Here is a 56,840-nt window from a genome sequence, read left to right as displayed (position 1 = left end):
GGCCTTCACCCTGGAAGTGCGCGCGCCCGCGGACCTCCAGGACTTCCTGCTGCGCCACCTCGAACTGCAGCGCTTCCGCCACCAGGCCGACCTGCGGCCGGAGGAACTCGAACGCCTGCTCGGCGCAGCGGAGGCCAACGCCCGCGAGCTGCTCGCCACACAGGGCCACTTCGCCCCCACGCTGCGGATCACGCAAAGCCCCGCCCCCACCGGCGCCCCCGCTCGGCATGCCGTGGTCCTCGCCGTGGAGCCCGGCCCGCAGACCCGGGTGGCCGAGGCCGCCATCGGATTCACGGGCCCGCCGCCCGACGATGCCGCCACGCGGCGCCAGCAGGCCCGCGTGCAAAACCGCTGGCCGCTGGAACCCGGCCAGCCCTTCACCCAGTCTGGCTGGGACGCCGCCAAACAGCAGGGCCTGCGCGAGCTGCAGACACAGCGCCACCCCACGGCGCGCATCGCCGAGAGCCGCGCCGACATCGACGCCGAGCGGCACGCGGCGCACCTCACGGTCACCTACGACCCTGGCCCGGCCTACCGCTTCGGCCCGCTGCGCGTGCAGGGCCATGAACGCTACGACCCCGATGGCGCGCGCCGCCTGGCGCGCCTGCCCACCGGGGCCGAATACAGCGAGACCGCCCTGCTTGACGCCCAGCAGCGCCTGGCCAGCAGCGGCTACTACGACGCCGTGTTCCTCGCGCTGGACACCGAGGGCACCGACCCGCAGGCCGTGCCCGTGGTGGCGCAGGTGCGCGAGGCGCCGCTGCACAAGCTCGTGTTCGGCGTGGGGCTGTCCACCGACAGCGGCGCCCGCCTGTCCATGGACCACACGCACAACCGGCTGCCAGCCATCGGCTGGCGCGCCGTGAGCAAGCTCGCGCTCGACCGCAACACCAAGCTGCTGGGCAGCGAAGCAACCGCCCTGCCCGACGAGGAAGGCTGGCGCTGGTTCGGCGGCGCCCAGGTGCAGCGCGAGGCCACGGGCAGCTATCAGGTCCACAGCGCGCGCCTGCGCGCCGGGCGCAGCCAGTCGCGCGGCGCCATCGACCGCAACTACGCGCTGCAGTACGACGCCGCCGACAGCCAGGGCAGCGGCGCCCCGCCCTCCAGCGCGGCGCTGACCGCCCAGTTCGGCTGGACCGGCCGCTACTTCGACAACCCGACCGCTCCCACGCGCGGCCACGGCCTGGCCTGGGAACTGGGCGTGGGCACCACGCTGCGCCCCGGGCGCGACCCCTTCGTGCGCGGCCTGGTGCGCTGGCAGCATTTCCTGCCCACGGGGCGTGTGGAGGCGGCGGAGGGCGGCGCGCGGCGCGGCCGTGTGGCCCTGCGCGCCGAGGCCGGCGCGGTGCTGGCGCGCGCGGCCGCGCAGATCCCGGTGACCCAGCTTTTCCTGACCGGCGGCGACACCACGGTGCGCGGCTACGGCTACCGCGCCATCGGCGCGCGCACCGACAACGGCCAGGTTTTCGGCGGGCGCTACCTGGCGCTGGCCAGCGCCGAATGGCAGCGCCCCATCGTGCTGCGCGGCAACATGACCGATTGGGAAAGCGCCCTGTTCATCGATGCCGGCGCCGTGGCCGACCGCCCCGGCGACCTGCGTGCCCGCGTGGGCGTGGGTGCCGGTCTGCGCTGGCGCAGCCCCGTGGGCCCGCTGCAGGCCGACCTGGCCTGGGGCGTGCAGGCCAAGGAACTGCGCCTGCACCTGCGCATGGGCTTCTCGTTCTGACGCGCGCCGCGACCCATGGCCCACCCTCCCACATCCCGCCCCGACGCCGGCCCCGAGGCCTTCGCGCCCGGCGCCAGCCGCCCGCCCGGCCCCAACCCCTTCGCGGCGGCGGCCCGCCCTCCTGCACCCCCTCCAGCGCGCAGCCCCCGGCGCGCATGGCGCCTGGCCGCCGGCCTGCTGGGCACCCTGCTGACCGCGCCCCTGCTGGCGGGTGCCGCCGCCTGGTGGTGGATGGGCACGCCTCAGTCGCTGGCCACGGCCCTGGAACATGTGCCGGCTCTCCTCCCCGCCGGGCAGCGGCTCGAAATCCGCGATGTGGCGGGCTCGCTGCGCGATGGCGGGCGCATAGGCTCGCTGCGCTGGAGCGGCCCCACGCTGAACGTGGAGGCGCAGGACCTGCGCCTGGCCTGGCGCCTGGCGCCGCTGCTGCAACGCACCGTGCAAATCGACGCACTGCGCGCGGCCACGCTGCGCATCACCCCCAAGGCCGCAGGCGCCGCGCCCACGGCGACGCCCCCCCAGCAGTGGCAATGGCCGGTGCGGGTGGATGCGGCGTTCCAGATCGGCCAACTGGCCTGGGAGGGGCCCACGCCGGTCCAGGCCAGCGGGCTGGACGGCCGTTACCGCCAGGATGGCGAACAGCACCGCCTGGACCTCGCTGGCGTCAGCCTGGCACAGGGCCGCTACAGCGGACACGCGACGCTGCAGGCGCAGGCCCCCATGGCGCTCGACGCCATGGTCGAGGGCCGCGTCCACGCCCCCCTGCCGGGCACGGCACACCCCCTGGAACTGACCGCCCGTGCCACGCTGCAAGGCACGCTGGCCACCGAAGCCGCCCGACTGCGGCTCCAGGCGCGGCTGCACTCCGCGGACGGCGCCCCCGCCAGTGCCCTGCAGGCCAACGCCACGGCCGACATCGCCCCCTGGGCCGCGCAGCCCTTGCTGCAGGCCCATGCCGACCTGCAAGCCGTGGATCTGGCCACCCTCTGGCCCGGCGCCCCCACCACGCTACTGCACGGCAGCGTGCAGGCCGGTCCCGTGGAAACCGGCTGGCAGATCGCGGCCCAACTGCGCAACGGACAGCCCGGCCCCTGGGATCGCCAGCACCTGCCCGTCCGCACGCTCGACGCCACGGGCATCTTCGATGGCACGCACTGGAACCTGCCCACGGCACGCGCCCAGACGGACGGCGGCCAGATCACGCTGCAAGGCCGCTACACCCCCGCCAGCGCGGCGTTCGAAGGCAGCGCGCAGGTGCAAGGCGTGCGCCCCGCCACGCTGCACAGCCGCCTGGACAGCACGCCCGTCTCCGGACGCCTGCAGGCCCGCCATCAGGGGGAAGGCGTGCATTTCACGGCCGACCTGCGCGCCACCGGGAGCGGCCGCGCGGCCACGGCCCGCCCACGGCAGCTTCCCTTTCGCGTGCTGCAGGCCAGCGGCCAGTGGCTCGCGCCCCGGCTGTCACTGCACAGCATCGATCTCGATGCCCTCCAGGCCCGGCTGCGCGGCCGGTCGCTGGAGATCCACCTGGGCGGCGCTCCGGCGGTCAGCGGCAGCGCCTCGCTGGCGTTGCCAGGCGCCACGGCCACCGCCAGTGGCCAGCTTGGTCCCGCATCGGGCGCCGGAGCGCTGCAGATCGACATCGCGGCGGCAGAGCGCACCCGGGAGTGGCTGGCGCAATGGCCCGCGCTGGCGCCAGCGCTGGACGGCCTGCGGCTCCAAGGCCAGGCCCGGCTCGATGCGCGCTGGCAGGGGGGCTGGCGGGGCCTGGGGCCTCTGCTGCCCGGTGGCGCTGCATCCGGGGAACGCGAAGACTTCCGCATCGATGCCACGGCCAGCGCGCCCCGGCTCGACCTGACACTGCCCGGTGCCGCCCGCCCGGTGCAGGGGCATGGGCTGCGCGCCACGCTGGCCGGCAGCCTGGCCCAAGCCCGGCTGGCGCTGGAAGGCCAGGCACGCCTGGACGGGCGCGCCGCACACTGGGACACCCGGTCGCAGGTGCGGTTGGCCGGCGCCAGCGCCGGCACCCGCCAATGGCACGCCGATGTGGAGCACCTGCGCCTGCAATGGGTGGATGGCCGACACGCCAGCCCCTGGACGCTGCAACTGTCCGAACCACTGGCGCTCACGCTGCGCCAGGCCGAGACCGCCACGCTGCAGGCCGGCGCGGGCCGCGCCACCCTCACCGCCCCGCTGCCCGGCAGCGTGGCGCTGCGCTGGGAACCGCTGCGGGCCGCACTGACGGGAGCGCCCCGCTGGCAGACACGGGGAACATTCACTGGCCTGCCGCTGGCCTGGGCCGGTGCGCTGCGGGCCGCCGTGGGCGCGGCACCGGCCGATGCGGCAGCCCTCTCCGGCGACCTGCTGCTGCAGGGCGGCTGGTCGCTGGACTGGGCCGATGAACTGCGCGCCAGCGCGCGCCTGGAGCACGCCAGCGGCGACCTGCTCATCCCCACCACAGCGCCCGCCGCCACGCCCGCCGGCGTGCGCACGGCTGCGCTGGAAGTCGAGGCCCATGGCGCCGAACTGCGCGCCCGCCTGCACTGGGACAGCGAGCGCGCAGGCCGCGCCACGGCCGACGCCAGCACCTGGCTGGTCCATGCGGACGGCCGCTGGCAGTGGCCCGCCAACGCCCCGGTCGCGGCCCGGGTGCGCGCCAGCCTGCCCCAGATGGGTGTCTGGTCGGCCCTGGCCCCGCCCGGCTGGCGCGTGCAGGGCACGCTGGAGGCCGATGCCACGCTGTCGGGCAGCCGCGCCGCGCCGCTCTGGCAGGGCCAGCTTGGCGCCGACCAGCTGGCCCTGCGCTCGCCCGCCGACGGCGTGGATCTGCAGGGTGGCAGCCTGCGCGCCACGCTGCGCGGCGACCGCATCGACATCACGGAGTTGCGCCTGCAGGGCGGGCCCGGCAGCGGCACGCACATCCCCGGCTTCAGCGGCAACCGCACCCCAGCGCCGCGCGATGGCGGGCAATTGCAGGGCCATGGCAGCATCACCTGGGCAGGCCCCGATGGCATCGGCATGGACCTGACCGTTCTGGCCCAGGCCCTGCAGGTGCAGGTGCGCGCCGACCGCCAGGCCAGCGTGTCGGGCACCGTGCGCGCCACGTTCGCGCAAGGGCGGCTGGCCCTGCGCGGCCAGCTCAAGGTGGACCGCGCCGCGCTGCTGCTGCCCGACGAGACCGCGCCGCGCCTGGGCAGTGACGTGGTGGTGCGCCCAAGGGCCCGCGATCCGGCCCCCCCGGCGGCACCCTCCCCGGGACGCCCGCGCCAGGCGCCCGAGCTCGCCATCACGCTCGACCTCGGCCCCGACTTCGCCCTGCAGGGCCAGGGCATCACCACGCGGCTCGAAGGCCGGCTGGAGATCCGGGGCGGACCCACGCCCGGGGCTCCGCCGCGCGTGACCGGCGAGGTGCGCACCATACAGGGCCGCTACCGCGCCTGGGGCCAGGAACTGGACGTGGAGGCCGGCCTGATCCGCTTCAGCGGCGCGCACGACAACCCCGCGCTCGACATCCTGGCGCTGCGCCCCCACATCGCGCAGCGCGCGGGCGTGCAGGTCAGCGGCAGCGCGCTGGCTCCGCGCGTGCGCTTGTATTCCGAGCCCGAGCTGCCCGATGCGGAAAAGCTCGCCTGGGTGGTGCTGGGCCGCGGCGCGGCCAGCGGTGGCGCCGAGGCCGCTCTGCTGCAGCAGGCCGCGCTGGCCCTGCTGGGCGGCAAGGGCAACGCCATGAGCACCCGCATCGCCGGGCGCCTGGGACTCGATGAAATCGGCTTCAAGGGCCCATCCGGCGGCGAGGGTGCCAGCGGCGCCGCCCTCACGCTGGGCAAACGCATCTCGCAGGACCTGTACGTGACCTACGAGCGCAGCCTCTCGGGCACGCTGGGCACGCTCTACATCTTCTACGACCTCTCGCGCCAGCTCACGCTGCGCGGCCAGACCGGCGCGAGCAGCGCGCTCGACCTGATCTATACCCTGCGCTACGACTGAGCCATCGCCATATTCAAGCCAAATCGGGCTCCAGCGCCCGGCCATCAAGCGCTAACAGCTATCAATATGGAAGCGCCAGACCACGTACAATCTCGCCCTGCCGCTCCTCGTAGTTCAATGGATAGAACGAGTGCCTCCTAAGCGCTAGATACAGGTTCGATTCCTGTCGAGGGGACCAAATCAAAGGCCGCACAGTTCCGGGAACGTGCGGCTTTTTCTTTTCCCCTGTGTGCTGACATCCCGGATGCGCGCCGGAGCACGGAGGGCCCGGGGCTTTACTCCGGACAGCGGGGCACCCAGAAAAAAACCGCGCGGCCCGGGGTCAGGCTGCGCGGTTGGGGGTTCCGTGAGGAATCTGGTGCCGATTGTCGGGATTGAACTGACGACCTACCGCTTACAAGAAAGCAACTGAAGGCCTTGAAACCCGCATGAAATAAGGATTCTGTGGAATCAAGATGGATTCTTGGCACACTTTTGTCACACTACAAAAGGAGCGGCCAATGGCTGTTGTTCGCAAACGCGGTGACCTTCAATGGCAGGCCATCGTGCGCAAAAAGGGTTCTGCCCCCGTCTACAACACTTTCCAACAGAAGGCTGATGCGGAGCGATGGGCCAAGACCGTGGAGCTATCGATCGAACGTGGAGAGATCGACGCCATTGATCAGAAGGCTCAGCGCATCACCGTGAAGGAAGTCATCAAGGAGTACACCCGGGTAAAGCTCCCTACGCTCGACTGTCCAAGCATGCGCAAGGCAGAGTTGGCGCGGATCGAAAAGGCGTTTGGCCCTCTCTTCATCGCAAATCTGCGCGCACCGGCCATCAATCAATGGGTCCACGACATCGCAGACAAGCCTCTTACGCGAAGCAAGAAGAAGCTTGCACCTGGAACCCTCTCGCACCACATCAACCGGCTCTCCGGAGTCATTGAGTTCGCTCGCCGACACATGGGCATCTACATCCCAGAAAACCCGGTGCGCTTGGTCACTCGACCGAAGCAGACGCCAGGCAGAACCCGGCGCCTGGAACCAAACGAGGAAACCTATTTGCTGAAGGCTGCCGAAGGCACTCAGCGGCTCAAGGAGCTCGTTACGCTGGCCATCGAGACTTCCATGCGCCTCGGCGAACTGCTGGAACTGCGCTGGTGCTTTGTTGACCTGATGGGCCAAACTGCTCACGTCCCCATCTCGAAGAATGGCGAAGCGCGAACAGTTGCGCTCTCGACACGAGCGGTCACGGCCTTTCGCGAGATCCAGCGCCTCAATGTCGTCGAAATCGACGGCAGGGTTTTTCATTGGGCCAAGGCCGATTCCTTCACCCATACCTGGAAGCGCTTGGTCAAGCGCGCGCAGGCCCTGTACTCCGAAGAACTACAAAAGGTCGGGCAAACGCCCAGCCCCCGATTTCTTGTGGATCTCCGGTTTCACGACCTTCGGCACGAGGCCACGAGCCGGCTGTTTGAAAAGGGGCTTGGCACCATGGAGGTTGCCTCGATGACAGGCCACAAGAGCCTGGCAATGCTTCGCAGGTACACGCACATCGGCGCCTCCAACCTGGCAAAGAAGTTGGGGTAGTGGCTGCCTGGCTGGCTACGCCAGCGAAGACAGGTTTTTCAGGCGGCCACGGCCATGGCCGTGCGAGCGCCCCGCAGCGCGCTCGATCGGCAGGGGATTGCGGGCCGCAGGAGACCCAGAAGGAGCTTCAGGCACCCACCCCGGGCCGACGCCCCGAAACGCCCGCTACGGGCCCGTTCCGGGCCTGGAAGGGGTACCGCCCGAACCACGGGTGACATGGGCTTCGCCCATACCCAACTGCCACTCACTGAGGTTGAAGCTGACCGTTGTCTAGCCCGCAATCAACCACTCTCCGTACCGCCCAGACGGCATACTGCGACCTCCCGGTAGCGCGCTCAACTTGGCTGCGCGGCCGGATACGACCCATCGCCAACCATCGACAATTTAAGGCAGGGGACGTCTTTGCAGCGACTGCCGCCGCTGCAACCTATCCGGCCAGCGAACGGTCCGTGCCAGGTTGCTGTCGCTGAAGACTCAGTGGCTCGCGTGGCCCCGTCAACCGATCGTTGACGAAGAGCTTCCTGGCTCTTCCACCACTCTCTCCTTACGCGCGTCGCGGCCTAATCGCAGCGGCTTCTTTGCATGCCTCCGGCTCGCGCCAGAATCTCTCTCTCCCGCCCGACGCGCCTATCGCTTTATCCCGTGGCAATCGGGACCTTCGCCCCCTGCCACCCTTGTAGAATTTGTAAGCACTAGAAACCGGTAACGGCCTCATCAGCTCTAGGGAAAAGCGAGTGCATGACGAAGAGCAGCGCCTCACGACTGAGTGTGGCAGCGCGCTGAAAGAGAAAACGAGGGAAACCGAGGGAGCCCGCGAATCGGCCGGGCGGAAAAGTCGCGACCTGGTGACCAAAGCGGACGTAGCCGGCGCCCGGCCTCTGAGCCAGTTCCTGCGAATGGCCGTGATGGCCGGCGTTGAAAGCGCCGTTCGACTCCACATTGAACGAGGCGACGACCTCAACGCCCGCGACGCCAGCGGGATGACGCCGCTCATGCTTTCGGCCGTCCGCAACAGGCCAGCTATCTGCCAATTGCTTTTGAGCTCTGGGGCCGATCACGACCTGCTCGCCCCCTCGGGCAGAACCGCCCTTGAAATTGCCATTGCGGCTGGAGCGGAGGCGACCGCGGCGATCCTCGGCGCCTTCGGTGCGTCGATAGATGCCGTTCCGCTGCCCGGAACGGAAGTCGTCCTAAAGTCGGCCCCTGCTTCCGAACCTGCTTTCCAGACCCACGCCCTAGCCGAAGCAGCCGCACTAGGCGAACCTGCTACGGCCTTAGCGCAGACCGAACCTGACACGACAGCCGAGCCCCATGTGCAGGAGGCCGCCCCGCCCCTGGCACCTGTCCTCACGGAGTTGGGCGACGGGGAGTTCGACCTCTCGGGCTGGGAGGTCGAGGAAGAGCCGACGCGGCCCGAAGTCGACTTGGTGGTCGCGGATTCGGCCAGCTCGGTCCAAATCGCCATCACGGCGCACGAGCCGATCGACTCGTCAGCCGAATGGGACGACATCGACGCCTACCTGCCAGAAGTGGCGTTGCCACTGGCTCGGGCGGACGACGCAGAGGGCCGCGCGAAGCTCAGGCTTCTTTTGCTGCGAGCGCTCCGGGAGGGCAGCGTCCCCGCGCTGGCTATCCAAGCCCAGTCCTCCAACAAGGATCGCTCGACCAACTCCGAAGCCGAGGCTTTCTTGACCATGGTCATCAACGACCTCGGCGCCGAAGCCGACGAGCGCTTTGAATACGCCGATGCCAATGAGAGCTTCGAGGTGTTCGTCGATCCAGAGGAATCGCCGGCCGAAGAAGCCGCCCTCGATGAAGCCCTTGTCGCAATCGATCGGGCAGCGTCGCCTCGCCATGAGCCCCTACGCATCTACCAGCGCGAGTTCCAGAACTTTCGGTTGCTCACGGCCGAAGAGGAGGTCCGGCTCGCAAAGGACATGGAAGGTGCCCTTGACCTAGCACTCGACGCGCTGGCGAGTTGGCCTGATGGCATCGCGCGGACCTTGGCCGCCGGCGCGGACGCCATCGTCGGATCGCGCCAGCTCTCCTCTATTTGGGTTGGCTGCGAGCCTGACCCGGAGCCTGCTTCGGCCGAAGGCTTGGAGGCGGGCGAACCTAGCGCGGAGGACTCCGAAGACGCCGCGGAAGACGACGGCGAGCCGAGGAACGCAGAGCCTGCTGACGCTGGCGAGGCCGACTTCGCCGATGCGCTCTGTCGGCTGGCCGCGCTAACCAAAGTCGAAGGTGTCCCGAGGGCCTCGCCCCAAGAGATTCGCCAAGCTCTTGCTGGCTTGCGCCTCAACCGCCGCTTCTTGTTGGAGCTGATCGACGCCGCGCATGGATCAGCGCCCTGCCCCGCGTTCGCGCGCGCCATGGCCTGCTTCCGGCAGCACCGCGACCGGATGATGGCGGCGAATTTGAAGCTGGCCTTCTTCCACGCCAAGAAATACCTATACAGCGGCGAGCCGCTGGATGACTTGGCGCAGGAAGGGAACATCGGGTTGCTCAAAGCCGTCGACCGCTACGATTGGCGCCGCGGCTTTCGCTTCTCGACCTACGCCACTTGGTGGGTTCGACAACAGATCAGCCGGCATGTCGCCGACAAGGCCAGGATCATCCGCGTGCCGGTCTACATATTCGAGAAGCTCCAGCGCGCGAAACGCATTGCCCAGGATTTCGAAACAGCCTCTGGCCGCGAGCCAACCCTCGCCGAGCTGGCGGAGCGGGTGGAAATGCCGTCTCACAAGCTCGCAGCGCTGCTGCGCATCGCGCCCGAACTATCCTCCATCGACGAGGAGACCGTTGACGGGATGATCGCCATCGACGCCCGCGACGTCTACGCGTCGCCAGACCCCGCAGACGTTGTCGACGAGATTCAACTGAATCAAGCGGTGGACCGCTACATCTCGTCGCTGTCGACCAAGGACCGCAAGGAAGAGAGCATCCTGCGAATGCGCTTCGGCGTCGGGGTCGACGAAGCGTTGACGCTCGACGAGATCGGGATGCGCTTCGAGGTCACGCGCGAGCGGATCCGGCAGATCGAAGCCAAGGCGCTCAGAAAGCTCCGGCACCCAGGCCGGTCGGAGCCCTTCGCCCGCATGGCGCTGGGCTTGCAGCCGGAGGAAACCCCCCTCGCTCAAAGCGCGCCCGAGCCCGAAGGCGACGACGCGCCCGACACCGCCGAACGCATTCCGCAGCCGGCGAAGCCGAAGCGGCAGGCGGCGCCTCGGCCGCCACTCGAGCCCGCACAGCCGGCCTGCTCGTCGAAACCTTCCGCTCTGGACCAGCTCCTCGCGCAGGCCATTGAACTTGGTATCCCCGTCAATGACGAGCGGCAGAGCGCCGGAAGCATCTGGGTGGCGCTTCCGGAGCCCCGCGACAACACGCACCGTCGGCTGATCCACAAGCTCCTGGATGCCGGCTTCGCGTTTTTGCCAGGGAAAGGCTATCGGAAATGACCGCGAAGACCCGCAAGGCACCGCCGCGCGCGATGGCGATGCTCGAATCCCTGCGCGGCTTGGGCTATTCGACTCCAGCGGCGTTGGCCGACATCGTAGACAACAGCATCTCCGCCGGCGCGAGCGAAGTCCGCATCGATTTCCAGTGGGACGGGTCCGACAGCCGCGTGCTGGTCCTGGACGACGGCCGCGGCATGAGCGACCCTGAGCTCGAAGGCGCGATGCGGCTCGGGGACAAGAACCCTTTGGCGACGCGCGAGGCCCATGATCTTGGCCGCTTTGGCATGGGCTTGAAAACCGCATCTCTCTCGCAGTGCCGTCGCCTGACAGTTGCCAGCGCCAAGGGAGGCGAGCGGAGCTGCCTGCGGTGGGATCTCGACGAGCTGGCCGCCGATCCCCAGAGCGACTGGCTGCTCTTCGAAGGCCCGGCCGAGGGATCCGAGCATCACCTCGCCTGCCTCGACGGCAAAGCGTCCGGAACGCTGGTGCTGTGGGAGAAGCTCGACCGCATCGTCACCGCCGGCTACACGGTCGACGACTTCCTGGCGTTGACCGTGGTGGTCGAAGCGCACCTTGCGATGGTTTTCCATCGACTGCTGCAAGGCCCTCGCGCGCGAATCAAGCTGCTGCTCAATGGGCGAGCCGTCGAGCCCTGGGATCCGTTCATGTCGGGGCATCCCGCCAAGCCGTGGACCTCGCCACCCGCGCCGATGCGGACCGACAACGGGCTGGTGGTGGCGCAGTGCCACGTGCTGCCCCACCACGACAAGCTGACCAAGGACGAGTTCAAGAAGAACGAGGGGCCGGCAGGCTGGACCGCGCAGCAAGGCTTCTACGTCTACCGCAACGAGCGGCTGCTGGTCGCTGGCGGCTGGCTCGGCCTCGGCAACTCGAAGGCCTGGAACCGCGAAGAAGCGCACCGCCTCGCTCGCATCCAGCTCGACATTCCCAACACCGCCGACGCCGACTGGAAGATCGACGTGCGCAAGTCGACGGCCCGCCCGCCGGTGGCGCTGCGGGCATGGCTGACCCGGTTGGCAGAGGACACGCGCGAGCGCGCCCGCCGGGTGTTCGCCTACCGCGGGACGCCGATGCCCACCCAGCGCAACACGCCGATCGAGCAAGCGTGGCGGGTCGACCGCGTGAAGGATGGAATCCGCTATCGGATCGAGCCGACCCACCCCGCGGTCGCGGCCGTGCTGGACAGCGCGGGCGATCTCGCGCCGCTGGTCAAGGCCATGCTGCGGGTAATCGAAGAGTCGGTGCCTGTCCAACGCATCTGGCTCGACACCGCGGAGAACAAGGACACGCCCAAGACCGGCTTCTCGGGCGAGCCACCCGAGGCCATCGCGACGGTGCTGCGCACCCTCTTCGCCGACATGATCAGCCGACGAGGCATGTCCGTCGAAGCAGCGAAGCGCGCGCTGCTGTCAACCGAGCCATTCCAGAACTATCCGGGGCTGGTCGCGGGGCTTGGCGCCCCCGCAGAGGCCTAGGCCAAGAACACACAAAAGGGAGGATCGAATGCCAGAGTTCAGCACCTCGACCGCGACAGCGCTCAGCATCGCGCAGAGCTTGCTCGTCGCGGAAAAGGATAAGGGGCCGATCACTGCGGCCTTGATCACCGAGAAGGTCGCGATCGCGGCCTCGGTGGTCGCGCCTGGAAACGAAGACTCCGTCGACAAGGCCGCCGCCGTCGCCGAGCTGATCCGCCGATTCAGCCTGTGGATCGGCCAAGACACGGCTCTCTCGGACACGACCGGCCATGAGGCCTGGCTCAATGCGGCCCGCAAGAAGGACTGGCGATATTGGCCTCGCTACCGCGACATGCTCGAACGCAAGATGTCGGCGACGGCCGTCGACGCCGTGGACAAGTCCACCGACCGCATCCTGGGCCTCATGGAAGACCCCGGCCGCGCGGGAGCCTGGGATCGCCGCGGCTTGGTCGTGGGACATGTCCAGTCCGGCAAGACCGCCAACTATTCGGGCCTGATCTGCAAGGCGGCCGACTCCGGCTACAAGATGATCATCATCCTGGCGGGCTTGCACAACAACCTGCGCTCGCAAACGCAGATCCGCCTCGAAGAGGGCTTCCTCGGCTACGAGACATCCGCCACCGGCGACATCGTCAAGCTGATCGGGGTCGGCGCGCACGGCCGCGACTTCGAGATCAAGCCCAACTGCGCGACCAACCGCACCAACACGGGTGACTTCAACACCAAGATCGCCAAGCACCTGGCCATCTCGCCCGAGCAGCGCCCTTGGCTCTTCGTCGTCAAGAAGCACAAGGTCGTGTTGGAGCGCCTGCTCAAATGGATCCGGGGACATGTGGCCGACGCCACCGACGAGCACGGCAAGCGGTTCGTGTCGAACCTCCCGCTGCTGCTGATCGACGACGAGGCCGACCACGCCTCGGTCGACACCGGCGAACAGCACATCGGCGCCGATGGCAAACCCGACGAGGACCACGAGCCCAAGGCGATCAACAGCAGGATCCGCAAGATCCTGAACGTCTTCGCCAAGAAGGCCTACGTCGGCTACACCGCGACGCCCTTCGCCAACATCTTCATCCACCGCCAGAACGAGACGCCCGAGGAAGGCCCCGACCTCTTCCCCCAGTCGTTTATCGTCAACCTGGCCGCGCCCTCCAACTACGTCGGCCCAGCGCGCGTCTTCGGCCTGCAAACGCCCGAAGGGCGCAGCGGGCTGCCGCTGACCCGCGTCTTCCAGGACCACGCCAGCGAAGACGGCCGCGACGGCTGGATGCCGCCGAAGCACCAGAAGGACCACTCTCCGGCCCACATGGGGCAAGACACGTTGCCGCCCTCGCTGCGCGAGGCCGTCCACTCGTTCGTCTTGGCCTGCGCGGCCCGAGAGGCCCGCGGCCAAGGGGACGAGCATTCCTCGATGCTCGTCCACGTCACCCGCTTCACGCTCGTCCAAAAGGAAGTGCATCGCCAGGTCGAGGACTTCGTCCAGAAGATGAAGCTGCGGATCACCCGCGGGATCGATCACGAGGCGCTGCTCGACGAGCTGCGCGCGCTCTGGGAGTCCGACTTCGTCCCCACCACCGATGCGATCGCCTCCAAGCTCACCGAATCGGAAGAGCCGCCGTCCGTCCTTCCCTGGGCCGAAGTCCTCGCCAAGCTGCCCGATGTCCTCTCGGACATCGACGTGCGCATGGTGAACGGGAAGGCCAAGGACGCGCTCGACTACGCCGAGGATGGCCCGCCGCTCAAAGTCATCGCCATCGGCGGCGACAAGCTCGCGCGGGGCCTGACGCTCGAAGGCCTGTGCACCAGCTACTTCGTGCGCACCACGAAGATGTATGACACGCTGATGCAGATGGGCCGCTGGTTCGGCTACCGGCCCGGCTACATCGACCTCTGCCGGCTCTACACGACCGAGGAGCTCGTCGAGTGGTTCGGCCACATCGCCGACGCCTCCGAGGAGCTGCGCGAGGAATTCGACGCGATGGCCGAGAGCGGCGCGACGCCGCGCGACTACGGCCTGCGCGTGCAGTCCCATCCGGTCCTACTGGTGACCTCGCCCTTGAAGATGCGCACGGCCAAGAACCTGCAGCTCTCGTTCAGCGGCGACTTGCTCGAAACCGTGTCGATGCACAACGACGGCAAGATCCTCGATCAGAACCTCGACACGGCCAACAAGCTCATCGCCGCCTGCGGCGCCCCTGGCGAGCCCAACCCCAAGCGCATGCGCGGCGCCCAAGAGCAGCAGTGGGATGGCTTCCTCTGGAACGACGTGCCGGCCGACCACATCGCCGATTTCTTCGAGGCATTCATCACCCACCCGAAGGCTCGCAAGGTCAACAGTGCCCTGCTTCGCGATTTCGTCCGCTCCATGGCGGCGACGGGCGAGCTGACATCGTGGACCGTCGCCCTGCTGGGCGGCGGATCGGGCGACAAGCACACCTTCGCTGGCGGCCTGACCATCGACAAGATGACCAAGCGCTCCGCCGACAAGGACATCGCGGACCGATACGCGATCGGCCGGCTGCTGTCGCCCCGCGACGAGGCGATCGACTTGGACGATGCGGCGTGGAGCGCGGCGCTGGAACGCACCAAGAAGATGTTCAACCCTGACGCAGGCCGCCAGAAAAGCGGCGTCAAACCCAGCGAACCCGACACGCCCAACGGCCCGTCGATCCGCTTCATCCGCGGCAAGGGATCCGAGGCCGATGGCGTCGCCCCCGCGCCGCAACGCGGCCTCCTGCTGCTCTACCCACTCGACCCCCAGCAAGCAGGCAGCGAGGCGCTGGCGGACCGGAAGGATCCGGTCATGGCGTTCGGCGTCAGCTTCCCATCGAGCGACTCCGGCGTGAAGGTCGAATACGCGGTGGACCACCTGCTTTGGACACAAGAATATGGCCCTGCTGATTGACGACATCGAGCTCGCTTGGCGCTCGCTGCGGGACAGCGCGGACGCCTCTGGCTGGCGCAGCATCTCCATCGCCACGATCGGCCCATGCTCCTTGCGGGCCGGCCTGAGCTTCCCCGACAAGAACGAAGCCCTCCTCGCGAGCTTTTCAACCTCGGCGATCCCCGCTGCTGAAAAGCTTCCCGACGGCCAAGGCTTCGCTGTGTCGCGCGTGGAGCCCAATGGCGACGGGCTGACGTGGCTCGCACTCACCCGCAGCGCGCACGGCAGCTTGGAACTATTCGCCGCCATGGTGGCAGACGTGGCTCACGCGATGGATGCCGAGTCCAGCGCCGACGAGAAGCGGCTGCTGCGAGTCTTCCTCGGGCGCATCCGCGCATGGCAGGAGTTCATGCGCAAGGGGGCGCAGGCCCTGAGCCCGGAATCCGAAATCGGCTTGGTGGGCGAGCTCACGCTGCTGCGGGCGATCATCGACGCGGGTCTTCCGCTGGCCTCCGCCATCGAATCGTGGGTGGGGCCGCTCGACGGCGTCCGGGACTTCGAGATCGGGACCGGCTCCTTGGAGGTCAAGGCCACGCTGTCGGCGGCGGGCTTCCCCGCCAAGATCGGATCGCTCGAGCAACTCGACGACTCCGTGCGCCAACCGCTCTTCTTGGCCGGCGCGCGGCTGCGCCAGACCGACACCGGGCAGAGCCTGCCGGAGCTGGTGGCTGAGATGCGCGATGTCGCCGCGGGCGAAGCCGAGGCCGTGCGCCTGCTGAGCGAGAGGCTGATCGCCGCGGGCTACTTCGACGCCCACGCGGACCGCTACATCCGCCGTTTTGCGCTGGCCGACACTCGCGTCGTCGAAGTGAGAGAAGGCTTTCCCCGCCTCACGCCAGGCAGCGTCCCGCTGGGCGTCACGAAAGCCACCTACGAGATCGATCTGGACAAGGCCGCGGGGCCAAGCATCCCGGCCGCCGATGCATTAAAGAAATTGGGAGCGATATGAGTTCAAGCCTGCCGGATTTCCTGCGCGAGACGCAGGCCGCCGTGAAGTCCCAGATGCGCGATGGCGCGCTGTATGAAGAGCTGGTCTTCGCCGGCATCGTGATGGACCACATGTCGGAAATCGGCATGACCTTCGAGCCCGTCGAGTGCCACTACGAGGGCACCGTGGGCAACGCCATCCTTAGGCTGAGCGGCTACTCGATCTCCGACGACAGCGACCAGCTCGATTTGTTCGTGAGCCTGTATGCGGGCGTCGACGAGCCCACGCCCATCCCCGACTCCGAAACGAAGGTGGCCGCCGAGCGCTGCCTGCGATTCCTGACGCTGTGCGCCGAAGGCAAGATGGCGCAGAAGCTCGACCCGTCGCGGGACGTGCGCTCGCTGGCCGAGACGCTGCAGGCCATCTACAACGACCTCGAACAGATCCGCGTCTACGTCATCACCGACCGGGTCGCCAAGTCCAAGAGCTTCAAGACGCGCGACATCGGCGGCAAGGCCGTGCGCCTGGAAGTGATGGACATCGAGCGGCTGCACCGGCACACGTCCGAAGGCAAGCCGCGCGACGAGCTGGTGGTCGACTTCAAAGAGGTCTCTGGCTCTCCCCTGCCCTGCGTCTACGTGCCGGGCGAAAACGACGACTACGACTACGCCATGACGGCGGTCCCGGGCGAAGCGCTGCGGCTGCTCTACGAGAAGTTCGGCGCGCGCCTCTTGGAGGCCAACGTCCGCTCCTTCCTGAGCGTCAAGGGCAAGGGCGTCAACGCCGGCATCCAGTCGACGCTCCGCGCCGCGCCCGAGCGCTTCATGGCCTACAACAATGGCATCGTGATCGTGGCCGACGAGATGGTGCTGGGCAAGACCTCCGAGGGCGAGCAAGGCATCGCCTGGCTCAAAGGCTTGCAGATCGTCAACGGCGGGCAGACGACGGCCTCGCTCTACTTCACCAAGAAGAAGTATCCCGACACCGACCTGAGCCGGGTCCGTGTGCCCGCGAAGATCATTGTCATGAAGGCGCAGGACTCCACCAAGGAAGAGGCCTTGGTGTCGGACATCTCGCGCTACGCCAACAGCCAGAACGCCGTCCGCCAATCGGACCTCTCGGCCAACAAGCCCTTCCACGTCGAGATAGAGAAGCTCTCGCGCTCGGTCTACTGCCCGGACGGCGTCGGCCAATGGTTCTACGAGCGCGCCGCCGGCAGCTACAACACGCTGCTCTCCCGCGAGGGGAACACGCCAGCCCGCCTCAAAGCATTGAAGGACGCCATCCCCACCGCGCGGCGCGTGACCAAGACCGACTTGGCCAAATACCTCAACGCCTGGGACTGCAAGCCCGACATCGTGAGCATGGGCTCGCAAAAAAACTTCGACCGTTTCATGGCTGCGCTCTCGCCGAGCGAGGGCCAAGAGGCGCCTCTCCCTTCGGTGGCTGACTTCAAGTCGATGATCGCCAAGGCCAAGCTGTACCGCGACGCCCAAAAGCTTTTGAGGCCGATGTTCCAGGCGTTCCAGGCCAACGTCACGGCCTACACGATCTCTATCCTGTCGGAGAAACTCGGCTCGCGCATCGACTTGGGCCGCATCTGGGAGAAGCAGGCGGTGTCGCCGGAACTCATGGAGCAGATCGCGACGTGGGCCAAGGAGGTCAACGACACGCTGCACGCCACCTCTGGCGGGCGCATGGTGTCTGAGTGGGCCAAGCGTCCGGAATGCAAAGACGCGGTGATGGGCGCGAGCTACTCGGAGCCGGCCGACTGCATTCCGGAGGTCAAAGCCGTCTGATCGGGGAGCTGCGTCGCCTGGCGTATCGTGGTCCACCATGTCCGATGTCGTCAGCCCCGCCAAACGCAGTCAGATGATGTCCGGCATCAAGGGCAAAAACTCTTTGCCTGAAATACTGGTCCGCAAAGCGCTGTTCGCGATGGGGCACCGCTTCCGGCTGCATCGGCGCGACCTGCCTGGCACGCCCGACATCGCCATGCCGGGCCGCAAAATCGCGATCTTCGTGCACGGCTGCTTCTGGCACGCCCACCAGGGATGCAAATTCGCTAAGACGCCGTCGACGCGGACAGACTTCTGGACGGCCAAGTTGCAGGGCAATGTTGATCGGGACCGCCGCGCCGCCGACAAGCTCGCAGAGATGGGCTGGCGGGTGCTCAACGTCTGGGAGTGCTCCACACGCGACCCAGAGGCCGCCAAGGGCCTTTCCGAGACACTGCGGGCTTGGATCGACAGCGGCGCCACGACGGGCGAGATCAGTGCTCAGAGCTTGGCGGCGGACCGACAGCCTTGAACCGGACGGCGCGCTATAACGCGCCATCTACCTCGATAACCAAGCTGCCACAGCAACCCCTCGTCGACACCATTGCACATGAATTCAGCGAAGGCCTGCATGCCCACCTGACCGCGGAGAAGATGCAGGCGGTAGTTGAACGCAATCGAGCCGAGACGGCTCCCCGTGCGTGCCAGTCGCACGACTTCTGCGACGCTAGTATGGCCCTCTATGAGGTCTTCCTGCGGTACGGCTTGGATCCGGCAGCAGAGGGCGCCATGGATCTCTACGGCGTGCTGTGGGACTAGGCCTTGAGCCTAGCCACAGGACGCGACTTCCGAATTGCCGGCTGACCGGCGCCACGCCTGAACGTCACCGCTTGCGCGGGGAGGCCATGAAGTCGGAAATGATCTGACCAATCTGCTTGGCCAGCAGCGGCGGGACGGCATTGCCGATCTGGCCGTATTGCTCTGTCCGGTTCCCCTCAAAGAAGTAGTTGTCCGGGAAGGTCTGCAAGCGGGCCGCCTCGCGCACGGTCAGGCTGCGGCACTGGCCGGGATCTGGGTGGATGTAGTAGTGCCCGTCCTTCTTGATGTGGGCCACCACCGTCGACGACGGATGCTCGCCCATCTGGACCCGGAAGCGGTCTTTGAAGGGAATCGTCGCCTCGTCCACGTTTACATGGTCGGGCAGCAACCTGGGCGGAAAGTTGCGCAGGTCCGGAGGATACTTTTGCGTTGCAGCGAAACAAGCGGCAAACATGTAGCGATGCAGATCAGAGCGCATGTGACTACGTGTCTCATGCTGCAAGACACCGCCGAGCTTTGGATCCAGATACCAGTCCTGTAAGTGCTGAGGCATGTATCCACCAGGCGCAACCACTGCTTCAACGAACGGTGCACCGAAGGTCGTTTGCCGTTCAACTTTCTTGAAAAACTTCTCCATGGCAGTCTCAATGACACTGCGCGCCGGCACGCGCCAGCCTGCTAACGTGCTCGGAGACTCTTTCACGGCCTTGATCCACGCTTCTTTCGAATCGGGCTCTCTGGACAAGCGGCTGCGCAGCTCCGGCAGGCCGGCCAACGCAGCGCTCACGCCGACCTTCTTGGTCAGCTTGCGAAGCAGGAAGGACTCGGGATGCTCCCTGAGCACAGGCGTCGCCGCCGCCACATCAGAACGGATGCCGAACAGGATCACCCGATGCCGGCTTTGCGGGATGCCGTAGTCGTCGGCCTCGATCACGTAGTCGTTGGGATTCAACTCACCTTCAGCCTTGTGAACCACCAACGAGCGGACCTCGTAGCTCAGCCCAGCTTTAGGCGCTTTGAGGTCGGCGAGGATCTGCTCGAAGATGCGCTTGCCGGAGTTGGTTGAATTCAGCATCCCCTTGACGTTCTCCATCACGAAGACCGCTGGGGCGAACTGCTGAATGATCCGCAGGTACTCGATGTAGAGAAAGTGCTTGGCGTCGGCCTCGAATTTCTTCACGTCCTTGCCGCGCAGCCGGGCGCGGCCGGCCAGCGAGTAGGCTTGGCAAGGCGGCCCGCCGATCAGCACCCAATCAGTCTGGTTACCCAGCGCTTCCCGGATCCAGCCATCGACCTCTGTGGGCGCGATGACGCCGAGCTCCGCGCAGCGGGCTTCCTTCGCAGCATGCTCTGCGGCGGTCTTGATGTCAGGATGTGCCAGAAACTGCTCACGGCTTATATTGCCGCGAACGTAGTCGTAGTAGCACGCGGGCACCTCGCCCTTGCGGAACTTGCGGAAGACTGCTCGAAGTAGCAGGGTCCGGTGCGCGACGGGATCCTTCTCGATGGAGACCTTGACGGCAAAACGACGCGCGCCGGTCGCATCCACGACAGACGAAAACCCTTCGCACAGCCCTCCTGGTCCGGCGAACAGATCGATCACCGGAATCTCTCCGCGCTGCACCATCAATTCTGCTTTTCTTGTATCAATGGACTTCCGCCTGAGGGCACCAAACTCGGCCGCCAGAGCGGCTCTCAGCGCCCATTTTTTCGCATATCTTATCTGATCCGCCCATCGACGCGCTTCGGGCCGCGAGCTCTTGGACAAGCCGGTGGCTTGGCGCTTGAAGCTGCGAACAACTCTCTCCAACTGCGGCAGCGGCCTTTCGCGCAATTTGACGGCGCTGTTGCTGATTGACCGGTTTCGGATGTCCGCGGACCGATGCGATTGGCGAACGCGAATGGCAGCTTTTGCGAGGCGCGGTCACTCAGCGCAAAAGCCTCAAAGTCAGCAACCAGCCTGAAGCAGTCAACTGGCCCATGAATTCGCAGGATGGCAACTGGCCGATAGGGGCCAAGCATGATCGATGCTCAAGGGTGAGCTTTTACAGGGACCTAGACGGGGGAGCGTTGACGCCCGACAAGTCGCGAAACGTGATGTTCGGACATGCTCCTGCGCCAGGAGGGCCATTTAATGACAGCCAGCAGTACGTCCATCGACAGCGTTGACATACTTGACAGCGATATCGCCGTTCACCAAGGCAATGTTATTGAAGTAGGCGATGGCCTCATCTGGATCAAGCGATCCGATGGTCGAGAGGTTTCCATCCGATGGCCCGGCGCATCAGGCGCCGACTTCCGTGTCGGACACGAGATCAAGGTGGCAACGATCACACGCGATGGTGTTGAAGAAATGGCCAAGGCGCTCAACGTGACAACCAACCGCCTGTTTGCCTGCAATTCGTCCATGATTACTCGGTTGAACGACGATGAGGTACCTGGCGTGATCTCAGCAGGCATGCTCACGCTGAAAGAGTTCAACGCCATGCTTTTCATCTCGCTGTTTTTCCCCTTCCTAAGCGCGATCACTGCAATCCCGTTTCTGATGGGCCTGCCTCGCCTTGTTGGTTCTGTAAGAGGCATATTCAGGCACATACTCACCGGCATTGCCGCGTTCTTTGCCTGGGCTGCCGTCTTTGGCGGGCTGAACGCGCTTACCAACGTAGATCTCTTCGGCGGTCTTGCATTCATGGCCCCGCTACCCGGTTTGGTGGTCGCGTATGGTTTGATTTGCCAATCGATGATGTACCAGTGGGCCGAAGCTACCGACAAGGTAGACGCCAAATTGCTCACCGTTGCCGCGTAACCTGCTCAGTGCGCCCCCCCGCAGCCAAGGATGAGCTTTCCTAGGGACTGACCGAACGACAAGAAGAGGCCGTGCACCGCCCGGCCTCATGTCTTCAGTGTGCTTCCGGATCGACCATCGAAGCAGCCATCTGCACGATGCGCGCACTCGTCTTGGCGATCCACCGGCGGCGATCACACGGTCATAGATCGTGGCGCCGGTGAAGCCGGCGGCGCCTGGGATCTGGTCATGGGTCGGAATGAAGCCGTTGAGCGCTACGTAACGTGCATGGCCTTGGCCGCTCCTGAGAGATCGGCAACGGGCACCATGGCGGGGTAACCGCAGTGCGTGATGGATTTGTTGACGGCATCGAGGGCCAGCGTCGCGGTGGAGCCAGGAGCGTAGGAAGTGAGCGTGCCCGCGGGGACAAAGGGCGTGCCCGGCGCCACGGGGATACCTGGGGTGGTAGGCGCGGTGGCATCCTCATCGGCGCCACCGCCGCCGCCGCATGCGGCCAGGGCGGCAACAACAGCCAGCAGAGCAAAGCGGGAAATCAGGATGGTTTTCTTCATGTTGTATTCCTTGTGAACGTGAAAAAGTGCGTCGCTAGTTCCGGACTGAGCCGGGATTGGGCTTGCGCCCTGTTCGTTGGTGCTGAACTAGTTCCGGGTTGAGCCGGCACCAGCGCCGCATGGATCCGTGAACGGCGCAGAGGTACGAGCTATCTCCGGCTTGAGTCGGAGATAGCCGCGCTCAGCTGCGGCGGCCGTTGCGCCAGCCTTCTCTCCACCCGCGCGCGCCAGCGCGCGCAGCTCGGGGGAGGAACGAGAGGACCCAGAACAAAAACCGCCAGCCACCCGCCGTAGCCAAAAAACTGATGTGCGCAAGGGCAGCCATGTGTGCCTCCTGGATTAAGAGAGCCCTCGGCCGACGGCCGACAACTGAGCGTGCAAAACAGTGCATGCGGTAGCGTATCCAGCGAGGAAGGCACTGGGAAGCGCCTCCCTGGCTTCTGCCTCAATGGCATCGGCCAACTCCGGCAGCGAGAGCGTTGGCAACGCCAGGTCATCGATGCGCATCAGCTCCTCGGGGCTGAGCTGCGCCCGCACGCGTTGCTGCAGGTGCTGCTGCGCATCCAGCGCGAAGCGCTGGATGGCGGCAGACCCCTGGGTGTGGTGAAGGGCCTGCATCGTGTTACTCCTGCTCTTGCTGCTCGAAGAGGTCCTGGAGCTTGATGACGAGGTCCTCAAGGATCTGTTCCCCATCCCCCTCCAGCGACAGCCCCGCAACCAGGTCGCGGCGCTGGGCCTCCAAAGCATCACCCTGGAGAGACCATTCACGGAGGCCATCAAGCAGGGCGTCCAGGTCGTCGCCATCGCATTCATCGCCTTGCGCATCAATCGCGAGCCACTGCGCGGCGATCGCGGCGGTAACCTCCAGGCCGTGCTCCTCCATGAACTCACGGAAAGCCTTGAGCGTGTCGTCTGCGCGGTCACTATCAAACAGGCGGTTCCACGGCGTCATGGTGTAGAACTGCAGCCCTTCCTGGCAGTCCCTGCTGTCGGAAACGTCGAGATTGCCGTTCGTAAATTCGACGTACAGACTGCCATCGGGGTTCTTAAAAACCCCTACACCGTTCAACTGAATGAAGGCGCGAAGGGCCTCATGGCTGGCCTCTTCGAGGTCGGTTTTGAACTGCGCGAGCAGGGCCTGGGCTTGCTCTTGCGCGCGGGTTGCTGCGGTCGTTTGCTGCTCTGTCATGGTTCTCTCTCCTTCAGTTGTGGCCCCTCCGGGCCGGCGGTTCTGCTATTTCTTGCCGGAGCGCCGCTGCTCCCCCCAATCGAGAGCCCAGGCCATCACCACCGTAGCCAGACGCACCGTCACGACGTCCCGGATGTCGCCGCTTTTCCGCATTCCTTGGCAAACCTCCCAGCGGATCAGCCGCACGGCAGACAGGTCGGCCAACAGCGCCTCACGCACTTGCGCCAGGGCCTCTTCGCCAAGCCCTTCAATCGCCTCCAAGAGCTGGTCCAGGCCATGTGAATTGATCCAGGCCTTGAGCTCAGCAACGGTGGCGGTGTCCATGAAAAGGTCGTGAACAGGCGGGACCATGTAAAACACGCACCCGGCCACGCGGTCAGCTTCTGCGGGGTGGTTCGCACTGCCCTCCGTGAAGCTCAGATGAAGCCCAATGTCTTGTCGATGAAAGACCCCCAGGTTGTGGCTGCGCAGCAGCCGCTGGAATTCATCAGCCTCAGCCGTTTCGTAGAGCCAACGAAGTTCGGCCCACAGACCTGCCACCTGCGACATCACGAACAAGGTGCGGCCATCGAGCTGGCCACCCAGGTCCAGTGCGCCGGGATTGAGGTTCTTCATGTCATTTCTCCTTCAGTTGTGGCCCCTCCGGGCCGGTATTGGTATTCGGTTTTTGCCTGCCCCGCAGGGCAGGAGGGGCCTTGGTTGTGGAGCCCGAGCCGGTTCAATTTGGGTTGGCATTCCGCGTGGTTCACCTCCTTTTGATTTCCTTTGCCTCAGTCGCGTCACCGTCGCCGTGGGACACAAGGAGGGCCTGGCTGCTGGGAGGAAGGGACAGCCCGGAAGCCGCAGCCCGGAGCGAAGCGCAGGGACCGGGTGAGGACTGGGGCAAAGCCTTCACCCTGGAGCCCAGCAGCCAGGCCCTACGGTCCCCGAAGAGGCGGCGGTGACGCGACCGAGGAAAACCAAAGGGGTCAAAACCCACGCGGGGCAACGGCGCGCGCCGAGCGCCCCATGCCGCTGAAAGCGGCACGCACAACGTGCGAAGCACGGGCGCCGCAGGCGAGAGCGCGAAGCGCATAGCGGCTGCAACGCAGTCGCTGCCCCAGGGGGTGAAGGCCTTCGGGCGAGGGGGATGGTGTTACGGCACCTTCCCCCTGGTCCCCGCTCCCGCGCCAACGATTGCGCCCCTTTGGGGCGAGCGAGACCGAAGGGCTCGACCCGCCAGGGCAAAAGCGTGGTCCCGGCGGCAGCCGGGAGGCGCCCAAAATCCCCCTTCACCCACGCCCCCGCTCAAAACCGAACTGCTCGCGCTCGTACCGCTCCTGATGCTCCTTTTGCTCGCGTTCGTACCTTTCGATCGCGGCCGGATCCCCTGCCGCCAAAGCCTCGGCATGTCGCAGGAGATCCCCGCGCCGCTCCCGTTCGTGAACCTGCTCCGCATCGCGTGCCTCGGCCTGCTTCAGCATCCCGGTGAGAGCCTTGATGAACTTGGCCAGCAGCCCCAGCAACAGCTCCACCGCGCCCAACGCCCGCGATTCAGCGTCACAAGTCTCAGCCAGCTCAGTAGTGCTCTTCACGGCTCGCTTCGCGTCGTCCTGGGCGAAAAAGGCCGCACGCGCACGCGTTGCCTCGGCCCGAGCGTCACGCTCCAATCCCTCCAGGCGAGCGACCTCCTCTTCCCTCTCTTTTCCGCGCCCACCGACCAGCTCCATGGCTTTTTGCACGCTGGAGCGTTCGTCCCGGGCACGTCGCGCCAGTTCGTGGCAAGCCTCGGCATGCGCAAAACGCTCTTGCGCCTTGCTGGCCGCCATCGCCAGCGGATCTCCACGCAAACTGGCCGCATCGAACACCAAATCTCTCGGATGCCGTCCACCCCCCTCAAGGGCCAATCGGTCCTGGCGCTGCCGTTCCCTGGTGGCTTCGGCCCACTCCTGGACGGGAACCCACGAATTTGCTTCAGCCAGCAACGCGCGAAGCTCTTCGCTCGACAGCTTCTGCTGCTCTCGCGGCAAAACGCCAAGCCGAGGCCCCGAAGAGCCGGACGCCTTCTTGGCCTGCTCACTGGCCATCGCCAGGACCTTGGCCGCCGCCTCGCGGCGCGCCCCAAGGTCATGAGGGGGTACGACCAACGATTCACCTCGGGGCTGTGGCTGCTCGGCCGGAGCGGGCATCGTAGGCACCTCGCCCTGGCCAACTCCGGCAGCAGCAGCCGGACCTGTCGAAGGCGCGGGATCTGGCCGCACGTCGAGAAAATCCAAGCTATGCGCGCTCTCGGGGACCGGCGCAGACGCAGGCGCGGGCTCCTTGTGCTGCTGCGCCGCAGCAATCGGCAACCCTGTCCGCCCATCAATGATTTCCACGCCGCGTTCGGCAGCGGACGCCTGGAGCATCGCCAGGAAATGGGGCGGTTCCCCAGGAACCTGAGTCAGTGTCAGACTTGCGCCGAACCGCGCGCGAGCAGCCAAAACGAAGGCATCGACTGCCAAGGGGTCGGCTAGAGACTCACCGTGAATTTGGAACGTATCCCCGGTGTCAGAAAAAACGACTTCCTCTGAGCCCGCCTTGCAGTATTTCCAGAGGTATGTGCCCTGGTCAGCGTCGATGCAGTCGCCCCTGGTGGCGGTGAAGCCGGGAATTTCGAAGCCCTGTGGCTTCACGACGAAGAGGTGCGGCTTCGCCCCGGGCGTCGGTCGCGTAGCCTTGACGACGGCGTGGGGCTGCGCGCCCAGGCCCAAGGCAATCACGGCGCCTGCGCCTTCGGTCGGTGCCGCCAGCACTTGCCCGGCGTCTTGGATCCCGTCGGCGGTCGCCTCGGCCTGGGGCACGGCCATGCGGCGACGGCGCGCACGGTCCTGGTTCTCAGTGATCTGAGCCGCTACCATCGTCCAGCTCAGATGCCTGCCGAGCTCAGATCCCTTGATGGCGGCAATGCCGCCAGGGCCGAGATCAGAAGTCAAAGAGAAGCCAAAGATCTCGTTCTCGGCCCCACGCCGAGCGAAAGTCACCTGGCGGGCAATGCCCTGCTCTTCTAGATCGTTCTCCAAGCCCTCTTTGAACTCACTCTCGCTTGTCGCGTGCTGCATTGCCCGTTCGACAGCCGCAGCCATTTTCTCGATATTCTCTTTCGTTGCCACTCTCTTTGGTCCTTTCGATTTCGTTGATTTTTTGTCAGACATGCCGCCACTCGGCTTCTCTTTGCTTTCTCCAACTAAACGATCTTCGCGCCGCAGCGAATCAAAAGCTTTTCGACTGTCGTGCGGGCGTTTCTCCCTAGATCGTTCCTGAATCACTCCCAACTGAAATATCTCTTCTATCCTTCTGGCTGCAATCTCATTCTTTCGATACGAGCCAGAATCCAAGATTACCGAGCCATCAAACCGTATCCGGGAAAATGCAATATGGAGATGCGCGTGGTTGGTTTTTCCATCTCCCTCGGAGTGCAGATAGCAGACGAATGGCGCATCGTGTATTCCATGAGCATCAAATGCGGTTTGAACCGCTTCGATCCATTCTTCTTTGGTCTTCAGCGCCCGAGATGGGCAAATCTGCAAGTGACCCACCGCCGTATTCAGCCCGGGGCGCAGACGTCGAATTACCGCCATCTCCCTACTCAGTTCCCGAGGGGTTCGACCAAGCATGTTGGTAAAAATCGGCAGCTGAGTAATGGTGCCGTCTATATTGGCTCCGCGCTCTGACTGGTAATCCACCAATCCCCTAAATGAGCGGCCATTCGTTTTGATTTTCAGAATGCATCCATACTCAGGGTGGCGAGACTCCTCCCTAGAAAAATTCTCTTTCGCCACTAGCCAGCCATTTTTAGAATCTTTGCCCGCAACTCGTCAACGTCTTGGGCCATGGCGGAAATCACGAACTCCAGGTCTGAGCAGCGGCTGGAAATTGCCGATTCCAGAAGCCCCTGCAGGCTCGCGCTATTGAGTTGGTGCGCAATCTGATTTAGGAGGCCGGACCAGCGAGCGGTTTCTGAATAGGCCCGCATCCAATCAGGGCTTGGCGCTGCCTGGGGAACGACGGATTCCAGCAGCACTTTTCGGCTGAAGCTGGACATAGGGAGGGCCGCGCGCCGCGCGTTTTCTACAGCGGCGGCCTTCTCGGCTGGCGTCATCCAGACCGTCACATACTCACGTCGTTTTTCCGCCAGGGGCAGCGCCGAATCGTTTTTCCGAGCTCGAATTTTTTCCATCTTGCGTGCATCCATTTGGTTTTCCTGCTGCGACCGGAGGGAGTGGAAGGCCGGTTTTTCGACTGCGACCCGGAGGGAGTGGTCAGGGGTCTGGGGGCACCCCCAGCAAGCGTCGATTGCCGGTGGAACACCGGTAATCGACATGGCTTGCTCCCCACCAAATCCAATCGCACGAGACCGATTTAATGCGATACCATTTAAGCCGTCCGAACAAATGAGAACGCAAGGGGCGCGCAAACTTGTTCGGAACCAACACGGAGGTCAATATGTCCACGGATACAGCATCCGCAAAACAAATGCCGCAGCGAGTCAAGCCGCGCTTTCAAAAGAGAAACGAGCTTACTTTTTACTGGGTAAACAAGGCACTGAAGTATTCAGGCAAATCCCCCTCTGAGCTTGCCGCCGCCTTGAGTGGAATATCTACCAACCTTTTGGCAGACAGTGAGAGAATTAAATTCGAGCGCTACGCCGATATAAATAGCGATGGCTCAATGGACTTCTTGACTTTGAAGAGATTCATTGCCAAGGCAAGGGAGCATGATTTGTTGCCGCAACAATGCGGACTTCGGCATTCATCCGAATCAATCTTGGATTCTCAGGATCCCGAGCAGCTTGTTAGCGATATTAGAGACTTCGGCAGGCTATGGGAGAAAAAGAAAGCCGCATTGATAAAATCTCTTTCTGAATACATTGCATGTGTTGAAGCCAGCAATCGTCAAGAGCTAGGCGTACTGACAATTGATCAACAGTCAAGATTTCCGACAGAAGAGGGCGTTGATTTCATGGATTCGGTGCGTGAATCCGAGCTCAAGCAATTTCTGCGGTTGGTTGAGGGACATGAAATGCTGAGTCTGAATGGAATTTAGATAAAAAAGCCCACCTGATTACAGGTGGGCTTTTTCAATGCGGCGCAGTGGCGCATCAATGGCAGCTCCCGGGCCCGATGGAGACCAGCGGGGGGAGCCGCCCCGTAGAGGGCGGGGGGCCGGGGGGCCGCAGGCCTCCCGTTGGGGGTGCTTCCCCGCCCCCTCTGGGGGCCATTTCACAGGCACGAGCGAGCCGCCACGCGCGGGTTAACTCATCAACCGCTGCAAGGTGTTCCGCCAACAACCGTGCTCGCGCCTGCGGCGCTGCGCGCGCTTGAAGGCGGCTGAAATAGAAGGAACCCCGTGTTTAAATCTCCCCCCTGAATTCAGGGGGGCAGGGGCACAGCCCCGCTGGGAGGCCCTTCTCCTTGGGGAACCTTCTCCTTGGAGAACCTTAGTACGGCTAAAGCCGAGGCTCGGGAATTCCGAGGCCCGGGAAGACCGAGAGTTGGATTTTCCGACTCTCGGTCTTCCCCGGCCATCAGTCCTGGTCGGCGTCCGCGCAGCCCTCGCCGCCGCGCAAGGGCGCCTCGCGCGCCCAGGCTGCCGGCGACAAAATCACCCAACGCGTTCCCGAGAACCGTCCCCCTTCCCCGGGGATCCGTTCGAACCGCAGCGCACCCACCGCCTCTAGCTCCGCCAGTCGCGCGCGTACAGCGTCCCGACCGTCCGGCCCCATTTTCTTCAGGTGGGCCGCACACGGCGTCCAGTTCGACGGCAGGTCCCAGAGAAAGGCAAAAAGCCCGCGAGCACCCCAACTGAGGCGCGAATCCCGCAACGCGGCGCGATGAACCGGCACGGAATAGCGTTCACGCCCCTCATGAACAATTGCATCCCCGCTCATGCTGCGCCTCCTGCCGCCGCCGCACTCGCGCGGCGGAGTTGTTCAGCTTTGGAGGGGCGCCCTCGGCGGCGGGTTGTCCCCTGCTTGGGGCTGGGGCGGCTGGCGGTCTCATAGGACTGAAGCCAGGCAAGAACAGTGGCCTCAAGCCACAAGGCTTGGCCACCGCCAGGGATGCGAACTGCAGGAGGAAGCCGCGCAGGGCAGCGGCTCAGGTCTCCGCGAATCGATGCGACGGATTTGCCCAGGATGAGCGCAAGCTCCTTGGCGGTGAGGGTTTTAAACGCCACGTCAGACGGCGCAGCAGAATCAGCTGGAATTGGCATTTTGTGCAACAGAAAGGCATAGCTGCGCTTGGCGCGCGGCCATAGACCTCCTGATGCACTTTTCCCCGACGAAGGGGCGGAGAAGGCTACTTCTCCAACCAAGTGAAAACTTGGCCCTCTGTGCTACCAACTTAGCCTTCCCTCACGAGCCCACCCAGCGGAGTTGAGGATGGCGGCGTTGTTGCAGTGAGGTTCATTCTTCGTGTTGTTTTTTGGCGCCAAAAGCGCAAACACGAGTCATCGCGGCGTTGTGCTGAACGAAAGAACGGCACTGAAATCAGTGTATTGACTCAAAGCACTGTATGCAAGTCCATACAACAGGAGAAACAAACTGTTGTTTTTGCGCAACAACTTTCTCTGCAGCTTGGCACACTCTTGTCACACTGAACCACTGAAAGTGGGTGCAATTGAGTGAAAGCCCCTGCAACTCGAAACAACATAAGTTGTTGATTTACAAAGGGAAATTTGGTGCCGATTGTCGGGATTGAACTGACGACCTACCGCTTACAAGGCGGTTGCTCTACCACTGAGCTAAATCGGCGAAGGGGGTATTTTACGCGCGAACCAGCGCGCGCGAGGGCCCGGGGGGTTACTTCACGCGCTTGAGCGCTGGCCGGCCGGCACCCGCCGTGGGCGGGGGGCGGGGATCGTCGCCGTCGCTGTCCGCGCCAGGTTCGCTGGCGACCAACTGCACGACACGACCGCTTTCAGGGCTGCCCGCGTCGGACGGTGCCTCGTCCGGGCCAGGCGCCGCCTCGGGCAGCAGATCCACCGGCGGCGGGAAGGCCATGCCCTGGCCGTTCTCGCGCGCGTAGATGGCGATCACGCGGCCCACGGGCACCATGATGTCGCGCGGCTTGCCGCCGAAGCGGGCCTTGAATTCGATGTATTCATTGCCCAGCTGCAAGCCGCTGGTGGCGTCGAAGCCGACGTTGAGCACGATTTCGCCGTCGTTCACGTACTCGCGCGGCACCTGAACGGAATCGTCCACGCGCACCGCGATGTACGGCGTGAAGCCGTTGTCGGTGCACCACTCGTGCAGGGCACGGATGAGGTAGGGGCGCGTGGAGGTGGATTCCTGTTCGTTCATGGGCCGGCGTGCGTGAAGGAGGCGAAACGGCGCTTACTTGCGCATGACCTTTTCCGAGGGCGTCAGCGCCTCGATGTAGGCGGGGCGCGAGAAGATGCGCTCGGCGTACTTCAGCAGCGGCGCGGCGTTCTTGCTCAGGTCGATGCCGTAGTAGTCCAGGCGCCACAGCAGCGGCGCGATGGCCACGTCGAGCATGGAGAAGTTATCGCCCAGCATGTACTTGTTCTTCAGGAACACGGGAGCGAGCTGGGTCAGGCGGTCGCGGATGTGGGCGCGGGCCTTTTCCAGGGCTTTCTCGTTACCCTTGGTGGCGCGCGATTCCAGCGTGTTGACGTGAACGAACAGTTCCTTCTCGAAGTTGAGCAGGAACAGGCGCACGCGGGCGCGGTCCACCGGGTCGCCGGGCATGAGCTGCGGGTGGGGGAAACGCTCGTCGATGTACTCGTTGATGATGTTCGACTCGTACAGGATGAGGTCGCGCTCGACCAGGATGGGCACCTGGCCGTAGGGGTTCATCACGCTGATGTCTTCGGGCTTGTTGTAGAGGTCGACATCACGGATCTCGAAGTCCATGCCTTTCTCGAACAACACGAAACGGCAGCGGTGGGAAAAGGGGCAGGTCGTACCCGAGTAAAGCACCATCATGGCTAGAGACTCCTAAAAACCAAAAGAGTGGAACGCATGGGAGCGCCCACTCTAGAAACACAGGGCCGCGCCCTTGGGGGCGCGGCAGGGAAGGCGAGATGCCTTACTTGACGTCTTTCCAGAAAGCCGCGTTGAGCCTCCAGGCGAAGAGGGTCATGACCGCCAGGAAGATCAGCACGCCCACGCCGATGCGCACGCGGCTGTTCTGGGCCGGTTCACCCATCCACTGCAGATAGCCGACCAGATCGCCGACCGCCTTATCGTAGTCCTGCGCGCTGAGCTTGCCGGGGGCGGCCTGCTCCCAGCCCTTGAAGGCGTGGGTCTTCTCGTCGAACACGGCATGGCGGGTGCCTTGCAGTTCCCACAGGGCGTGGGGCATGCCGACGTTCGGGAACAGCAGGTTGTTCCAGCCCGTGGCCTTGGCTTCGTCGAGGTAGAAGCTGCGCAGGAAGGTGTACAGATAGTCGGCGCCCGTGCCGCCGTGGCCGGCGCGCGAGCGGGCGATCACGGTCAGGTCGGGCGGGTTGGCGCCGAACCATTCCTTGGCCTGCTTGGGATCGATGTTGGCCTTCATGGTCTCACCGATCTTGTCGGTGGTCAGCAGCAGGTTGTCCTTGATCTGCTGCTCGGTCAGGCCGATGTCCGTGAGGCGGTTGTAGCGCATGAATGCCGCCGAGTGGCAGCCCACGCAGTAGTTGACGAACAGCTTGGCGCCGTTCTGCAGGGCCGGCAGGTCGTTGGTCTTGTTGGGCGCCTTGTCCCAGGCCATGGTGCTGCCACCAGCGGCATGGGCCGCGCCAGCGGCCAGGCCCAGCGCCGCGATGAACGTGAGGATGATTTTTTTCATGGTGTTCGGCTCCAGCTCAATGCGCAGCGAAGGTGACGCGGTCGGGCACGGGCTTGGGCTCGCCCAGACGGCTCCACCACGGCATCAGCAGGAAGAAGCCAAAGTAGAACAGCGTGCCCACTTGCGAGACGCGCTCGCCGATCGGCGACGGGGGCTGCACGCCCAGGTAGGCCAGGATCACGAAGTTCACGACGAAGACGGCGTACACGTACTTGTGCCAGCTCGGACGGTAGCGGATCGACTTGACCGGGCTGCAGTCGAGCCAGGGCAGGAAGAACAGGATGATCACGGCGCCGCCCATCACCACCACGCCCCAGAACTTGGCGTCGATGGAGAGCATCAGCACCACGCCCACGGCGGCGGCCACGGCAATGGCGCCCTTGAAGACCGCAGGCATGCGGCCCTTGAGCACGCCGAACGCGGCACCCAGCACCACGCAGGCGATCAGGGCGTACATCATCTCGCTGGTGATGGCGCGCAGCATCGAGTAGAAGGGCGTGAAGTACCAGACCGGGGCGATGTGCGCCGGCGTCACCAGCGGGTCGGCCGGGATGAAGTTGTTGTACTCCAGGAAATAGCCGCCGGCCTCGGGGGCGAAGAACACCACCGCGCTGAAGGCCATCAGGAACAGGCACACGCCCAGGATGTCATGCACCGTGTAGTACGGGTGGAAGGGGATGCCGTCGAGCGGCTTGCCCTTGGCGTCCTTGGGGGCCTTGGGGCCCTTGATCTCGATGCCGTCGGGGTTGTTGGAACCCACGTCGTGCAGCGCCAGCAAGTGCGCCACCACCAGGCCCAGCAGCACCAGCGGCACGGCGATGACGTGGAAGCTGAAGAAGCGGTTCAGCGTGGCGTCGCCCACCACGTAGTCGCCACGGATCAGCAGGGCCAGGTCGGGACCGACGAAGGGAATGGCGGCGAACAGGTTCACGATCACCTGGGCACCCCAGTACGACATCTGGCCCCAGGGCAGCAGGTAGCCCATGAAGGCTTCTGCCATCAGCGCCAGGAAGATGGCGCAGCCGAAGATCCAGACCAGCTCGCGCGGCTTGCGGTAGCTGCCGTAGAGCAGGCCACGGAACATGTGCAGGTAGACGACCACGAAGAACGCGGAAGCACCGGTGGAGTGCATGTAGCGGATCAGCCAGCCCCAGGGCACGTCGCGCATGATGTACTCGACCGACTCGAAGGCCTTGGCGGCGTCGGGCTTGTAGTGCATCACGAGGAAGATGCCGGTGACGATCTGGATCACCAGCACCAGCAGGGCCAGCGAGCCGAAGATGTACCAGAAGTTGAAGTTCTTCGGTGCGTAGTACTCCGACATGTGGACGCGGTAGGCGTCGAATGCCGTGGGGAAGCGGTTTTCGAACCAGTTCGTGAGCTTGGCGCCCGCCGAAGCGTTGGGAGAGATTTCCTTGAATTCAGCCATGGCGTGGTCCTTCAGGCTTTCTTGTCGTCACCGATGAGCAGGCGCGTATCGGACAGGTACATGTGCGGAGGCACTTCGAGGTTGTCGGGCGACGGCTTGTTCTTGAACACGCGGCCGGCCAGGTCGAAGGTCGAACCATGGCAGGGGCAGAGGAAACCGCCCTTCCAGTCATCGGGCAGCGAGGGCTGGGGACCGGGGGTGTATTTTTCCGAGGGCGAGCAGCCCAGGTGCGGGCAGATGCCCACGGCCACGAGGATCTCGGGCTTGATGGAGCGGTGGCCGTTGCGCGCGTAGGGCGGTGTGAACTCGGCGGGCTTGCGCTCGGACTTGGGATCGGCGAGCTGCGCATCGATCTTGGGCAGATCGGCCAGCTGTTCGGGCGTGCGCTTGATGATCCAGACCGGCTTGCCGCGCCATTCGACGATGACACGCTCCCCCGGCTTGAGCGAGGAAATATCCACCTCGACTGCAGCACCGGCGGCCTTGGCCTTCTCCGATGGCTGGAAAGTACTCACGAAAGGAACGGCGGTTGCCACGCCGCCCACAGCGCCCGCGCAGCCGGTCGCGATCAGCCACGTCCGTTTGCTGGAGTCGATTGGAGTGTCACTCATGGGGGTCCTCGATGATCATCGCTAGGGTTGGGTCAACCATAAATTGTAGCGGAGTGAAAAGCGCCAATCCCTCCGCGCGCGCCATGGAAGCGCTTTGGCGCCTTCCGATGCACGGCACGGACAGCCGAATTGATCGATACTTGGCGCATCGTTCGTCTATCGGGAGGTATTTATGGGAATGCTGCAGGAATTCCGCGAATTCGCCGTCAAGGGCAATGTCATCGACCTGGCCGTGGGCGTGATCATCGGCGGCGCGTTCGGCAAGATCGTCGATTCGGTCGTTTCCGACCTGATCATGCCGGTCGTCGGCCTGGTGTTCGGCAAGCTCGATTTCTCCAACCTGTTCCTCGTGCTCGGCACGGCGCCCGAGGGCACGGCCATGACGCTCGATGCGCTCAAGAAGGCCGGCGTTCCGGTGTTCGCCTACGGCAGTTTCATCACCGTGGCGGTGAACTTCCTCATCCTCGCCTTCATCATTTTCATGATGATCAAGCAGATCAACCGCCTCAAGCGCGAAGCACCCGCCGAACCCGCCGCCCCGGCCGCACCGGCACCCACGCCCGAGGACATCGTGCTGCTGCGCGAGATCCGCGACAGCTTGAAGCGCTGATTCAGCCCCCTGCCAGGCGGCGTGCCATGCGCACCGCCTCCACCAGGCTCGATGCGTCGGCCACGCCTTGGCCGGCGATGTCGAAGGCGGTGCCGTGGTCCGGGCTGGTGCGCACCAGCGGCAGCCCCAGCGTGACATTCACGCCCTTGTCCACGCCCAGGTATTTCACGGGAATCAGCCCCTGGTCGTGGTACATGGCCAGCACCACGTCGAATTCACCCGGGTGCCCTGGCGTGTTGCGCGCGCGCATGAACACGGTGTCGGGCGCCAGCGGGCCGGTCACGTCGAGCCCCTGCGCGCGGGCGGCGTCGATGGCGGGCGCGATGACCTCGATCTCCTCGCGGCCGAACAGGCCGCCCTCCCCCGCGTGCGGGTTCAGCCCCGCGACGGCGATGCGCGGCGCGCGGCCCAGGCTGCGCAGGAGGGCATCGTGCGTGATGCGCAGGGTCTGAAGCACGTTGTCATGGGTCACCGCCGCGAGCGCGTCGCGCAACGCGACGTGGATGCTCACAAGCACGGTGCGCAGCTCGTCGCTGGCCAGCATCATGCGCACGGGCATGTCCTGCAAGGCCACGCCCTGGTGCGCCGCCGCCTCGGCCTGCAGCAGCTCGGTGTGGCCTGGAAAATCAACACCGGCCGCGTGCAGGGACTCCTTGTGCAGCGGCGCCGTGACCAGGCCCGCCACTTCACCGCGCAGCGCCGCGCGCGCCGCCCAGACCACGCACTGCGCCGCCGCGCGCCCGGCCTCGGCCGAAATGACGCCGAACGGCACGGGCCCCGGCAGGTCCGGGAGCTGCAGCACCGGCAGGCAGCGCGGCGGCAGGGTCAGCGCCTCATCGAGGGAGGCGATCAGGGCCACGGGCAAGGACGGCTCGCCCGGCCGCACGATGCACTGCGCGGCGCGGCGCAGCGTGGCAACGTCGCCCACGGCGAAGCAGCCGCGCAGGTCGGCCGGCGCGTCGCGGAAGGCCTTGGCCACGATTTCCGGGCCGATGCCGGCCGGATCTCCCTGGGTGATGGCGAGCAGGCGGGGGGATTGGAATGTCATTTTTGAATGAAATTGGCCCGCAGGGCTTATGTATAAAGCGCCACAAGCTATTGAATAAATAGCAAAATCAAGCCGGGTTATCGATCTCGATGAAGACATGCTCCAGCCCGTGCTGCGCCGCGACATGGGCCGCCACGGCGGGCGCTCCGTAGCGCTCGGTGGCATGGTGGCCCGCAGCGATGAAGGCCACGCCGGTCTCGCGCGCCAGATGTGCCTGGGGTTCGGAGATTTCCCCGGTGATGAAGGCATCGGCCCCGGCCGCGATGGCCGCCTCGAAATAGCCTTGCGCGCCGCCACTGCACCAGGCCACGCGCGCGATGGGCCGGTCCACGGCAGGCTGCACCAGCGTGGCGGCGCGCCCCAGCACCCGCTCCACATGGCGCGCCAACGCCTGGGCGCCGTCGTAGCGCACGCCGGCCACGCAGCCCAGGTCTTGCTCGCCAAAGCGCGCATCGGCCGCCCAGCCCAGCTCCTGGCCCAGGCGGGCGTTGTTGCCCAGCTCGGGGTGGGCATCGAGCGGCAGGTGGTAGGCAAACAGGTTGATGTCGTGGGCCAGCAGCCGCTGCAGGCGCTGCTTCATCCAGCCGGTGACGCGGCCGTCCTGGCCGCGCCAGAACAGGCCGTGGTGCACGAAGAGGGCGTCGGCCCGCTCCGCGATGGCCGCGTCGATCAGCGCCTGGCTCGCGGTCACGCCGCTGACGATGCGGCCGATTTCGTTCTTGCCCTCGACCTGCAGGCCGTTGGGGCCGTAGTCCTTGAAGCGCTCGGGTTGCAGCAGCGCGTCGAACGCCTGCCGCAGGGTGTCACGGGAAATGCTCATCCGCCTATTGTCCTGCGGGCGGGGCCGCATTGCTTGCGCGACAATAGCCGTTCGCTTCTATCCGCCCAATTCCATGAAACGCATCTGGCTGCTGTTTTCGCAAACCGTGACGGTGCTGGTCGCGGCCTATTTCGTCGTGGCCACGCTCCAGCCCGACTGGCTCCACCGGGGCGCCACGCGCTCGGGGGCCGGCATCGCGCTCATCCAGGCACCGCCCGGCAACCCGGATCTGCCCGCGCCGGGCAGCCTGAGCGCGGCGGCGCGCAAGGCCGCGCCCGCCGTGGTGAGCATCAACACCAGCAAGGCCCCGGTGCGCGACCCGCGCAGCAACGACCCCTGGTTCCAGTTCTTCTTCGGCGACCAGGGCAACCAGCCGCAGGCAGGCCTGGGCAGCGGCGTCATCATCAGCACCGACGGCTATATCCTGACCAACAACCATGTGGTCGAGGGCGCCGACGAAATCGACATCACGCTGTCCGACAGCCGCCGCGCCCGCGCCCAGGTCATCGGCACCGATCCCGAGACCGACCTGGCCATCCTGAAGATCCAGCTCGACAAGTTGCCGGTCATCGTGCTGGGCGACTCCGATACCCTGTCCGTGGGCGATCAGGTGCTGGCCATCGGCAACCCCTTCGGCGTGGGCCAGACGGTCACCAGCGGCATCGTCAGCGCACTGGGGCGCAGCCAACTGGGCATCAACACTTTCGAGAACTTCATCCAGACCGACGCCGCCATCAACCCCGGCAATTCCGGTGGCGCGCTGGTGGACGTGAACGGCAATCTGCTGGGCATCAACACCGCCATCTACTCGCGCTCGGGCGGCAGCATGGGCATCGGCTTCGCCATCCCCGTGTCCACCGCCAAGATGGTGCTCGACGGCATCGTGCGCGACGGCCAGGTGACGCGCGGCTGGATCGGCGTGGAACCCAGCGAACTCTCGCCCGAGCTGGCCGAGACTTTTGGCGTGAAGGCCACCGAGGGCGTGATCATCACCGGCGTGCTGCAGGCCGGCCCCGCCGCCCAGGGCGGCCTGCGCCCCGGTGACGTGATCGTGCGCGTGGCAGGCAAGGAAACGGCCAGCGTGCCCGCCCTGCTCTCCAGCGTGGCCGCGCTCAAACCCGGAGAAAAGGCGGTCTTCCAGGTGCGGCGCGGCGACCGCTTGCTGGAGGTGGACGTCATACCCGGCGTGCGCCCGCGCCCGCAGCGCGTACCGCAGCGCTGACGGCACAAGGCCCGCGCGCGGCGGGCCTTGCAATGGAGAGACAGGCTTACCGAGGAGACGTTTCCTCGGCGGGCTCAGGCGCTTTGGTGTGCTTGATGAAGATCTGGGCGGCCCAGATGCCCAGTTCGTAGAGCAGGCACATGGGAATGGCCAGCGCCAACTGGGACACCACGTCGGGCGGCGTCACCACCGCGGCGATGATGAAGGCCACCACGATGAAATAGCCTCGGAAATCCTTGAGTTTCTGCACGCTCACCAGGCCCAGGCGCGCCAAAACGATGACCACGATGGGCACCTCGAAGGCCAGGCCGAAGGCGATGAACATGGTCAGCACGAAGCTCAGGTAGGCCTCGATGTCGGGCGCGGCGGTGATGCTCTTGGGTGCGAAGCTCTGGATGAAGCTGAACACCTGGCCGAACACGAAGAAGTAGCAAAAGGCCACGCCCACGAAGAACAGCAGCGTGCTCGACACCACGAGCGGCAGCACCAGGCGCTTCTCATGCGCGTACAGGCCCGGCGCGATGAAGCCCCAGACCTGCCAGAGCACGAAGGGCAGCGCCAGCAGGAAGGCGGACATCAGCAGGATCTTGAGCGGCACCATGAAGGGCGAGATCACCGAGGTGGCGATCAGCGTGGCTCCCTTGGGCAGGTGGGCCACCAGGGGCGCCGCGAGCAGGTCATACAGCGGGCCGGGGCCGGGGAAAAAGAACAGCAGCGCGGCGGCGATGCCGACGGCGATGGCCGCCTTGACCAGGCGGTCGCGCAACTCCATGAGGTGCTGCACGAACGGCTGCTCGGTACCGGCCAGCTCGTCTTCTTTGTTGGGGGTTTCGGACATGTCGGAAATTTGCGGACTTCACGCCCGGCCATGCGGCGCCAGGCGCCGCTGCATCATTGGAATTTCTGTGGCCGGTAGCGCGCCACGCGCGCCGCGCCCGACAGGGCCTTGGTGCGCACACCATTGCGGGATTTGTACCACTGCGGCGTGGCCCCGCGCTTGAGGCGCCAGTTCTTGCCGGGATTGCGGTAGGCGGGCACCACCGACAGGCTGTCCTCGATGGCCGCGCTGGCCTCGCCCGTGGCCTCGGCCCAATCCTTCTCGAAGTCGCTCGCGGCGGTCTGCACCGATTGCTCGACGTCGCGTGCCGCGTTCTCCACCGTTTCCTTCATCTTCTTGAGCTCGTCGAGCTCCATGGAACGGTTGACCTCGGATTTGACGTCCGCCACATAGCGCTGCGCCTTGCCCAGCAAGGTGCCGATGGTGCGTGCCACGCGCGGCAGCTTCTCGGGGCCGATGACGACAAGCGCCACGGCGCCGATCAGCGCCATCTTGGACAGGCCAATATCGATCATGCGTTCACGCGCTCAGCGAAGTCAGCTTTTCTGCTTGGCTTCGACGTCGATGGTGGTCTTCTCGGCCGAGGCATTGCCCGTCACCTGGCCGGCCGGCGGCGTGGGGGGCGTTGCGGCCTCGCTGGCCGCGCCGTCCTTCATGCCGTCCTTGAAACCCTTGACGGCACCACCGAGGTCGGAACCGATGTTCTTGAGCTTCTTGGTGCCAAACACCAGGACGACGATCAGCAGCACGACGAGCCAGTGCCAAATGGAAAAAGAGCCCATGAAATATCTCCTAACGAATTCGGTCCATTTTAGACGGGGCGCGTGACGGAACTGTCATTGACCTTGCAGCCAACGTCAGCCCTTGAGCCAGGGGCGCGGACCGCCGATGACGTGGACATGCAGGTGATGGATCTCCTGCCCGCCCTCCAGCCCGGTGTTCACCACGATGCGGTAGCCGCCCTCGGGATAGGGATTGCAGCCCTGCTCCAGCGCCAGGCGCGGCGCCAGGGCCATCATGCGGCCCAGCAGGCCGGCATGCTCGGGCTGCACCTGGGCCATGGAGGGAATGTGCAGCTTGGGCACCATGAGGAAATGCACCGGTGCCCAGGGATGGATGTCGTGGAAGGCGAAGAGTTCCTCGTCTTCGTACACCTTGCGGGAGGGAATCTGGCCCGCGATGATTTTGCAGAAGAGGCAGTTCGGATCGTGCATGGTCGAATGGAAAGGCGGCAGATGATCGGAAAAGGGTCATGCATTGTGCGCGAGGTTCAGGCTCGCGCGCACGCCCACGTCCTGCCGGTGCGCGGCCAGCCATGCCTGCCCCGCCGTGCGGCCCAGGGCGAAGAGCTGGCGCAGGAAGGCCTGATCGGCGCGCGCCTTGCTGGCGAACCCCAGGCCGGCCAGAGGCGAGCCCCCGTCGATGCGGTGCATGCGCACATCCTTGTAGCGGCGCGGGTCGAGCCGCCCCTCGGCCAGCAGCCGGCGCACGAACTCGATGGCGCGCAGCTCGGCCAGCAGGCTGGCATTGAAGGTCACCTCGTTCATGCGGTCCATGATCTCGGGCACGGTGTCGGGCACGCCGAGGTGCTCGATGGGGTTGATCTGCACCAGCAGGATGTCGCTGCACCCGGTCTGGTAGATCAGCGGGTGCAGGGCCGGGTTGCCCGAGAAACCGCCGTCCCAGTACAGCTCGCCCTCGATCTCGACGGCCTTGAACAGCATTGGCAGGCAGGCCGAGGCCATCACCGCGTCGGCCGACAGGCGCGGGCCGGCAAAAATCTCGCCACGCCCGGTGCGCACATTGGTGGCGCAGACGAACACCTGCGGCACGGCCTGGCGCACCGAGCACAACAGGTCGAAGTCCACCACCCGCTCCAGCAACCGGCGCAGGGGGTTGATGTCGAGGGGATTGGCCTGCGCGGGCGCCAGCCACTGCGTCATGAGCTGCAGCGCCGGAAAGGCCTGCGTGAGCGGCGCGCCCCAGGACAGGCTGCCCATGGCACCCACCCCCTCCCACAGCCGCGCGAGGGTGGCGCGCGCGAGGTCTGCTCCGGCCCGGCGCGCCTCGACCGGGTCCGCGTGCTCGCGGGCCGCCTGGGCGAAGCCATGCGCCATGGCCACGGCATTCATGGCGCCCGCGCTGGTGCCGCTGATGCCCTCGAAATCGAAGCCGCCGTCCTCCAGCAGGGCATCGAGCACGCCCCAGGTGAACGCGCCATGCGAGCCGCCCCCTTGCAGCGCCAGGTTCAGGCGCGGCAGCGGCCGCCCGGACTCAGGCATTGATGGCCCGATCCTGGTTCATGGTCACCATGCCGCGCACGATGCGGTAGAGGAACCAGATCGAGATCAGGCCCCAGGCGATCCAGCCCGGCAACAGGAACAGAAACCACAGGGGCGCCGTCAGCACGTACAGCACCCCGGCCCACAGCACGGTGCGGATGCGCCAGGCATAGTGGCTGGCCTGCCAGGTGCCTTCGGCGTCGCCCTTCTTCACCAGGTCGATCACCAGGGCAACGATGAGCAGCGCGGCCCCCGGCTGCGCTCCCGGGACCACCGCACCCACCGCCACGATCAAGTGCAGCAGGTAGCTGACCCAGCCCCAGGCCTTGAGGCCCTCGGCGCGCTCCGCGCGGGTCTGGACGTCGATGATGTCGTCGTTCATGGGGCGTCTCCTTCCTGGCGTGGATCGTGCCGGCGTTCGTTACTTGCGCGCGGCCTTCTCCGCGATGCCGCTGGTGCCTTCGCGGCGCTCCAGCTCGGCCAGCACGTCGGCCGGACCCAGGCCGTAGTGCGCCAGCGCGATCAGGGAATGGAACCACAGATCGGCCACCTCGTAAACCAGCTTGGCCGGGTCGGCGCCATGGTCCACGTCCTTGGCGGACATCACCACCTCGGTGGCTTCCTCGCCGATCTTCTTCAGGAAGGCGTCCGGACCCTTGTGCAGCAGGCGCGCCACATAGCTGGTCTCGGGGTCGCCGCCCTGGGCGGCCTTGCGGCTCTCGATGGTGGCGGCCACGCGGGCCAGGGTGTCGGAGCTTGTCATGGGGATCATTTGTAGATGGTTTGGGGGTCTTTCAAGACCGGATCGGCCGGCTGCCAGACACCATCCCGCAGCACGCTGTAGAAGCAGCTGTGGCGACCGGTATGGCAGGCGATGCCGGGATCGTGGCCCAGCTGGGTGACCTTGAGCAGCAGCACGTCGTTGTCGCAGTCGATGCGGATCTCGTGCACGGTCTGCACATGGCCCGATTCCTCGCCCTTGAACCAGAGCTTGCCGCGCGAGCGGCTGAAATACACCGCCCGCCCCAGCTCGGCGGTTTTCTGGAGCGCCTCGCGGTCCATCCAGGCGAACATCAGCACGTCGCCCGTGTCTTTTTCCTGCGCGATCACGGGCACCAGGCCCTGCGCGTCCCATTTCACTTCGTTGAGCCAGTTCATGGGGCCCATTGTCGGTGATTTGGGCGGGGCCCCGGCCCCGCACCGGCCTCAGCGCACCTGCGGTACGAACGAGCGCGCCGCCTGCACCGCCCCGGCGCCCATGGCCGCGCCGAAACGCTTGGCCAGGCGCTCGGCGACATTCTCGCGGCGCGTGTAATCAATGATTTCCTCGGCCTTGATGACCTCGCGGGCCACGAAGTCCAGGCTGCCGAGCTGGTCGGCCAGGCCCAGCTCGACGGCCTGCTGCCCCGTCCAGAACAGGCCGCTGAAGGTTTCCTGCGTGGCCTTGAGCCGCTCGCCCCGGCCTTCCTTGACGACCGTGATGAATTGCTGGTGGATCTGGTCGAGCATGGTCTGGGCGAAGGCGCGCTGCTTCTCGGTCTGCGGACTGAACGGGTCGAGGAAGCCCTTGTTCTCGCCCGCCGTGAGCAGGCGGCGCTCGACGCCCAGCTTTTCCATGGTGCCGGTGAAGCCGAAACCGTCCATCAGCACGCCGATGCTGCCCACGATGCTGGCCTTGTCCACGTAGATGTCGTCGGCCGCGGCGGCGATGTAGTAGGCCGCCGAGGCGCAGGTTTCCTCGACCACGGCGTAGACCGGCTTGCCGTGCTTGGCCTTGAGGCGGCGCACCTCGTCGTTGATGATGCCGGCCTGCACCGGGCTGCCGCCGGGCGAATCGATGAGCAGCACCACGCCGCGCGAGCCTTCGTCCTCGAAGGCACTGCGCATGGCCGCCACCACGTTGTCGGCGCTGGCGTCGGTGCCCGCGGCGATCTCGCCCTTGATGTCCACCACGGCCGTGTGCGGCGCGCTCTTGCTCGCGGTGGCCGCCATCTCGCGCGACATCACGACCCAGGCCACGATGACGAAGAACACCAGCCAGCACAACCGCGTGAAGGTGCGCCAGCGGCGCGCGGCGCGCTGCTCGTTCAGCGCGGCGAAGGCCAGTTTCTCCAGCACACCGCGCTCCCAGCCGGGGGCTCCGGGCGCCGGCTCTTTCGCTCCTGTATTAGGAGCTGCTTGCGCCCACAGATCGGGCGTTGCAGATGGTTTTTGCTCAGATCCGCCGGAAGGGAACTGGTTCGGCTCGGTCATGTCAGAACTCGATGGGCTGGAGGTGGTTCGCAGTATGCCAGTGGACCATGCCATCGCGTTCGGTGAGGGCGATCTTCACCAGGCCGCCCCGGCAGGGGCCGGCCACGCAGGTGCCGGTGTCGGGCGCGTAGGTGGCGCCGTGGGTGGCGCACATCAGCCAGCGGCCGCTGTCGTCGAAGAAGCGGTTCTCCTGGTAGTCCATTTCCATGGGCACATGGGCGCAGCGGTTGAGGTAGGCGTGCGCCCGGCCCTGGAAGCGGATGGCGAAGGCGCGGCAGGTCTGGCCGGCATAGACCACGTCGAAGGGCACGGCGAGACCACCGTCCCGCAGGTCGGTGCTGGCGCACAGGGGAATGGCTTGGGAGAGATCGGTCGTCATCGGGGAATCGTCAGGCTTCACGCATGAGCCAGCCATGCAGGTCGGCCACGGAATGCGCCACGTGCAGAGGGCCGAGCGCGGCGAAGGCATCTGGCTCGTGGGCACCATAGCTCACGCCCACGCTGGCGCAGCCGGCGTTGAGCGCCATCTGCAGGTCGTGCGTGGTGTCGCCCACCATCAGCACGCGCTCGGGCGGCACGTCGAATTCCGCCATCAGCTCCTGCAGCATCAGCGGGTGGGGCTTGCCGGCCGTCTCGTCGGCGGTGCGCGAGCCGTCGAACACGCCGCGCAGGCTCACGCTGTGCAGCGCTTCGTCCAGGCCGCGCCGGCTCTTGCCGGTGGCCACGGCGAGCAGGTGGCCGCGCTCGCGCAGCCCGGCCAGCAGCGGCAGCACGCCGTCGAACAGGCTCAGGTCGTCCTGGTGGCGCGCGTAGTGGTAGCGGTAGCGCAGGTTGAGTTCGGGGTATTTTTCCGGCGGCACGTCGGGCGCGGCATGCGCCAGGGCCTGGGTCAGCGCCATGCCGATCACGTAGGCGGCATCCTGGTGGCTGGGCACGGTGCCGCCCACGTCGCGCACGGCCTCCTGGATGCTGCGCACGATGATGGCGGTGGAATCGAACAGCGTGCCATCCCAGTCGAAAGCGACCAGGTCAAAGCGGCGAGAGCGGTGGACAGGGTTCATGGGGCGGGCGGCGCAAAAGGGGCCAAGTCGGGCGGCAGGGGCGCGAGCAACGCGATGCGCTCGCCGCTGGCGGGGTGGTTGAACTGCAGGCGCCAGGCATGCAGGAACATGCGCTTGAGCCCCTGCTTGTGCAGGCGGCGGTTGAGGTCAAAATCGCCGTATTTCTCGTCGCCGGCGATGGGATGGCCCTGGCTGGCCAGGTGCACGCGGATCTGGTGCGTGCGCCCGGTCTTGATGGTGACTTCGAGCAGCGAGAACGCCGGCAGCCCCTCGTCCGGCCGCGCCTCCATGGTGGAGCGCACCTTGACCAGGGTGATGGAACGCATGCCGTCGGGGTCGTCCGGGGTGGTGACGCGCACGCGGCGCTCGCCGTCCGCCTGCAAATACTTGTGCAGCGGCGAGTCGATCACCTTCTTGTTGGCGGGCCAGGCGCCGATGACGAGCGCCAGGTAGGTCTTGCCGGTCTCGCGCTCGCGGAACTGGTCCTGCAGGTGCGTGAGCGCGCTGCGTTTCTTGGCAACGAGCAGGATGCCCGAGGTCTCGCGGTCGAGCCGGTGCACCAGTTCCAGGAATTTCGCCTGCGGCCGCGCCTGGCGCAGTTGTTCGATCACGCCAAAACTGACGCCGCTACCGCCGTGCACGGCCGTGCCGGCGGGCTTGTCGATGGCGATGAGGTGCTCATCCTCCAGCAGCAGGGGGAATTCGCGCGCGGGCGCGGGGCGCTCGGCCTTCTCGGCGATCTTGTCGGACACGCGCACCGGCGGCAGACGCACCTGGTCGCCTTCCTGCACACGCGTGTCGGCACTGGCCCGGCCCTTGTTGATGCGCACCTCGCCACTGCGGATGATGCGGTAGACATGGGTCTTGGGCACGCCCTTGAGATGGCGCAGCAGGAAGTTGTCCAGCCGCTGGCCCGCCGAATCGGCGTCGACGCCGATCAGGCGCGCGGCGGGAGCCCCGCTGGCGGCCGGGGGTACGGGATGACCGGGGCGGTGCGAAGCCGGTTTGGCCCCTATAATGTGTTTCACCTGCGCAGTGTTTTGTAAGTGGTTGATTCGTCTGGAGTTTAGTCCACACGGCCATTTCCCCGCGCGCAGGCAGGTCGATGCCGGCGGGCGTCGTGCATGCAGATGACAGGCCAGTTGCCTGCCATGGCCTGCGCGCCGCACGGGTGGCTGACTCATTGGAACACTGATACGGAATACCCCCATCTGGCAGGCGACCCTACCCGGGCCCCGGCTGCCAGCGGATCAAAGCGAACATGTTGGCACTGGTGATGATGTTTCAATCCCTCTGGCGGTGGCGTCTGCCCCTGCCATGGGCATTGAATCGCACGGCAGCGCCCATCCCGCCTGCGCAGAAAGCTATTTATTTCATAGCGCATCTGCACATCCCCAGGCTCGCCCCCATCCACGCGCCCCCGCCACCACCCGCGCTGCGAAAAGCCGCGCGGGGCGTGCTGGCATAAGCGGCAATTCCCTTCGTTCCAGAGCGTCAGTCCAGGCATCGTTGGCTCCAGCAGAGCCTGTTTGTGTTTGGATCACGGGTCCGCAGCGCGGCGGCATGACTGTTGCCGCGCCGCCCTCCCGCGTACAAGAAGAAGGAATCGCATCATGAAGCGGATGCTCATCAACGCCACGCAAGCCGAAGAACGGCGCCTGGCCATCGTCGACGGACAGAAGCTCCTCGACTACGAAATCGAGATCGAAGGGCGCGAGCAGCGCAAGGGCAACATCTACAAGGCGGTCGTCACCCGCGTCGAGCCTTCGCTGGAGGCCTGCTTCGTCGACTACGGCGAGGACCGCCACGGCTTCCTGCCCTTCAAGGAAATCGCGCGCCAGTATTTCGCCCCCGGCGTCTCGCCCAGCCAGGCGCGCATCAACGACGTCATCAAGGAAGGCCAGGAGCTGCTGGTCCAGGTCGAGAAGGAAGAGCGCGGCAACAAGGGCGCGGCCCTGACCACCTTCATCAGCCTGGCCGGCCGCTACGTGGTGCTGATGCCCAACAACCCGCGCGGCGGCGGTGTCTCGCGCCGCATCGAGGGCGAGGACCGCGCCGAGCTGAAGGAGGCGATGGACCAGTTGGAGTACCCCAACGGCATGTCCATCATCGCGCGCACCGCCGGCATCGGCCGCAGCGCCCCCGAGCTGCAGTGGGACCTGAACTACCTGCTCAAGCTCTGGAACGCCATCGACGGCGCCGCCAAGGGCGGCAAGGGCGCTTTCCTGATCTACCAGGAATCGAGCCTGGTGATCCGCGCCATCCGCGACTACTTCAACAACGACATCGGTGACATCCTTATCGACACCGACGACATCTACGAGCAGGCGCACCAGTTCATGGCGCACGTCATGCCCGAGCATGCCGGCAAGGTCAAGCGCTACCGCGACGACGCGGCCCTGTTCAGCCGCTTCCAGATCGAGCACCAGATCGAATCCGCCTACGCCCGCACCGTGAGCCTGCCGTCCGGCGGCGCCATCGTGATCGACCACACCGAGGCACTGGTGTCCGTGGACGTGAACTCGGCCCGCGCCATCAAGGGCGGCGACATCGAGGAAACCGCCACCCGCACCAACCTGGAAGCCGCCGACGAAGTGGCGCGCCAGATGCGCCTGCGCGACCTGGGCGGCCTGATCGTGATCGACTTCATCGACATGGAAGAGTCGAAGAACCGCCGCGAAGTGGAAAACCGCCTGCGCGACGCGCTGCGCCAGGACCGCGCCCGCGTGCAGTTCGGCACCATCTCCAAGTTCGGTCTCATGGAAATGAGCCGCCAGCGCCTCAAGCCCGCGCTGAGCGAAGGCTCGTCCATCCCCTGCCCGCGCTGCGGCGGCGCCGGCCACATCCGCGACACGGAAAGCTCCGCGCTGCAGATCCTGCGCATCATCCAGGAAGAGTCCATGAAGGACAACACCGCCGCCGTGCACTGCCAGGTGCCGGTGGAAGTGGCCTCCTTCCTGCTCAACGAGAAGCGCACCGAGATCGCCAAGATCGAACTCAAGCAGCGCGTGGCCGTGCTGATGGTGCCCAACAAGACGCTGGAAACCCCCAACTACCGCCTGGAACGCCTCAAGCACGACGACCCACGCCTGGACCACCTGGACGCCAGCTACAAGCTCGCCGAGGAGTTCGAGGACCCGACCTCCGTCACGCGCCGCTCGCAGGAGCCCACCAACAAGCAGACGCCCGTGATCAAGGGCGTGCTGCCCGACGCGCCCGCTCCCCAGGCACCGGTCCGTGCCGAAGAGCCGGCCCGCGCGCCGCGCAGCCCGCAAAAGCCCGCCGCGCAGCCCCAGGCCGCTCGCCCGGCCACGCCCGCTCCCCAGGCCGCTGCGCCCCAGGAGCAGGGCTTCTTCGGCTGGATCAAGAGCCTGTTCGGCATGGGCGAGGCGCCTGCCGCCGTGCCCGCCCCGGCCGCGGCACCCACGGCGGAAACACCGGCCCGCGAACCGCGCCGCGACGGACGCAGCGGCGAAGGCCGAGGCCGTCGTGGCGAACGCGGTGAGCGTGGTGAGCGTGGTGAGCGTGGCGAACGCAATGGCGAACGCAGCGCCCCCCGTGGCGAAGGCAACGGCAACGGCGAAGGCCGAGGCCGCCGTGGCGAGCGCGGCGAGCGCCCCGCCGAGGCGCGCAACCCGGAAAACCGCCCGCCGCGCGAGAACCGTGAAGGGCGCGAAGGCGGCCGGGGCCGCCGCGACGGCGCCGAGGCCCGCCCGGCCGCCGAGCAACAACCCCTGCAAAGCACGGCCCAGACCGGGGAAGCCGTCGTGGTGGTGCAAGCCGGCACCGAAGCCTCCGTGGAAGCCCGCAACGAAGCCCGTGGCGAACGCGCGCCGCGCGGCGGCCGGCGTGAGCGCGGCCCGCGCGGCGAAGGCCGCGAGCGCCAGCCCCGCGCCCCGGAAGGCCAGGCCGCAGACTTCGCCGACACGGCCCCCCTGGCCTCGCTACCCGACCTGGACCTGACCGGCAATGAAACGGCCCCGGGCGCCCCCGCCGCCGAAGGCGAGGAGCGCCGTGAGCGCCGTTCGCGCGACCGTTACGGCCGCGACCGCCAGCGTGGCGAACGCGGCGAACGCCAGGAGCGGAGCGAGCAGCGCCAGGAGGCCCCGGCCGAAGGCGCCCTGCTCGACTTCAACCTCGAAGGCGCCGCCGCCGAGCCCGTGGTCACCCAGGAGTCGCCGCGCCGCAGCTACTTCAACGCGCCCGCCGCGGCCCCGGCGGCCATGGCACCGGCTACCCCCGAGCCAGCGCCCGAGCGCGCCGAGCCCGTGGCCGCCGCGCCTGCCGCCGTAGCCCCCCCGACCCCGGCCCCCGTGGCGGCGGCTCCCGCAGCGGCGGACACCGGCAACGGCGCCATGCCCGCGGTGCGCCCCTACGCGCTGCCGGTCGAGGAAATGCAGCAGATCGCCCAGGGCTCCGGCCTGCAGTGGGTGCTATCGGACGCCGGCAAGGTGGCCGCCGTGCAGGCCGCCATCGCCGCCGAGCCGCGCCCGGTGCGCGTGCCGCGCGAGCGCCCGCCCGCCGTGGTGCTCGACGACGGCCCGCTGGTGCTGGTGGAAACCCGCCGCGACCTGCGCGACATGCAGCTGCCCTTCGAGCAGGCCCCCAACGCCTGACCCCGCCCGTGCAGGAGACGCCCACGGGGCGTCCCTGTCCGAAGTCCACTGGCCCCATCCGGGGCCAGTCCTTTTTCAGCCCCCGCCCATGCTGATCCTGCTGTCGCCCGCCAAGTCCCTGGACTACGACACCCCCCTGCCCCCGAACCTGGCGCACAGCGCGCCGTTGTTCGGTGCCCAGTCGGCGCAACTGATCGAGGTGCTGCGCCAGAAGTCGCCGCAGGACATCGCATCGCTGATGAAGATCAGCGACCCGCTGGCCGCGCTCAACGTGGCGCGCTACGCGGCCTGGACACCCGAATGCAGCGCCCGCAACGCGCGCCAGGCCCTGCTGGCCTTCAACGGCGATGTGTACGAAGGGCTCGATGCCCGCACGCTCGATAGCGCCGACCTCGGCTGGGCGCAGCAGCACCTGGCCATCCTCAGCGGCCTCTACGGCGTGCTGCGCCCGCTCGACTGGATGCAGCCCTACCGGTTGGAAATGGGCACGCGCCTGGCCACGCCGGCAGGCAGCACGCTCTACCAATTCTGGGGACCACGCATCGCCCAGCACCTCAACACCCGCCTGCAGGGCGAGACCGCCCCCCTGGTGCTCAACCTCGCGTCGCAGGAATACTTCAAGTCGGTGGACCGCAAGGTGCTGCGTGCCCGCGTGGTCGAATGCGTGTTCGAGGACTGGAGCAGCGGTCGTTACAAGATCGTGAGCTTCCACGCCAAGCGCGCGCGCGGCCTGATGGCGCGCCACGCCATCGTGCGGCGCGCCACCACGCCCGGCCAGCTCGAAGACTTCGATGCCGAGGGCTACGCCTTCGCGCCCGCCGTCTCGGGGCCGGACCGTCTGGTGTTCCGCCGCCAGGCGCGATGACCAGGCCGGCACTGCCGGGCGACTTTGGTCTAATGACAGGCTGACGAGGCCCCCGCCATGACCGACCAGAGTCCCCCCTTCCCCACCGCGTTTCCCCGCCCCGGCCCCGTGCTGCGGGACGCGCCCACGCAGATCGACGCGGGCGACCGCCAGGTCGAGGTGCTGCTGTCGCTGCGCGACCCGCGCCTCGTGCTGCTGGGCAACCTGCTCTCGCCCGAGGAATGCGCGGCGCTGATCGAGGCCGCGCAGCCGCGCATGGAGCGCTCGCTCACCGTGCACACGCGTACCGGCGGCGAGGAGCTCAATGTGCACCGCACCAGCGACGGCATGTTCTTCGAGCGCGGCGAAAGCGCGCTGCTGCGCACCATCGAGGCCCGCCTGGAGCGGCTGCTGCACTGGCCCGCCGGGAACTGCGAGCCCCTGCAGGTGCTGCACTACCGGCCCGGCGCGCAGTATGAACCGCACTACGATTATTTCGACCCGGCGGAGCCCGGCACGCCCAGCATCCTGCAGCGCGGCGGCCAGCGCCTGGCCACGCTGGTGATGTACCTGAACACCCCCGGACAGGGCGGCGGCACCGTCTTCCCCGACCTCGGTCTGGAAGTGGCGCCCCGGCAGGGCAATGCGGTCTTTTTCCGCTACGACCGGCCCCACCCCAGCACCCGCACCCTGCACGGCGGCGCGCCCGTGCTGGCAGGCGAAAAATGGGTGGCCACGCAGTGGATGCGCGAGCGGCATTTTGAATAAAACAAGGCTCTGGCGCCCGTCCATCAAGCGCCAGCAGCTATATTTTAGATAGCAAAACCATGAACCAGCCCGAACAGTCCCAACTGGGCAAGGCCTCCGCCTACACCGACCGGTACGACGCCTCGCTCCTGTTCCCCATCCCGCGCGCCACCAAGCGCGCCGAGATCGGCATCGAGGCCACGCCGCCCTTCCTGGGCGCCGATCTGTGGACGGCGTTCGAGCTGTCCTGGCTCAACGAGCGCGGCAAGCCGCAGGTGGCGCTGGCGCACATCACCGTGCCCTGCGAGACGCCGAACATCGTCGAGAGCAAATCGTTCAAGCTCTACCTCAACAGCTTCAACAGCACGCGCTTCGCCAGCGCGCAGGACGTGCAGGCGCGCATCCGCGCCGACATCAGCGAAGCCGCATGGCGCGGCGCCGAGCACCCGGGCACCGTGGGCGTGCGGCTGACCCTGCCCGAGCAGTTCGACCGCGAGCCGGTGCACGAGCTCGACGGCCTGAGCCTCGACCGCCTGGACATCGAATGCACCCAGTACCAGCCCGCGCCGGAACTGCTGCGCGCGCATTTCGACGAAGCGCCGGTCAGCGAGGTGCTGGTGAGCCACCTGCTCAAGAGCAACTGCCTGGTGACCGGCCAGCCCGACTGGGGCAGCCTGCGCATCGCCTACAGCGGACCGCAGATCGACCAGGAAGGGCTGCTGCAGTACATCGTGAGCTTCCGCGACCACAACGAATTCCACGAGCAGTGCGTCGAGCGCATCTTCATGGACCTGTGGACGCGCTGCAAGCCCATCAAGCTGGAGGTGTACGCGCGCTACACGCGCCGGGGCGGCCTGGACATCAACCCCTGGCGCACCAGCCACCCGCAGCAGCTGCCGCTCAACACCCGCACGGCGCGGCAGTAGGCTCGGCGCTCGGGCCGGGTCAGTCCAACCGGAAGACCGCCAGCGTGCGGCCCAGCACGGCGGCGCTGTCGCTCATGGCGCTGGCCGAGGCGGCCGACTGCTCCGCCAGGGCGGCGTTCTGCTGGGTATCGCGGTCGAGATGGTTGACCGCCTCGTTGACCTGGGAGATGCCCTCCGACTGCTCGCGCGCCGCCACCCCCATTTGCCCCATGAGCGCATTCACATGCGTCACGGACTCCACCACCTGCTCGATGGTCTGGCTGGCCGACTGCATCAGGCGCGCGCCGCGTTCGATATTGGTCGCCGATTCACCGATGAGCGCCTGGATCTCCTTGGCCGCCTCGGACGAGCGCTGCGCGAGGCTGCGCACCTCGCTGGCCACCACGGCGAAGCCCCGGCCCTGCTCGCCCGCGCGGGCGGCCTCGACGGCGGCATTGAGCGCCAGGATGTTCGTCTGGAACGCGATGCCCTCGATGGTCGAGATGATCTGCCCCATCTTGCGCGAGGACTGCTCGATGGACTGCACCACCTGACCGACATCCGTCACGGCCTCGCCCCCCTGGCGCGCCAATTCGGCGCTGTGCTGGCTTTCGCGCAGCACTTTTTGCGCCGCTTCGTTGGAGTTTTCCACCGTGCTGGCCATTTGCTCCATGGCGGCCGCGGACTCCTCCAGGCTGCTGGCCTGGGACTCGGCGCGCCCGGACAGGTTCTGCGCGCTCTGGGCGATCTCATAAGAAATCGAGCTGAACCGCTCCATTTCCTCCATGGCGTCCCCCACCACGGCGCGGATGTTGAGTTGCAGGCGCTGCACCCGTGCCATCACCTTGCCCAGGACATGGGTCATCGGCAGGGGCGGCTCGCGGTGCGTCAGGTCTCCGCTGGACATGCCATTCAATAGGCGGCGCAGGCTGCGGATCGGCAAAGTCATGCTGAAGTGGTAACGCGCGAGCACCAAGCCCGCCGTCACCAGCCAGGCCAGCGTCTGCAAGGCCACGGCCATGCCATCGTTCCAGCCCATCCAGCCGGGCAGCAAGGACACCAGCATCAGCGGCAGCAGCATGGCCGTGAGACGCAGCGTGGGCCCCGAGCGGTAGCGCTTGCGCAAGTTGTCCCACACACTGGTGCTGCGCACACCGCCGGCGTGGATCACGAAGGTCTGGCGCCCGGATTCGCGCTCTTGCTTGACACGCGCGTACAAGGCCTCGGCCGCCTGGATTTGCTCGCGCGTGGGCTTGGTGCGCACCGACAGGTAGCCCTGCGGCTTGCCCTGCCGCATGATGGGCGTGACATGGGCCTGGACCCAATAAAAGTCACCGTTCTTGCGCCGGTTCTTGACGAAGCCCGTCCAGCTGCGCCCACGCCCGATGGAGGCCCACATGTCCTTGAAGGCCTCGGGGGGCATGTCCGGGTGGCGGATCATGCTGTGCGGCTGGCCCATGAGTTCTTCCATGGAGTAGCCGCTCACGCGGGCAAAGGGCGCGTTGCAATGCGTCAAGACCCCCTGGGTGTCGGTGGTGGACATCAGCAGCTCATCGGCCGGGAAGTCGTATTCGGTGTTCGTGACGGGCAGATTGACGCGCATGGGTCCAAGTCTCAGAGTGTGATGGGAGGATAGATGGGCTGTTTGTGACAATTTATGTCAACACCATGGGGCCTGCAGGCCCCTCGGGAATTCCTGTCCAAACAGCCAGGGCAATAGTTTTACGCTATATGAAGCCCGCACCCACGCCCGCGCGCGGTCCTGCGGGGCATGGCGGCCGTGCGGCCTCAGGGCATTTTGAACACGTCGAGCGTGCGGCCCAGCACGCCGGCGTTGTCGCTCATGGACCGCGCCGAGGCGGCCGACTCTTCCACCAGCGCGGCGTTCTGCTGCGTCACGCGGTCGAGGTCGTTCACCGCTTCGTTCACCTGCGAGATACCGATCGACTGCTCGCGCGCGGCCACGCCGATCTGGCCCATGAGCTGGTTCACATGCGCCACGGACTGCACCACCTCCTCGATGGTCTGGCCGGCCGACTGCATCTGCTGCGCGCCGCGCTCGATGTGCGCGCCCGATTCGCCGATCAGCCCCCGGATCTCGCCGGCCGCCGCCGCGCTGCGCTGCGCCAGCGCGCGCACCTCGCTGGCCACCACGGCGAAGCCCCGGCCCTGCTCGCCCGCGCGGGCGGCCTCCACGGCGGCGTTCAAGGCCAGGATGTTGGTCTGGAATGCGATGCCCTCGATGGTGGCGATGATCTGGCCCATCTTGCGCGACGATTGCTCGATCGCCTGCACCACGGCGCTGACCTCCGCCACGGCCTGGCCGCCGCGCTGGGCCAGCTCGGCGCTGTGCTCGCTCTCCTTGAGCACCTGCTGCGCGGCGTCGGCCGACTGCCGCACGGTGCTGGCGAGTTCCTCCATCGAGGCCGCTGTTTCCTCCAGGCTGCTGGCCTGGGATTCGGTGCGCGCCGACAGGTCCTGCGCGCCCTGGGCGATCTCGTTGGAGATGCTGCCAAAGGCCCCGATTTCCCCACGCGCATCCCCCACCACGGCGCGCAGGTTGATCTGGATCTGGTGCAGGCGGTCGATCAGCAGGGCCATCGGGTGGCGGCCATCGGCATTGCAGCCGTTGGTGCCCAGGTTGCAGCCGGCGATGTCGCCCGCCAGGCGGTTGGCATCGTGCAGCGCCGAGGTGATGCGGCGGTGAAAACGCCACAGGATGACACCGCCCACCGACAGCATCAGCGCCGCCTGGAGGGCCGCCACCAGCGGCCCGCTCCAGCCCATCAGCGTTGGCGCCAGCGCCACGGCCAGCAGCGGCAGCATCATGGCCGCCAGGCGCTGCGTGAAGCTGGTGCGCTGCAGCTTGCCGATCCAGTCGCGCCAGCCCGTGTAGCGCACGCGGCCCGCGTGCAGGATGAAGGACTGCACGCCGGCCTCGCGTTCCTGGCGGATCTTGGCGTAGAGCCCCTCGGCCGCGCGCACCTCCTCGCGCGTGGGCTTGGCGCGCACCGACATGTAGCCCTGGGGCTTGCCCTTGACCATGATGGGCGTGACGTTGGCGCGCACCCAGTAGTGGTCGCCGTTCTTGCGCCGGTTCTTGACGATGCCGCTCCAGCTGCGTCCATGGCCGATGGTGGACCACAGGTCCTTGAAGGCCTCGGGCGGCACATCGGGGTGGCGGATCAGGTTGTGCGGCTGGCCCATGAGCTCATCCATGGTGTAGCCGCTGACCCGCATGAACGCGGCATTGCAGTGCGTGATGACGCCCTTGTTGTCGGTGGTCGACATCAGGAGCTCTTCGCCAGGGTAGTCGTATTCGTTGTTGCTGACTGGCAGATTGATACGCATGGGCATGGATTCAGACCCTGACAAGTAACGGTGGTTGGGAGTATCGAAAAAATATATTAACCACGCGTTACATTTATCTCTTGACTATCGTCAATCCGGGGAACGAAAGCTAGAACAACTCGGCATTGACCCCTGTCATGCCCTGGGCGCCCTCGCCCGCCGACGGCGCAGGGCCGTCGTCGGGGCGCGACAGCCCCCCCACCCGCACCCCCAGCAGACGCAGGCGCCGGTCCAGCGGCACGCGCTTGAGACACAGGCCGGCCACGCGGCGGATGGTGGCGGCGTCGTGCGTGGGCTCGGCAATCGTCTGGTCGCGCGTCACGGCGCGGAAGTCGTCGTAGCGCAGCTTGATGCCGATGGTGCGGCCCATGTAGCCCTTGCGCTGCAGGTCCTGCGCCACGCGCTGGCACAGGTCGGTGAAGATGGCGCCCAGTTCGGCGCGGTCGTGCACAGCGTGCAGGTCGCGGTCGAAGGTGGTCTCGCGGCTCATGCTCACGGGCTCGCTCTCGGTCACCACGGGGCGCGCGTCGCGCCCCCAGGCCGCGTCGTGCAGCCAGGCGCCCGTGGCCTTGCCGAAATGCTGCACCAGCCAGTCGCGCGGACGCGCGGCCAGCTCGCCGATGGTGTGGATGCCGTGGCGCGCCAGCTTCTCATCGGCCTTGGGGCCGATGCCATTGATCTTGCGGCAGGCCAGCGGCCAGACCAGCGTCTGCAGGTCGGCTTCGTGCACGATGGAAATGCCCTTGGGCTTGTGGAATTCGCTCGCCATCTTGGCCAGCAGCTTGTTGGGCGCCACGCCGATGGAGCAGGTCAGGCCCGTGGCGTCGAAGATGCCCTTCTGGATCAGGCGCGCCAGCACGCGCCCGCCCTCGCGCTGTCCGCCGGGCACATGGGTGAAGTCGATATAGACCTCGTCCACGCCCCGGTCCTCCATCACGGGCGCGATGTCGGTGATGATTTCCTTGAAGCGGCGCGAATAGCGCCGGTACTCGTCGAAGTCCACCGGCAGCAGGATGGCCTGCGGGCACAGGCGCGCCGCCTTCATCAGCCCCATGGCCGAGCCCACGCCGAACGCGCGCGCCGCGTAGGTGGCGGTGGTGATGACGCCACGCCCGGTGTAGTCCTTGAGCAGCGGAAAGTCCGCCAGCGGAATCTCGTGCAGCGGCAGGCCCGAACCCTCGGCCGTGATCCGGCTGTCGCAGCCACGCCGCCCGCCGCCGATCACCACGGGCAGGCCCTGCAGTTGCGGGTAGCGCAGCAGCTCCACGCTGGCATAGAAGGCATCCATGTCCAGGTGGGCGATGCGGCGCGGCAGGGGTTCGATGGCGGTCACGGCCGCCATTGTGCGCAATCAATGCCACCGATCCGCTGGTGCGCCATCCGCACGACTGGCAAAAGGGGCACGACCCAGGCCAGCGGCCACCGCGCAAGGGCCGCCCCGCCGCGCTGGTGGCGTCCCCCTTCCGCATTGCGCAGCAAGGCAAGAGAAGGGGGAAGTGGCGAAGCCACTCAGGGGGTTGTCATTTCACGCCGTGGGATACGTTCCCGGCAGCAGGATGGAGGTATCGACCTGGTTGATATCGGTGCGGCCGCAGAAGGCCATGGTCAGGTCGAGCTCCTTGCGGATGATCTCCAGTACGCGCGTCACGCCCAGCTCGCCATAGGCGCCCAGGCCATAGAGGAAGCTGCGCCCGATCAGCGTGCCGCGCGCGCCCAGGGCGCGGGCCTTGAGCACGTCCTGGCCGCTGCGGATGCCGCCGTCCATCCAGACCTCGATGTCCTGGCCCACGGCCTGCACGATGCCGGGCAGCGCGGCGATGGACGAGGGCGCGCCGTCGAGCTGGCGCCCGCCATGGTTGCTGACGATGAGCGCATCGGCGCCGCTGTCCACGGCCAGGCGCGCATCCTCGGCGTCCATGATGCCCTTGAGGATGAGCTTGCCGCCCCAGCGCTTCTTGATCCACTCCACGTCGCCCCAGTTGAGCTCGGGGTCGAACTGCTCCACCGTCCAGGACGACAGCGAGGACATGTCGCCCACGCCCTTGGCATGGCCGACGATGTTGCCGAAGGTGCGGCGCTTCGTGCCCAGCATGCCCAGGCACCAGTGCGGCTTGGTCGCCAGGTTGATGAGGTTGGC

Annotated in this window: 48 protein-coding genes, 2 tRNA genes and 1 pseudogene (2 of these 51 cut by a window edge); 19 read left to right on the top strand and 32 right to left on the bottom strand. The window is 66.4% G+C overall.

The window, feature by feature from the left end; translation table 11 throughout:
• From D8S75_RS15455 to D8S75_RS15405, 11 genes are all read left to right on the top strand, one after another.
• Positions 1-1,726, top strand: the 3' portion of a protein-coding gene (locus tag D8S75_RS15455; protein ID WP_119967244.1) for an autotransporter assembly complex protein TamA. 131 nt of this gene lie to the left of the window's left edge; only the last 1,726 of its 1,857 coding nucleotides appear in the window; the start codon falls outside the window, past its left edge; its stop codon occupies positions 1,724-1,726.
• A 15-nt stretch (positions 1,727-1,741) separates the two neighbouring features.
• Complete coding sequence (locus D8S75_RS15450) at positions 1,742-5,713, top strand: translocation/assembly module TamB domain-containing protein (RefSeq protein ID WP_119967243.1); 3,972 nt, start codon at positions 1,742-1,744, stop codon at positions 5,711-5,713.
• A gap of 103 nt (positions 5,714-5,816) precedes the next feature.
• Positions 5,817-5,891, top strand: a tRNA-Arg gene (locus D8S75_RS15445).
• 322 nt (positions 5,892-6,213) lie between these two features.
• Positions 6,214-7,284, top strand: a complete 1,071-nt coding sequence (locus D8S75_RS15440; protein WP_157982666.1) for a site-specific integrase — start codon at positions 6,214-6,216, stop codon at positions 7,282-7,284.
• A gap of 734 nt (positions 7,285-8,018) precedes the next feature.
• Positions 8,019-10,742 (top strand): sigma-70 family RNA polymerase sigma factor, encoded by a 2,724-nt coding sequence (locus D8S75_RS15435; protein ID WP_119967241.1) that lies wholly within the window; start codon positions 8,019-8,021, stop codon positions 10,740-10,742.
• Positions 10,739-12,238: an ATP-binding protein gene (locus D8S75_RS15430; RefSeq protein WP_232829067.1), complete on the top strand. Its 1,500-nt coding sequence runs from the start codon at positions 10,739-10,741 to the stop codon at positions 12,236-12,238. Before D8S75_RS15435 ends, D8S75_RS15430 begins: the two co-directional genes overlap by 4 nt.
• Positions 12,239-12,266: 28 nt before the next feature.
• Positions 12,267-15,143: a Z1 domain-containing protein gene (locus D8S75_RS15425; RefSeq protein WP_119967240.1), complete on the top strand. Its 2,877-nt coding sequence runs from the start codon at positions 12,267-12,269 to the stop codon at positions 15,141-15,143.
• Positions 15,127-16,131 carry a PD-(D/E)XK motif protein gene (locus tag D8S75_RS15420; protein WP_119967239.1) on the top strand — a complete coding sequence of 335 codons (1,005 nt, stop codon included), beginning with the start codon at positions 15,127-15,129 and terminating at the stop codon, positions 16,129-16,131. The genes D8S75_RS15425 and D8S75_RS15420 overlap by 17 nt, the downstream gene beginning before the upstream one ends.
• Positions 16,128-17,909 (top strand): AIPR family protein, encoded by a 1,782-nt coding sequence (locus tag D8S75_RS15415; RefSeq protein ID WP_119967238.1) that lies wholly within the window; start codon positions 16,128-16,130, stop codon positions 17,907-17,909. The genes D8S75_RS15420 and D8S75_RS15415 overlap by 4 nt, the downstream gene beginning before the upstream one ends.
• Before the next feature lie 37 nt (positions 17,910-17,946).
• A complete protein-coding gene (locus D8S75_RS15410) occupies positions 17,947-18,420 on the top strand; it encodes a very short patch repair endonuclease (protein WP_119967237.1) in 474 nt (157 codons plus the stop codon).
• The gene (locus tag D8S75_RS15405; RefSeq protein WP_119967236.1) at positions 18,417-18,707 is read left to right on the top strand and encodes a hypothetical protein; all 291 of its coding nucleotides are present in this window, start codon (positions 18,417-18,419) and stop codon (positions 18,705-18,707) included. Before D8S75_RS15410 ends, D8S75_RS15405 begins: the two co-directional genes overlap by 4 nt.
• A gap of 64 nt (positions 18,708-18,771) precedes the next feature.
• On the opposite strand, the gene D8S75_RS15400 is transcribed toward D8S75_RS15405, so the two are convergent.
• Complete coding sequence (locus D8S75_RS15400; RefSeq protein WP_232829066.1) at positions 18,772-20,475, bottom strand: DNA cytosine methyltransferase; 1,704 nt, start codon at positions 20,473-20,475, stop codon at positions 18,772-18,774.
• Between the two features lie 339 nt (positions 20,476-20,814).
• Here D8S75_RS15400 and D8S75_RS15395 point away from each other — a divergent pair, with 339 nt between their 5' ends.
• A complete protein-coding gene (locus D8S75_RS15395) occupies positions 20,815-21,513 on the top strand; it encodes a hypothetical protein (protein ID WP_119967234.1) in 699 nt (232 codons plus the stop codon).
• Positions 21,514-21,767: 254 nt separating this feature from the next.
• Here the strand turns inward: D8S75_RS15395 and D8S75_RS15390 are convergent, their stop codons facing one another.
• The 6 genes from D8S75_RS15390 to D8S75_RS15365 all read right to left on the bottom strand — a co-directional run bounded on the left by D8S75_RS15390 (position 21,768) and on the right by D8S75_RS15365 (position 27,466).
• A complete protein-coding gene (locus D8S75_RS15390; protein ID WP_119967233.1) occupies positions 21,768-22,064 on the bottom strand; it encodes a hypothetical protein in 297 nt (98 codons plus the stop codon).
• A gap of 339 nt (positions 22,065-22,403) precedes the next feature.
• Positions 22,404-22,682 carry a hypothetical protein gene (locus D8S75_RS15385; protein ID WP_119967232.1) on the bottom strand — a complete coding sequence of 93 codons (279 nt, stop codon included), beginning with the start codon at positions 22,680-22,682 and terminating at the stop codon, positions 22,404-22,406.
• A 4-nt stretch (positions 22,683-22,686) separates the two neighbouring features.
• Complete coding sequence (locus tag D8S75_RS15380) at positions 22,687-23,253, bottom strand: hypothetical protein (RefSeq protein ID WP_119967231.1); 567 nt, start codon at positions 23,251-23,253, stop codon at positions 22,687-22,689.
• 45 nt (positions 23,254-23,298) lie between these two features.
• Positions 23,299-23,868 carry a hypothetical protein gene (locus D8S75_RS15375; protein ID WP_119967230.1) on the bottom strand — a complete coding sequence of 190 codons (570 nt, stop codon included), beginning with the start codon at positions 23,866-23,868 and terminating at the stop codon, positions 23,299-23,301.
• A gap of 656 nt (positions 23,869-24,524) precedes the next feature.
• Positions 24,525-27,053: a relaxase/mobilization nuclease domain-containing protein gene (locus tag D8S75_RS15370; protein WP_119967229.1), complete on the bottom strand. Its 2,529-nt coding sequence runs from the start codon at positions 27,051-27,053 to the stop codon at positions 24,525-24,527.
• Positions 27,053-27,466 (bottom strand): plasmid mobilization protein, encoded by a 414-nt coding sequence (locus D8S75_RS15365; protein ID WP_119967228.1) that lies wholly within the window; start codon positions 27,464-27,466, stop codon positions 27,053-27,055. The genes D8S75_RS15370 and D8S75_RS15365 overlap by 1 nt, the downstream gene beginning before the upstream one ends.
• A gap of 251 nt (positions 27,467-27,717) precedes the next feature.
• Between D8S75_RS15365 and D8S75_RS17515 the strand changes: the two genes are divergently transcribed.
• Entirely contained in the window at positions 27,718-28,317 is a 600-nt protein-coding gene (locus D8S75_RS17515) for a hypothetical protein (protein ID WP_157982665.1), read from the top strand.
• A 481-nt stretch (positions 28,318-28,798) separates the two neighbouring features.
• Here the strand turns inward: D8S75_RS17515 and D8S75_RS15360 are convergent, their stop codons facing one another.
• The 7 genes from D8S75_RS15360 to petA all read right to left on the bottom strand — a co-directional run bounded on the left by D8S75_RS15360 (position 28,799) and on the right by petA (position 34,106).
• Positions 28,799-29,161 (bottom strand): hypothetical protein, encoded by a 363-nt coding sequence (locus D8S75_RS15360; protein WP_119967227.1) that lies wholly within the window; start codon positions 29,159-29,161, stop codon positions 28,799-28,801.
• 789 nt (positions 29,162-29,950) lie between these two features.
• Positions 29,951-30,025 (bottom strand) — tRNA-Thr (locus tag D8S75_RS15350).
• Between the two features lie 48 nt (positions 30,026-30,073).
• A complete protein-coding gene (locus D8S75_RS15345) occupies positions 30,074-30,574 on the bottom strand; it encodes a ClpXP protease specificity-enhancing factor (RefSeq protein WP_119967225.1) in 501 nt (166 codons plus the stop codon).
• Positions 30,575-30,607: 33 nt separating this feature from the next.
• Positions 30,608-31,219 carry a glutathione S-transferase N-terminal domain-containing protein gene (locus D8S75_RS15340; RefSeq protein ID WP_005794209.1) on the bottom strand — a complete coding sequence of 204 codons (612 nt, stop codon included), beginning with the start codon at positions 31,217-31,219 and terminating at the stop codon, positions 30,608-30,610.
• A 103-nt stretch (positions 31,220-31,322) separates the two neighbouring features.
• The gene (locus D8S75_RS15335; protein ID WP_119967224.1) at positions 31,323-32,066 is read right to left on the bottom strand and encodes a cytochrome c1; all 744 of its coding nucleotides are present in this window, start codon (positions 32,064-32,066) and stop codon (positions 31,323-31,325) included.
• Between the two features lie 16 nt (positions 32,067-32,082).
• A complete protein-coding gene (locus D8S75_RS15330) occupies positions 32,083-33,495 on the bottom strand; it encodes a cytochrome b (protein WP_119967223.1) in 1,413 nt (470 codons plus the stop codon).
• 11 nt (positions 33,496-33,506) lie between these two features.
• Complete coding sequence (gene petA, locus D8S75_RS15325) at positions 33,507-34,106, bottom strand: ubiquinol-cytochrome c reductase iron-sulfur subunit (protein ID WP_119967222.1); 600 nt, start codon at positions 34,104-34,106, stop codon at positions 33,507-33,509.
• 172 nt (positions 34,107-34,278) lie between these two features.
• Between petA and mscL the strand changes: the two genes are divergently transcribed.
• Positions 34,279-34,716 carry a large conductance mechanosensitive channel protein MscL gene (gene mscL / locus D8S75_RS15320; RefSeq protein ID WP_119967221.1) on the top strand — a complete coding sequence of 146 codons (438 nt, stop codon included), beginning with the start codon at positions 34,279-34,281 and terminating at the stop codon, positions 34,714-34,716.
• Position 34,717: 1 nt separating this feature from the next.
• On the opposite strand, the gene pdxA is transcribed toward mscL, so the two are convergent.
• On the bottom strand, positions 34,718-35,764 hold the full coding sequence (gene pdxA / locus D8S75_RS15315; protein ID WP_119967220.1) for a 4-hydroxythreonine-4-phosphate dehydrogenase PdxA: 1,047 nt from the start codon (positions 35,762-35,764) through the stop codon (positions 34,718-34,720).
• A 67-nt stretch (positions 35,765-35,831) separates the two neighbouring features.
• The gene (locus D8S75_RS15310; protein WP_119967219.1) at positions 35,832-36,584 is read right to left on the bottom strand and encodes a Nif3-like dinuclear metal center hexameric protein; all 753 of its coding nucleotides are present in this window, start codon (positions 36,582-36,584) and stop codon (positions 35,832-35,834) included.
• Between the two features lie 73 nt (positions 36,585-36,657).
• Here D8S75_RS15310 and D8S75_RS15305 point away from each other — a divergent pair, with 73 nt between their 5' ends.
• Positions 36,658-37,806, top strand: a complete 1,149-nt coding sequence (locus D8S75_RS15305; RefSeq protein WP_119967218.1) for a trypsin-like peptidase domain-containing protein — start codon at positions 36,658-36,660, stop codon at positions 37,804-37,806.
• A 46-nt stretch (positions 37,807-37,852) separates the two neighbouring features.
• On the opposite strand, the gene tatC is transcribed toward D8S75_RS15305, so the two are convergent.
• The 12 genes from tatC to D8S75_RS15245 all read right to left on the bottom strand — a co-directional run bounded on the left by tatC (position 37,853) and on the right by D8S75_RS15245 (position 45,268).
• Complete coding sequence (gene tatC / locus D8S75_RS15300) at positions 37,853-38,644, bottom strand: twin-arginine translocase subunit TatC (RefSeq protein ID WP_119967217.1); 792 nt, start codon at positions 38,642-38,644, stop codon at positions 37,853-37,855.
• A gap of 53 nt (positions 38,645-38,697) precedes the next feature.
• Positions 38,698-39,159 (bottom strand): Sec-independent protein translocase protein TatB, encoded by a 462-nt coding sequence (tatB, locus tag D8S75_RS15295; RefSeq protein ID WP_119967216.1) that lies wholly within the window; start codon positions 39,157-39,159, stop codon positions 38,698-38,700.
• 21 nt (positions 39,160-39,180) lie between these two features.
• On the bottom strand, positions 39,181-39,426 hold the full coding sequence (tatA, locus tag D8S75_RS15290; protein ID WP_119967215.1) for a Sec-independent protein translocase subunit TatA: 246 nt from the start codon (positions 39,424-39,426) through the stop codon (positions 39,181-39,183).
• Between the two features lie 75 nt (positions 39,427-39,501).
• The gene (locus D8S75_RS15285) at positions 39,502-39,858 is read right to left on the bottom strand and encodes a histidine triad nucleotide-binding protein (protein WP_119967214.1); all 357 of its coding nucleotides are present in this window, start codon (positions 39,856-39,858) and stop codon (positions 39,502-39,504) included.
• 36 nt (positions 39,859-39,894) lie between these two features.
• Positions 39,895-40,926, bottom strand: coding sequence for a patatin-like phospholipase family protein (locus D8S75_RS15280; RefSeq protein ID WP_119967213.1), 1,032 nt, complete (start codon positions 40,924-40,926; stop codon positions 39,895-39,897).
• Entirely contained in the window at positions 40,919-41,308 is a 390-nt protein-coding gene (locus D8S75_RS15275; protein WP_119967212.1) for a DUF4870 family protein, read from the bottom strand. The genes D8S75_RS15280 and D8S75_RS15275 overlap by 8 nt, the downstream gene beginning before the upstream one ends.
• A 39-nt stretch (positions 41,309-41,347) precedes the next feature.
• A complete protein-coding gene (locus D8S75_RS15270) occupies positions 41,348-41,689 on the bottom strand; it encodes a phosphoribosyl-ATP diphosphatase (protein ID WP_119967260.1) in 342 nt (113 codons plus the stop codon).
• Between the two features lie 5 nt (positions 41,690-41,694).
• Entirely contained in the window at positions 41,695-42,093 is a 399-nt protein-coding gene (gene hisI / locus D8S75_RS15265) for a phosphoribosyl-AMP cyclohydrolase (RefSeq protein WP_198673224.1), read from the bottom strand.
• 39 nt (positions 42,094-42,132) lie between these two features.
• Entirely contained in the window at positions 42,133-43,179 is a 1,047-nt protein-coding gene (locus D8S75_RS15260) for a S49 family peptidase (protein ID WP_119967211.1), read from the bottom strand.
• 1 nt (position 43,180) lies between these two features.
• Positions 43,181-43,558: a Rieske (2Fe-2S) protein gene (locus tag D8S75_RS15255; RefSeq protein WP_119967210.1), complete on the bottom strand. Its 378-nt coding sequence runs from the start codon at positions 43,556-43,558 to the stop codon at positions 43,181-43,183.
• Between the two features lie 10 nt (positions 43,559-43,568).
• Positions 43,569-44,240, bottom strand: a complete 672-nt coding sequence (locus D8S75_RS15250) for an HAD family hydrolase (protein WP_119967209.1) — start codon at positions 44,238-44,240, stop codon at positions 43,569-43,571.
• Positions 44,237-45,268: an RluA family pseudouridine synthase gene (locus tag D8S75_RS15245; protein WP_119967208.1), complete on the bottom strand. Its 1,032-nt coding sequence runs from the start codon at positions 45,266-45,268 to the stop codon at positions 44,237-44,239. Before D8S75_RS15245 ends, D8S75_RS15250 begins: the two co-directional genes overlap by 4 nt.
• A 585-nt stretch (positions 45,269-45,853) precedes the next feature.
• On the opposite strand from D8S75_RS15245, the gene D8S75_RS15240 reads away from it, so the two are divergent.
• The 4 genes and pseudogenes from D8S75_RS15240 (at position 45,854) to queF (ending at position 51,373) form a co-directional block, all read left to right on the top strand.
• Positions 45,854-48,856 (top strand): Rne/Rng family ribonuclease, encoded by a 3,003-nt coding sequence (locus tag D8S75_RS15240; protein ID WP_119967207.1) that lies wholly within the window; start codon positions 45,854-45,856, stop codon positions 48,854-48,856.
• Between the two features lie 88 nt (positions 48,857-48,944).
• Complete coding sequence (yaaA, locus tag D8S75_RS15235) at positions 48,945-49,721, top strand: peroxide stress protein YaaA (RefSeq protein WP_119967206.1); 777 nt, start codon at positions 48,945-48,947, stop codon at positions 49,719-49,721.
• A gap of 81 nt (positions 49,722-49,802) precedes the next feature.
• Positions 49,803-50,468: pseudogene (locus tag D8S75_RS15230) on the top strand (prolyl hydroxylase family protein); the annotation flags it as partial.
• A 59-nt stretch (positions 50,469-50,527) separates the two neighbouring features.
• On the top strand, positions 50,528-51,373 hold the full coding sequence (queF, locus tag D8S75_RS15225) for an NADPH-dependent 7-cyano-7-deazaguanine reductase QueF (RefSeq protein ID WP_119967204.1): 846 nt from the start codon (positions 50,528-50,530) through the stop codon (positions 51,371-51,373).
• 19 nt (positions 51,374-51,392) lie between these two features.
• On the opposite strand, the gene D8S75_RS15220 is transcribed toward queF, so the two are convergent.
• From D8S75_RS15220 to D8S75_RS15205, 4 genes are all read right to left on the bottom strand, one after another.
• Complete coding sequence (locus D8S75_RS15220) at positions 51,393-52,955, bottom strand: methyl-accepting chemotaxis protein (RefSeq protein ID WP_119967203.1); 1,563 nt, start codon at positions 52,953-52,955, stop codon at positions 51,393-51,395.
• A 185-nt stretch (positions 52,956-53,140) separates the two neighbouring features.
• Positions 53,141-54,703 (bottom strand): methyl-accepting chemotaxis protein, encoded by a 1,563-nt coding sequence (locus D8S75_RS15215; RefSeq protein ID WP_119967259.1) that lies wholly within the window; start codon positions 54,701-54,703, stop codon positions 53,141-53,143.
• Positions 54,704-54,812: 109 nt separating this feature from the next.
• Positions 54,813-56,045, bottom strand: a complete 1,233-nt coding sequence (locus D8S75_RS15210; protein ID WP_119967202.1) for a DNA polymerase Y family protein — start codon at positions 56,043-56,045, stop codon at positions 54,813-54,815.
• Between the two features lie 183 nt (positions 56,046-56,228).
• Positions 56,229-56,840 carry the 3' portion of an alpha-hydroxy acid oxidase gene (locus D8S75_RS15205; RefSeq protein ID WP_119967201.1) on the bottom strand. 552 nt of this gene lie beyond the right edge of the window, so the window shows 612 of its 1,164 coding nt (coding positions 553-1,164); the start codon falls outside the window, past its right edge; the stop codon is at positions 56,229-56,231.

Source organism: Simplicispira lacusdiani (genome assembly GCF_003604195.1).
GTDB lineage: Bacteria > Pseudomonadota > Gammaproteobacteria > Burkholderiales > Burkholderiaceae_C > Simplicispira > Simplicispira lacusdiani.
Note: the sequence above shows the minus strand (reverse complement) of the source record. Positions and strands in the feature narration are given on the sequence as shown.

What these genes read in the sequence shown, in the direction of transcription:
- D8S75_RS15385 (WP_119967232.1), bottom strand. Translation starts at nt 22,682, where the DNA reads ATGCAGGCCCTTCACCACACCCAGGGGTCTGCCGCCATCCAGCGCTTC.
- D8S75_RS15330 (WP_119967223.1), bottom strand. Translation starts at nt 33,495, where the DNA reads ATGGCTGAATTCAAGGAAATCTCTCCCAACGCTTCGGCGGGCGCCAAG.
- D8S75_RS15250 (WP_119967209.1), bottom strand. Translation starts at nt 44,240, where the DNA reads ATGAACCCTGTCCACCGCTCTCGCCGCTTTGACCTGGTCGCTTTCGAC.
- D8S75_RS15285 (WP_119967214.1), bottom strand. Translation starts at nt 39,858, where the DNA reads ATGCACGATCCGAACTGCCTCTTCTGCAAAATCATCGCGGGCCAGATT.
- D8S75_RS15305 (WP_119967218.1), top strand. Translation starts at nt 36,658, where the DNA reads ATGAAACGCATCTGGCTGCTGTTTTCGCAAACCGTGACGGTGCTGGTC.
- D8S75_RS15270 (WP_119967260.1), bottom strand. Translation starts at nt 41,689, where the DNA reads ATGACAAGCTCCGACACCCTGGCCCGCGTGGCCGCCACCATCGAGAGC.
- D8S75_RS15415 (WP_119967238.1), top strand. Translation starts at nt 16,128, where the DNA reads ATGAGTTCAAGCCTGCCGGATTTCCTGCGCGAGACGCAGGCCGCCGTG.
- D8S75_RS15430 (WP_232829067.1), top strand. Translation starts at nt 10,739, where the DNA reads ATGACCGCGAAGACCCGCAAGGCACCGCCGCGCGCGATGGCGATGCTC.
- D8S75_RS15450 (WP_119967243.1), top strand. Translation starts at nt 1,742, where the DNA reads ATGGCCCACCCTCCCACATCCCGCCCCGACGCCGGCCCCGAGGCCTTC.
- D8S75_RS15280 (WP_119967213.1), bottom strand. Translation starts at nt 40,926, where the DNA reads ATGCCTGAGTCCGGGCGGCCGCTGCCGCGCCTGAACCTGGCGCTGCAA.
- D8S75_RS15220 (WP_119967203.1), bottom strand. Translation starts at nt 52,955, where the DNA reads ATGCGCGTCAATCTGCCCGTCACGAACACCGAATACGACTTCCCGGCC.
- D8S75_RS15380 (WP_119967231.1), bottom strand. Translation starts at nt 23,253, where the DNA reads ATGACAGAGCAGCAAACGACCGCAGCAACCCGCGCGCAAGAGCAAGCC.
- D8S75_RS15345 (WP_119967225.1), bottom strand. Translation starts at nt 30,574, where the DNA reads ATGAACGAACAGGAATCCACCTCCACGCGCCCCTACCTCATCCGTGCC.
- queF (WP_119967204.1), top strand. Translation starts at nt 50,528, where the DNA reads ATGAACCAGCCCGAACAGTCCCAACTGGGCAAGGCCTCCGCCTACACC.
- tatC (WP_119967217.1), bottom strand. Translation starts at nt 38,644, where the DNA reads ATGTCCGAAACCCCCAACAAAGAAGACGAGCTGGCCGGTACCGAGCAG.
- D8S75_RS15215 (WP_119967259.1), bottom strand. Translation starts at nt 54,703, where the DNA reads ATGCGTATCAATCTGCCAGTCAGCAACAACGAATACGACTACCCTGGC.
- D8S75_RS15275 (WP_119967212.1), bottom strand. Translation starts at nt 41,308, where the DNA reads ATGAACGACGACATCATCGACGTCCAGACCCGCGCGGAGCGCGCCGAG.
- hisI (WP_198673224.1), bottom strand. Translation starts at nt 42,093, where the DNA reads ATGGGCCCCATGAACTGGCTCAACGAAGTGAAATGGGACGCGCAGGGC.
- D8S75_RS15365 (WP_119967228.1), bottom strand. Translation starts at nt 27,466, where the DNA reads ATGGATGCACGCAAGATGGAAAAAATTCGAGCTCGGAAAAACGATTCG.
- D8S75_RS15425 (WP_119967240.1), top strand. Translation starts at nt 12,267, where the DNA reads ATGCCAGAGTTCAGCACCTCGACCGCGACAGCGCTCAGCATCGCGCAG.
- D8S75_RS15210 (WP_119967202.1), bottom strand. Translation starts at nt 56,045, where the DNA reads ATGGCGGCCGTGACCGCCATCGAACCCCTGCCGCGCCGCATCGCCCAC.
- D8S75_RS15310 (WP_119967219.1), bottom strand. Translation starts at nt 36,584, where the DNA reads ATGAGCATTTCCCGTGACACCCTGCGGCAGGCGTTCGACGCGCTGCTG.
- D8S75_RS15395 (WP_119967234.1), top strand. Translation starts at nt 20,815, where the DNA reads ATGCTCCTGCGCCAGGAGGGCCATTTAATGACAGCCAGCAGTACGTCC.
- D8S75_RS15240 (WP_119967207.1), top strand. Translation starts at nt 45,854, where the DNA reads ATGAAGCGGATGCTCATCAACGCCACGCAAGCCGAAGAACGGCGCCTG.
- pdxA (WP_119967220.1), bottom strand. Translation starts at nt 35,764, where the DNA reads ATGACATTCCAATCCCCCCGCCTGCTCGCCATCACCCAGGGAGATCCG.
- D8S75_RS15360 (WP_119967227.1), bottom strand. Translation starts at nt 29,161, where the DNA reads ATGAGCGGGGATGCAATTGTTCATGAGGGGCGTGAACGCTATTCCGTG.
- D8S75_RS17515 (WP_157982665.1), top strand. Translation starts at nt 27,718, where the DNA reads ATGTCCACGGATACAGCATCCGCAAAACAAATGCCGCAGCGAGTCAAG.
- D8S75_RS15420 (WP_119967239.1), top strand. Translation starts at nt 15,127, where the DNA reads ATGGCCCTGCTGATTGACGACATCGAGCTCGCTTGGCGCTCGCTGCGG.
- D8S75_RS15335 (WP_119967224.1), bottom strand. Translation starts at nt 32,066, where the DNA reads ATGAAAAAAATCATCCTCACGTTCATCGCGGCGCTGGGCCTGGCCGCT.
- D8S75_RS15375 (WP_119967230.1), bottom strand. Translation starts at nt 23,868, where the DNA reads ATGAAGAACCTCAATCCCGGCGCACTGGACCTGGGTGGCCAGCTCGAT.
- D8S75_RS15410 (WP_119967237.1), top strand. Translation starts at nt 17,947, where the DNA reads ATGTCCGATGTCGTCAGCCCCGCCAAACGCAGTCAGATGATGTCCGGC.
- D8S75_RS15340 (WP_005794209.1), bottom strand. Translation starts at nt 31,219, where the DNA reads ATGATGGTGCTTTACTCGGGTACGACCTGCCCCTTTTCCCACCGCTGC.
- mscL (WP_119967221.1), top strand. Translation starts at nt 34,279, where the DNA reads ATGGGAATGCTGCAGGAATTCCGCGAATTCGCCGTCAAGGGCAATGTC.
- tatA (WP_119967215.1), bottom strand. Translation starts at nt 39,426, where the DNA reads ATGGGCTCTTTTTCCATTTGGCACTGGCTCGTCGTGCTGCTGATCGTC.
- yaaA (WP_119967206.1), top strand. Translation starts at nt 48,945, where the DNA reads ATGCTGATCCTGCTGTCGCCCGCCAAGTCCCTGGACTACGACACCCCC.
- D8S75_RS15390 (WP_119967233.1), bottom strand. Translation starts at nt 22,064, where the DNA reads ATGAAGAAAACCATCCTGATTTCCCGCTTTGCTCTGCTGGCTGTTGTT.
- D8S75_RS15255 (WP_119967210.1), bottom strand. Translation starts at nt 43,558, where the DNA reads ATGACGACCGATCTCTCCCAAGCCATTCCCCTGTGCGCCAGCACCGAC.
- D8S75_RS15260 (WP_119967211.1), bottom strand. Translation starts at nt 43,179, where the DNA reads ATGACCGAGCCGAACCAGTTCCCTTCCGGCGGATCTGAGCAAAAACCA.
- D8S75_RS15440 (WP_157982666.1), top strand. Translation starts at nt 6,214, where the DNA reads ATGGCTGTTGTTCGCAAACGCGGTGACCTTCAATGGCAGGCCATCGTG.
- petA (WP_119967222.1), bottom strand. Translation starts at nt 34,106, where the DNA reads ATGAGTGACACTCCAATCGACTCCAGCAAACGGACGTGGCTGATCGCG.
- tatB (WP_119967216.1), bottom strand. Translation starts at nt 39,159, where the DNA reads ATGATCGATATTGGCCTGTCCAAGATGGCGCTGATCGGCGCCGTGGCG.